This is a genomic window from Rhodopseudomonas sp. BR0G17, from assembly GCF_010907025.1.
Lineage (GTDB): Bacteria > Pseudomonadota > Alphaproteobacteria > Rhizobiales > Xanthobacteraceae > Rhodopseudomonas > Rhodopseudomonas palustris_H.
In genome coordinates, this window is record NZ_QUML01000031.1 from 1 (window position 1) to 56,534 (window position 56,534).

General features: G+C 65.5%; 54 protein-coding genes and 1 tRNA gene (1 of these 55 running past the window's edge). 33 read left to right on the forward strand and 22 right to left on the reverse strand.

The genetic code is table 11. From position 1 onward, the window contains the following. Positions 1–311: 311 nt before the first annotated feature. Entirely contained in the window at positions 312–968 is a 657-nt protein-coding gene (gene chpT, locus DY467_RS20040) for a histidine phosphotransferase ChpT (protein WP_107343622.1), read from the reverse strand. Positions 969–1,101: 133 nt separating this feature from the next. Here chpT and DY467_RS20045 point away from each other — a divergent pair, with 133 nt between their 5' ends. Beyond that, a complete protein-coding gene (locus DY467_RS20045) occupies positions 1,102–1,929 on the forward strand; it encodes a 3'(2'),5'-bisphosphate nucleotidase CysQ family protein (RefSeq protein WP_164638509.1) in 828 nt (275 codons plus the stop codon). An 8-nt stretch (positions 1,930–1,937) separates the two neighbouring features. Here the strand turns inward: DY467_RS20045 and DY467_RS20050 are convergent, their stop codons facing one another. After that, positions 1,938–2,444 carry a YHS domain-containing (seleno)protein gene (locus tag DY467_RS20050; RefSeq protein WP_107343620.1) on the reverse strand — a complete coding sequence of 169 codons (507 nt, stop codon included), beginning with the start codon at positions 2,442–2,444 and terminating at the stop codon, positions 1,938–1,940. A gap of 107 nt (positions 2,445–2,551) precedes the next feature. Here DY467_RS20050 and DY467_RS20055 point away from each other — a divergent pair, with 107 nt between their 5' ends. The 6 genes from DY467_RS20055 to DY467_RS20080 all read left to right on the forward strand — a co-directional run bounded on the left by DY467_RS20055 (position 2,552) and on the right by DY467_RS20080 (position 7,700). Then, positions 2,552–3,145 carry a DUF1134 domain-containing protein gene (locus DY467_RS20055; RefSeq protein WP_107343619.1) on the forward strand — a complete coding sequence of 198 codons (594 nt, stop codon included), beginning with the start codon at positions 2,552–2,554 and terminating at the stop codon, positions 3,143–3,145. 240 nt (positions 3,146–3,385) lie between these two features. Continuing rightward, positions 3,386–4,666 (forward strand): coiled-coil domain-containing protein, encoded by a 1,281-nt coding sequence (locus DY467_RS20060; protein ID WP_164638511.1) that lies wholly within the window; start codon positions 3,386–3,388, stop codon positions 4,664–4,666. 143 nt (positions 4,667–4,809) lie between these two features. After that, a tRNA-Val gene (locus tag DY467_RS20065) sits at positions 4,810–4,884 on the forward strand. A gap of 343 nt (positions 4,885–5,227) precedes the next feature. Beyond that, entirely contained in the window at positions 5,228–5,953 is a 726-nt protein-coding gene (locus DY467_RS20070; RefSeq protein ID WP_164638513.1) for a LuxR family transcriptional regulator, read from the forward strand. Between the two features lie 84 nt (positions 5,954–6,037). Continuing rightward, positions 6,038–6,700 carry an acyl-homoserine-lactone synthase gene (locus DY467_RS20075; protein WP_164638515.1) on the forward strand — a complete coding sequence of 221 codons (663 nt, stop codon included), beginning with the start codon at positions 6,038–6,040 and terminating at the stop codon, positions 6,698–6,700. Between the two features lie 679 nt (positions 6,701–7,379). Next, positions 7,380–7,700, forward strand: a complete 321-nt coding sequence (locus DY467_RS20080; RefSeq protein WP_107354809.1) for a hypothetical protein — start codon at positions 7,380–7,382, stop codon at positions 7,698–7,700. A gap of 163 nt (positions 7,701–7,863) precedes the next feature. On the opposite strand, the gene DY467_RS20085 is transcribed toward DY467_RS20080, so the two are convergent. Continuing rightward, entirely contained in the window at positions 7,864–8,295 is a 432-nt protein-coding gene (locus DY467_RS20085; RefSeq protein WP_164638517.1) for a DUF5413 family protein, read from the reverse strand. Between the two features lie 112 nt (positions 8,296–8,407). Then, the gene (locus tag DY467_RS20090) at positions 8,408–9,952 is read right to left on the reverse strand and encodes an acetolactate synthase large subunit (protein ID WP_164638519.1); all 1,545 of its coding nucleotides are present in this window, start codon (positions 9,950–9,952) and stop codon (positions 8,408–8,410) included. Between the two features lie 180 nt (positions 9,953–10,132). On the opposite strand from DY467_RS20090, the gene DY467_RS20095 reads away from it, so the two are divergent. Both DY467_RS20095 and DY467_RS20100 read left to right on the forward strand, forming a co-directional pair. Continuing rightward, on the forward strand, positions 10,133–10,714 hold the full coding sequence (locus DY467_RS20095) for a L,D-transpeptidase (RefSeq protein WP_107354806.1): 582 nt from the start codon (positions 10,133–10,135) through the stop codon (positions 10,712–10,714). A 67-nt stretch (positions 10,715–10,781) separates the two neighbouring features. Continuing rightward, complete coding sequence (locus DY467_RS20100) at positions 10,782–11,606, forward strand: DUF2927 domain-containing protein (protein WP_246701592.1); 825 nt, start codon at positions 10,782–10,784, stop codon at positions 11,604–11,606. On the opposite strand, the gene DY467_RS20105 is transcribed toward DY467_RS20100, so the two are convergent. Beyond that, on the reverse strand, positions 11,603–12,397 hold the full coding sequence (locus DY467_RS20105; protein ID WP_164638521.1) for a class I SAM-dependent methyltransferase: 795 nt from the start codon (positions 12,395–12,397) through the stop codon (positions 11,603–11,605). The two genes, DY467_RS20100 and DY467_RS20105, sit on opposite strands and share 4 nt — an antisense overlap. Positions 12,398–12,492: 95 nt before the next feature. Next, the gene (locus DY467_RS20110; protein WP_164638523.1) at positions 12,493–13,665 is read right to left on the reverse strand and encodes an isovaleryl-CoA dehydrogenase; all 1,173 of its coding nucleotides are present in this window, start codon (positions 13,663–13,665) and stop codon (positions 12,493–12,495) included. A gap of 345 nt (positions 13,666–14,010) precedes the next feature. On the opposite strand from DY467_RS20110, the gene DY467_RS20115 reads away from it, so the two are divergent. The 5 genes from DY467_RS20115 (at position 14,011) to mdlC (ending at position 20,476) form a co-directional block, all read left to right on the forward strand. Beyond that, the gene (locus tag DY467_RS20115; protein WP_164638525.1) at positions 14,011–15,276 is read left to right on the forward strand and encodes a cytochrome P450; all 1,266 of its coding nucleotides are present in this window, start codon (positions 14,011–14,013) and stop codon (positions 15,274–15,276) included. 33 nt (positions 15,277–15,309) lie between these two features. Then, positions 15,310–16,482, forward strand: coding sequence for an acyl-CoA dehydrogenase family protein (locus DY467_RS20120; RefSeq protein WP_164638528.1), 1,173 nt, complete (start codon positions 15,310–15,312; stop codon positions 16,480–16,482). 147 nt (positions 16,483–16,629) lie between these two features. Further along, entirely contained in the window at positions 16,630–17,724 is a 1,095-nt protein-coding gene (locus DY467_RS20125) for a CaiB/BaiF CoA transferase family protein (protein WP_011157170.1), read from the forward strand. Positions 17,725–17,736: 12 nt separating this feature from the next. After that, a complete protein-coding gene (locus DY467_RS20130) occupies positions 17,737–18,594 on the forward strand; it encodes an HTD2 family dehydratase (protein ID WP_164638530.1) in 858 nt (285 codons plus the stop codon). A gap of 253 nt (positions 18,595–18,847) precedes the next feature. Beyond that, a complete protein-coding gene (gene mdlC, locus DY467_RS20135) occupies positions 18,848–20,476 on the forward strand; it encodes a benzoylformate decarboxylase (protein ID WP_164638531.1) in 1,629 nt (542 codons plus the stop codon). 10 nt (positions 20,477–20,486) lie between these two features. Here mdlC and DY467_RS20140 read toward each other — a convergent pair whose 3' ends face one another. Genes DY467_RS20140 through grxD form a run of 3 tightly spaced genes read right to left on the reverse strand, consistent with a single transcriptional unit; the run spans position 20,487 to position 22,692 of the window. Next, positions 20,487–21,767: a serine hydrolase domain-containing protein gene (locus DY467_RS20140; protein ID WP_164638532.1), complete on the reverse strand. Its 1,281-nt coding sequence runs from the start codon at positions 21,765–21,767 to the stop codon at positions 20,487–20,489. A 59-nt stretch (positions 21,768–21,826) separates the two neighbouring features. Beyond that, positions 21,827–22,369: an O-acetyl-ADP-ribose deacetylase gene (locus DY467_RS20145; protein WP_164638582.1), complete on the reverse strand. Its 543-nt coding sequence runs from the start codon at positions 22,367–22,369 to the stop codon at positions 21,827–21,829. After that, positions 22,366–22,692, reverse strand: coding sequence for a Grx4 family monothiol glutaredoxin (grxD, locus tag DY467_RS20150; protein ID WP_164638533.1), 327 nt, complete (start codon positions 22,690–22,692; stop codon positions 22,366–22,368). The genes DY467_RS20145 and grxD overlap by 4 nt, the downstream gene beginning before the upstream one ends. 280 nt (positions 22,693–22,972) lie before the next feature. Here grxD and egtB point away from each other — a divergent pair, with 280 nt between their 5' ends. Together egtB and egtD are read left to right on the forward strand one after the other, a co-directional pair. Continuing rightward, positions 22,973–24,232: an ergothioneine biosynthesis protein EgtB gene (gene egtB / locus DY467_RS20155; RefSeq protein WP_164638534.1), complete on the forward strand. Its 1,260-nt coding sequence runs from the start codon at positions 22,973–22,975 to the stop codon at positions 24,230–24,232. A 45-nt stretch (positions 24,233–24,277) separates the two neighbouring features. Further along, positions 24,278–25,246, forward strand: a complete 969-nt coding sequence (gene egtD, locus DY467_RS20160) for an L-histidine N(alpha)-methyltransferase (protein WP_164638535.1) — start codon at positions 24,278–24,280, stop codon at positions 25,244–25,246. 28 nt (positions 25,247–25,274) lie between these two features. Here egtD and DY467_RS20165 read toward each other — a convergent pair whose 3' ends face one another. Continuing rightward, a complete protein-coding gene (locus DY467_RS20165; RefSeq protein WP_164638536.1) occupies positions 25,275–26,003 on the reverse strand; it encodes a hypothetical protein in 729 nt (242 codons plus the stop codon). A gap of 129 nt (positions 26,004–26,132) precedes the next feature. Here DY467_RS20165 and DY467_RS20170 point away from each other — a divergent pair, with 129 nt between their 5' ends. After that, positions 26,133–26,492: a hypothetical protein gene (locus DY467_RS20170; RefSeq protein WP_164638537.1), complete on the forward strand. Its 360-nt coding sequence runs from the start codon at positions 26,133–26,135 to the stop codon at positions 26,490–26,492. A gap of 182 nt (positions 26,493–26,674) precedes the next feature. Beyond that, complete coding sequence (locus DY467_RS20175; protein ID WP_164638539.1) at positions 26,675–27,202, forward strand: MarR family winged helix-turn-helix transcriptional regulator; 528 nt, start codon at positions 26,675–26,677, stop codon at positions 27,200–27,202. A gap of 83 nt (positions 27,203–27,285) precedes the next feature. Here DY467_RS20175 and DY467_RS20180 read toward each other — a convergent pair whose 3' ends face one another. Then, a complete protein-coding gene (locus DY467_RS20180) occupies positions 27,286–27,522 on the reverse strand; it encodes a BolA family protein (protein WP_107346500.1) in 237 nt (78 codons plus the stop codon). A 163-nt stretch (positions 27,523–27,685) separates the two neighbouring features. On the opposite strand from DY467_RS20180, the gene DY467_RS20185 reads away from it, so the two are divergent. After that, positions 27,686–28,048 carry a DUF427 domain-containing protein gene (locus DY467_RS20185; RefSeq protein ID WP_164638541.1) on the forward strand — a complete coding sequence of 121 codons (363 nt, stop codon included), beginning with the start codon at positions 27,686–27,688 and terminating at the stop codon, positions 28,046–28,048. 74 nt (positions 28,049–28,122) lie between these two features. Next, positions 28,123–29,304, forward strand: coding sequence for an acyltransferase family protein (locus DY467_RS20190; RefSeq protein ID WP_164638543.1), 1,182 nt, complete (start codon positions 28,123–28,125; stop codon positions 29,302–29,304). Between the two features lie 184 nt (positions 29,305–29,488). On the opposite strand, the gene purL is transcribed toward DY467_RS20190, so the two are convergent. Together purL and DY467_RS20200 are read right to left on the reverse strand one after the other, a co-directional pair. After that, positions 29,489–31,699 carry a phosphoribosylformylglycinamidine synthase subunit PurL gene (gene purL, locus DY467_RS20195; protein ID WP_164638545.1) on the reverse strand — a complete coding sequence of 737 codons (2,211 nt, stop codon included), beginning with the start codon at positions 31,697–31,699 and terminating at the stop codon, positions 29,489–29,491. A 286-nt stretch (positions 31,700–31,985) separates the two neighbouring features. Continuing rightward, the gene (locus tag DY467_RS20200; RefSeq protein ID WP_011157153.1) at positions 31,986–33,350 is read right to left on the reverse strand and encodes a TrpB-like pyridoxal phosphate-dependent enzyme; all 1,365 of its coding nucleotides are present in this window, start codon (positions 33,348–33,350) and stop codon (positions 31,986–31,988) included. A gap of 154 nt (positions 33,351–33,504) precedes the next feature. Here DY467_RS20200 and DY467_RS20205 point away from each other — a divergent pair, with 154 nt between their 5' ends. The 6 genes from DY467_RS20205 to DY467_RS20230 all read left to right on the forward strand — a co-directional run bounded on the left by DY467_RS20205 (position 33,505) and on the right by DY467_RS20230 (position 38,289). Continuing rightward, complete coding sequence (locus tag DY467_RS20205) at positions 33,505–33,993, forward strand: PaaI family thioesterase (RefSeq protein WP_107343594.1); 489 nt, start codon at positions 33,505–33,507, stop codon at positions 33,991–33,993. 82 nt (positions 33,994–34,075) lie between these two features. Continuing rightward, on the forward strand, positions 34,076–34,870 hold the full coding sequence (murI, locus tag DY467_RS20210) for a glutamate racemase (RefSeq protein ID WP_047308310.1): 795 nt from the start codon (positions 34,076–34,078) through the stop codon (positions 34,868–34,870). A 53-nt stretch (positions 34,871–34,923) separates the two neighbouring features. After that, a complete protein-coding gene (locus DY467_RS20215) occupies positions 34,924–35,319 on the forward strand; it encodes a cupin domain-containing protein (protein WP_164638547.1) in 396 nt (131 codons plus the stop codon). Continuing rightward, positions 35,319–36,095 (forward strand): acyltransferase, encoded by a 777-nt coding sequence (locus DY467_RS20220; RefSeq protein WP_164638549.1) that lies wholly within the window; start codon positions 35,319–35,321, stop codon positions 36,093–36,095. The genes DY467_RS20215 and DY467_RS20220 overlap by 1 nt, the downstream gene beginning before the upstream one ends. A gap of 188 nt (positions 36,096–36,283) precedes the next feature. Next, positions 36,284–36,901 carry a 30S ribosomal protein S4 gene (gene rpsD / locus DY467_RS20225; RefSeq protein ID WP_164638557.1) on the forward strand — a complete coding sequence of 206 codons (618 nt, stop codon included), beginning with the start codon at positions 36,284–36,286 and terminating at the stop codon, positions 36,899–36,901. Between the two features lie 320 nt (positions 36,902–37,221). Beyond that, positions 37,222–38,289 (forward strand): threonine aldolase family protein, encoded by a 1,068-nt coding sequence (locus tag DY467_RS20230; protein ID WP_164638559.1) that lies wholly within the window; start codon positions 37,222–37,224, stop codon positions 38,287–38,289. A 3-nt stretch (positions 38,290–38,292) separates the two neighbouring features. On the opposite strand, the gene DY467_RS20235 is transcribed toward DY467_RS20230, so the two are convergent. From DY467_RS20235 to trhA, 3 genes are all read right to left on the reverse strand, one after another. Continuing rightward, positions 38,293–38,580, reverse strand: a complete 288-nt coding sequence (locus tag DY467_RS20235) for a hypothetical protein (RefSeq protein WP_107343589.1) — start codon at positions 38,578–38,580, stop codon at positions 38,293–38,295. Positions 38,581–38,766: 186 nt separating this feature from the next. Then, entirely contained in the window at positions 38,767–39,567 is an 801-nt protein-coding gene (locus tag DY467_RS20240) for an SDR family oxidoreductase (RefSeq protein ID WP_107354783.1), read from the reverse strand. 59 nt (positions 39,568–39,626) lie between these two features. Beyond that, positions 39,627–40,322, reverse strand: a complete 696-nt coding sequence (trhA, locus tag DY467_RS20245) for a PAQR family membrane homeostasis protein TrhA (RefSeq protein WP_107343587.1) — start codon at positions 40,320–40,322, stop codon at positions 39,627–39,629. Positions 40,323–40,563: 241 nt separating this feature from the next. Here trhA and DY467_RS20250 point away from each other — a divergent pair, with 241 nt between their 5' ends. The 3 genes from DY467_RS20250 (at position 40,564) to DY467_RS20260 (ending at position 45,120) form a co-directional block, all read left to right on the forward strand. Continuing rightward, positions 40,564–42,033, forward strand: a complete 1,470-nt coding sequence (locus DY467_RS20250) for a YcjX family GTP-binding protein (protein WP_164638561.1) — start codon at positions 40,564–40,566, stop codon at positions 42,031–42,033. Further along, positions 42,030–43,139 carry a YcjF family protein gene (locus tag DY467_RS20255; RefSeq protein ID WP_107343585.1) on the forward strand — a complete coding sequence of 370 codons (1,110 nt, stop codon included), beginning with the start codon at positions 42,030–42,032 and terminating at the stop codon, positions 43,137–43,139. Before DY467_RS20250 ends, DY467_RS20255 begins: the two co-directional genes overlap by 4 nt. Before the next feature lie 211 nt (positions 43,140–43,350). After that, entirely contained in the window at positions 43,351–45,120 is a 1,770-nt protein-coding gene (locus DY467_RS20260; RefSeq protein WP_164638563.1) for an adenylate/guanylate cyclase domain-containing protein, read from the forward strand. 26 nt (positions 45,121–45,146) lie between these two features. On the opposite strand, the gene DY467_RS20265 is transcribed toward DY467_RS20260, so the two are convergent. Continuing rightward, a complete protein-coding gene (locus DY467_RS20265) occupies positions 45,147–45,794 on the reverse strand; it encodes a hypothetical protein (protein WP_164638565.1) in 648 nt (215 codons plus the stop codon). A gap of 146 nt (positions 45,795–45,940) precedes the next feature. Here DY467_RS20265 and putA point away from each other — a divergent pair, with 146 nt between their 5' ends. Beyond that, on the forward strand, positions 45,941–48,949 hold the full coding sequence (putA, locus tag DY467_RS20270) for a bifunctional proline dehydrogenase/L-glutamate gamma-semialdehyde dehydrogenase PutA (RefSeq protein ID WP_164638567.1): 3,009 nt from the start codon (positions 45,941–45,943) through the stop codon (positions 48,947–48,949). Between the two features lie 255 nt (positions 48,950–49,204). Continuing rightward, entirely contained in the window at positions 49,205–50,413 is a 1,209-nt protein-coding gene (locus DY467_RS20275) for a CaiB/BaiF CoA transferase family protein (protein WP_164638569.1), read from the forward strand. 57 nt (positions 50,414–50,470) lie between these two features. On the opposite strand, the gene DY467_RS20280 is transcribed toward DY467_RS20275, so the two are convergent. The 5 genes from DY467_RS20280 to DY467_RS20300 form a co-directional block, all read right to left on the reverse strand. Next, positions 50,471–51,343 carry an ABC transporter ATP-binding protein gene (locus DY467_RS20280; protein WP_142882181.1) on the reverse strand — a complete coding sequence of 291 codons (873 nt, stop codon included), beginning with the start codon at positions 51,341–51,343 and terminating at the stop codon, positions 50,471–50,473. Beyond that, positions 51,340–52,227 (reverse strand): ABC transporter permease, encoded by an 888-nt coding sequence (locus DY467_RS20285; protein WP_164638571.1) that lies wholly within the window; start codon positions 52,225–52,227, stop codon positions 51,340–51,342. The genes DY467_RS20280 and DY467_RS20285 overlap by 4 nt, the downstream gene beginning before the upstream one ends. After that, positions 52,224–53,639 carry an ABC transporter substrate-binding protein gene (locus tag DY467_RS20290; protein WP_164638573.1) on the reverse strand — a complete coding sequence of 472 codons (1,416 nt, stop codon included), beginning with the start codon at positions 53,637–53,639 and terminating at the stop codon, positions 52,224–52,226. Before DY467_RS20290 ends, DY467_RS20285 begins: the two co-directional genes overlap by 4 nt. A 165-nt stretch (positions 53,640–53,804) precedes the next feature. After that, positions 53,805–54,587: a Crp/Fnr family transcriptional regulator gene (locus tag DY467_RS20295; protein ID WP_164638584.1), complete on the reverse strand. Its 783-nt coding sequence runs from the start codon at positions 54,585–54,587 to the stop codon at positions 53,805–53,807. Positions 54,588–54,665: 78 nt separating this feature from the next. Next, positions 54,666–54,956, reverse strand: coding sequence for a gamma-butyrobetaine hydroxylase-like domain-containing protein (locus tag DY467_RS20300; protein WP_164638575.1), 291 nt, complete (start codon positions 54,954–54,956; stop codon positions 54,666–54,668). Between the two features lie 231 nt (positions 54,957–55,187). Between DY467_RS20300 and DY467_RS20305 the strand changes: the two genes are divergently transcribed. Together DY467_RS20305 and DY467_RS20310 are read left to right on the forward strand one after the other, a co-directional pair. Then, complete coding sequence (locus DY467_RS20305; protein WP_164638577.1) at positions 55,188–55,961, forward strand: ferredoxin--NADP reductase; 774 nt, start codon at positions 55,188–55,190, stop codon at positions 55,959–55,961. A 109-nt stretch (positions 55,962–56,070) separates the two neighbouring features. After that, positions 56,071–56,534, forward strand: partial view of a fumarate reductase/succinate dehydrogenase flavoprotein subunit gene (locus DY467_RS20310; RefSeq protein ID WP_164638579.1) — the 5' portion only. The gene runs 1,279 nt beyond the window's last position; the window shows 464 of its 1,743 coding nt (coding positions 1–464); its start codon is at positions 56,071–56,073; its stop codon lies off the right edge, out of view.

Below are 56,534 nucleotides of genomic sequence, written 5' to 3' on the forward strand. Positions count from 1 at the left end.
GAAAAATATTGTCCAATATCTTCGCGTTGTTCGGCTCCTGCTCAAACCGGACCAACTGGTTGTCAACCGTGTCCAGGCTCTCGAAGGTCTCCGTCAAAAACTCACGAAGAAGATCGTCCATACGCGTGGCCTTCACTGCACGCGGGCACGCGACCGTCGCCAATGCCCGACTAATGCGGCCACTGTGTGCGGAAAGCGTTTAATATTGGTTGCAGGCCGCGGGACGATGCGGCGGAAGTTCAAATAGTTAGGACCTTCGTACGATCCCGAGGCTGAGCGTCAATACAATCTTCACTATATCACTGCGCCTCTCAGGACGCAGTTACCACCATCGTGTCGCCTTCCGGCGCAAGTGACACGGTCAATCCGCAGGCCTGCGCGAGCAGCCGCGTGTAGTACGGCTGCACGCCGTGCGACTCGATCGGGCCGCTCTGCGTCCCGTTGAGCAGATCGACGATGTTGTGCGGCGTGCGGGCATTAATACCAGCCGCAACGATGCGGAACGACAAATTGTCGCCCTCGCCGATCGGATCGACCGTCAGCGTACCACCGCGCGGAATCGTCTGCTGAGCAATCACCAGCATGTTGAGCAGCAGCTTGACGCGGTTCTTGGCGAGCAGCAGCCGCGGCAGATTCCACGCCAGCTTGGTCTTGTCGTCTTCGAGGTGACCGCGCGCCATGTTCTGCGCGTCGCCAAGATCGATCTGCGCACCGGCCGAGCCGGCCGCACCGAACGCCAGCCGGCAGAACTGCAGCCGGGCCGATGCGGTTTTGGCGCTCTTTCGAATCAATTCCAGCGCGAAATCGCGGTCTTCCTGCTTGGAGCTGTCGTCGAGCACTTCCAGGCCATTGACGATCGCGCCGACCGGGCTGATGAGATCGTGGCACACCCGCGAACACAGCAGCGCCGCGAGCTCCAGCGCGTCGGGTGCGGGAGCCTGCACAGCGGGAGATTGGGTGTCGGACATCAGTCTGTTCCTCGGAAAACCGCTCGCAAGACGAATCAGCCTTGGTTAATGGCTTGATACACTGCGGCCGCAGGCAGTGCCAACACAACGGTCCGACACGAACAGGACCACCGACGGAGGATGACACAGCTTGATGACTGCCGCGTTCGAACAGCCCGCCGTCGTTTCATCTGAGCACGCCGCAACTCTGCTCGAACCGCTCACCGAGCTGGTGCTGCGCGCCGGGGCGGCAATCATGGCGATCCCCCGCGACGCCAAGGTCACCCGGAAGCCTGACGGTTCGCCGGTGACGCCCGCCGATCTCGCTGCCGACCGAGTGATCGCCGAGGGGCTGGCGAAGATCGCGCCGCACGTCCCGGTGCTGTCGGAGGAGTGTTGCAGCAACGGGCGGCCGACATCGGGCAGTTTCTTCGTGGTCGATCCGCTCGACGGGACCAAGGAGTACATCGCCGGCCGCGACGAATTCACCGTCAACCTGGCGCTGGTGTGCGACGGCCTGCCGGTTCTCGGCATCGTCGGCGCGCCGGCTCAAGGGATCGCCTGGCGCGGCGCGGTCGGCCAGGGCGCCGAACGGCTGACCGTCGCCGCTGACGGGACCAGCTTCACTGCCAGCGCGATCCGCACCCGGCCGCTGCCGCAGCCGGGCGAGCCATGGATCGCCACGGTCAGCCGGTCGCATCTCGATGCCGCCACCGTCGCCTTCATCGACGCCCGCCCCGGCGCCGTGCACGCGACGCTGGGATCGTCGCTGAAATTCTGCTGGATCGCCGAGGGCAAGGCCGACATCTACCCGCGGCTCGCATCGATCTGTGAATGGGACATCGCGGCCGGCGCCGCGCTGGTGATCGCCGCGGGCGGCAAGGTGACCGACCGGAGCGGCGCACCGCTGCGGTTCGACGAACCGCGGCCCAACTTCATCGTGCCGGAGTTCATCGCCTGGGGCGATCGCAACGGCAGCTAACGTTGAAGCTATTCGGCGAGCGTCGCCAACAGTCCCGGCCAGCGCTCGCGGGCGTCGTGGAGATAGCGCTCCGGACTAGCCGCGAAGGCGTCACGGTTTTCCTCGCGGTCGAACAGATACAGCCGCTGGCCGCTGATCAGCCAGATCAGCGCGTTGCCGGCCAGCGGCACGCCGCGCGCCACCGCAACCGGATCGTAGCCGCCGAACTGCGGGCCGTAGATATCCGGCCGGGCGAGAAAGAACTTGCGATTGTCGTCGTTGCAGAACCGCCAGACCGCGCCCTTTGCGGAGGCCTCGAACTCTGATTGGCCTTGCCGCGCCTGATGATCGGTGAAATACGCCACCGGATCGAAGCCATCGATCGCAAGACCGGTGGTGCGATCGACCACGAGGCGCTCGGTCGTACCGGCGAGCACGGTCGTGGGCGCAGAACTGCAGACGGCAACGAGGCCGAGCAGTCCGATCAAGGCGATTCGAAGGCGCATCCGGTTCCGTTCCTGCCGCTGTGCCGTCATAGTTGCTGCCGATAACGTTCCGAGTCGGGGACAAACGTCGCTACAGGATGCCCGTCAGCATCCGGTTAAAGCGGCGCAAGGGATTTGAAGACCCAGGGGTGAATTGCATGAGCTTCGTGACGCGTCGCGCCGCGCTGGCCTTTGTTGCGCTGGCGGCCCTGAATGTGCCGGCTGTGGCGCAGCAACAGCCATTGCCACCGAAGTCCCCCGCCGGCCCGAATACCTATGGGCCGGACGAACTGGTCGGCGCCGGCCACCGCTTCTTCGGCAACGTCTCGCGCGGCCTCGCCTCGGTGATCGAGCGCGCGGTCAGCCAGTGGGGCCTGCCCAACGGCTATGTGCTCGGCGAGGAAGGTTCGGGCGCGTTCGTGGCCGGCCTGCGCTACGGCGAAGGCACGCTCTACACCAAGAACGCCGGCGACCTGAAAGTGTATTGGCAGGGCCCGTCGGTCGGCTTCGACTGGGGCGGCAACGGCGCCCGCACCATGACGCTAGTGTACAACCTGCCCTCCACCAACGCGATCTATCAGCGGTTCGGTGGCATCGACGGCTCGGCCTATGTGGTCGGCGGCTTCGGCATGACCGCGCTGACTGCCAACGGCATCGTGCTGGTGCCGATCCAGTCCGGCATCGGCCTGCGGCTCGGCGCCAATATCGGCTACCTGAAGTTCACCCCCTCGGCGACCTGGAATCCGTTCTGATCCAGGCCGCCCGCGCGGCCTACAGCCAGAGCGCGTAACCGGCTACCGATTCACGTTGACGCCGCAATGCACTGGCGCGAAGGCGCCGGCTTATGGCATTGTGCCGCAAATGGATTTGCGGCTGGACGGCGACGTTCGCCCGCGCCATCAACGGTTCATCGTCCGAATTCGCGCCGACGCGCTCCGCGCCAAGCTCCGCGGAACGCGCGCGCCTTGCCAAAGCGCGTGTGGGAGACATCGATGGTCGAACAGATCATGTATCTGGCGATCGGCTTTCTGGTCGCGATGCTGCTCGCGCTGATGCTGGCACCGCTGGTGCATAATCGCGCGGTGCGGCTGACGACGAAGCGGCTGGAAGCGGCGACGCCGCTGTCGATGGCGGAGATCCAGGCCGACAAGGACCAGCTCCGGGCCGAATTCGCGATGTCGGCTCGGCGGCTGGAGATGAGCGTCGACCAGCTCAAGAACAAGACGACCAGCCAGTTCGCCGAGATCGGCAAGAAGACCGACGCGATCAATCGCCTCAAGCTCGAACTCGCCGAGAAGAACGCCGCGATCGAGACGCTCGAAGCGCGCGAAAAGGCGGTACAGGAACAGCTTCGCAGCACTGAGCAGGACTTCGCCGCCAAGACCGAGGAGCTGCGCGCCGCCGAGAGCGCACTGGCCGAGAAGCAGGCCGAGCTCGCCCGCATCAACGCCGAGCTCAACGAGCGCTCCACCCTGGCCGACACCCGGCAGGTCGAACTGGTGGCGCTGCACACCAAGATCGAGGAGCTGCAGGCGCGGGTCGGCGAGGCCGAGAAAGAGTTTGCCGCCACCCGCAGCCGGCTCGAAGCGCAGCGCGGCGAATCCGCCTCCACCACGCGCGAGCTGGATGAGGCCCGCGGCCGCGTCGAGGCGCTGAGCCTGCGCGTCGGTGAGCTCGACCGGCAACTGCTGCTGCAGGTCAAGGAAGCCGAGCTGCTCGGCGGCCGCGTCCACGAACTGGAAGAGCGTCTCGCCGCCCAGAGCAAGCTGCTGGCCGAGCGCGAATTCGAGAACAACCAGCTCCGCGCCGCCAACGAGGCCGCGCTGCGCACCGTTGGCGAGCTGCGCAACGAGCTCGACGCCACCAGCAGCAAGTCGCCGGACCTCGCCCGCATCCGCAAGGACAAGGCCGCGCTCGAAGACCAGCTGACCCAGGCCCGCGACGAACGCGCCAAGGCGCAGCGCGAGCTGGTGGCGCTGAAGCAGCAGGCGGAAAGCTCCTGGGAAACCGAGCGGATGGAGAACGCGCTGCTGCGCGAGCGGATCAACGACATCGCCGCCGAGGTCGCCAAGCTGGCGATCACGCTGGAAGGCCCGGATTCGCCGATCCAGGCGATGCTGACCGCACCGGCGCCGGCCAAGCCCGCGAAGGGCGCCAAGGCCGCCAACGGTACCAAGAGCGCCGGCGTCGCGCCGGTGGTGGCCGGCGGCACGCTCGCCGACCGAATCCGCGCGCTGCAATCCCACGCCTCGCGCGCGCGCCAGACCGGCTGAACCGCGCCGCGCCCTGCGACGATCTGGGCAAATCTGCCAAAGCCGGGTGTTGCCGCTTGACACCCCCGCCCCGCACTTCGTAAATCGCGCCTCTACGGTGGTTCGACCGGCCGCTTCCGCGGCCCCTGTCCCCAACCGGTCCCGGGCGCATAGCTCAGCGGGAGAGCGTTCCCTTCACACGGGAGAGGTCCAAGGTTCGATCCCTTGTGCGCCCACCATTTCCCCTTCGAAATGAGTACCACTGCACGTCTGTCAGGCGCCCCTGCAATCCACGCGATCTGCAAACCACTTACGATACAGCGCCAGCTCAAACTGGGCTGGATGCAGGAGACAATGAACTCAACGGCCGTGAAGGGCAAACGTCCGGGAAGGCCGCAGGCGTAGCGCCCCCGGCAATGGCTACCTCCCTAACCGCGCCATGCTCGTCGCCGCCGGTGAGAGGAAAGTCGAGCCTGATCTTCCGCACGTGCTGTGGCGCTAGTGCTTCCCACCTCGTAAGCACAATGGTACGTTGTAACTAATCAAACTACTACTCGACCGACTGTCCAGTGCAGGAATACCATGATCAACGGCGATTATGGGCGTGACGCCTTGGACTTCATCGAAGGCCTTTCTCGCCTCTCGACCCTCACCGAGGCGTTCCGGGCGATAGAAACCGGATTCGGCGCCTTCGGCTTCGAGACAATCATCATCACGGCCATCCCCAACCACTATCAAAAATTCTCGCAGATGGTCATGGCGAAGCGCTGGCCAGAGGAGTGGTTCAAGCTCTACACGCAAAACAACTACGACCGCGCCGACCCGGTCGTCCGACATCTGCGCCAGAACATCAATCCGTTCGAATGGTCGGAAGCGCCGTATCATCGTAAGGACGATCAACGAGCCGCGGAGGTGATGGACCGCGCTGCAGACTTCAGGATGGTGCGCGGCTTCATTGTCCCTATCCACGGTCTGGCCGGCTACGAAGCCGCGATCTCCCTGGGCGGCTCGAATATCGATCTCAATCCCCGCAGCAAACCAGTGCTGCATCTGATGGCCATGTACGCCTTCGATCGCATTCGGACCCTCGCTTCGCCAGCGCCGGCGGCGCCAAGACTGACGCATCGGGAACGTGAAGCGCTAATCTGGGCGGCGCGAGGGAAGTCTGCCTGGGAGATCGGCGAGATCCTGAGCATCGCGCAACGTACCGCCGAAGAGCACATCTCCACGGCCGGACGAAAACTCGGCGCCGCGAACAAAACCCACGCCGTCGCCATCGCCATTCGGCAGAATTTGATTTGTCCCTGAGACAAGCGCCACTGGGATTTTTCCCAATATCGATACCGAGCTTGTTGTCCGAGAGTTCACGTCACTCATCCAGGGGAGGTGGACGTGATCCATGTAATCTCGGCAAGCAATCGCCATCTGTACCAGGACGCGATCGAGCAGCACTTCAAGATCAGGCACGAGATCTTCGTGGAAGAGCGAGGATGGAAGACGCTCGAACGCCCCGACGGCCGGGAAATGGATCAGTATGACGACGACGATACAATCTACCTTCTGGCCATGGACGAAGGGAAGGTCGTCGGGGGTCACAGGCTCTACCCGACGACCAAGCCGACGATGATCGACGAAATCTTTCCTCATCTCGCCGCCGTCAGCGGTTGCCCATCGGCGCCCGATATCTGGGAGTGGTCGAGGTATTTCATTGTTCCCGCGCAACGAGACAGCGACTTGAACCTCCGACTGATGGCAGCCGTTCAAGAGTTCGGCCTCGACGAGGGGATCTCTCAAGTCAGCGCCGTGATCGAGATGTGGTGGATGCCACGCTTTCAACAGGCGGGCTTCGCTCTGAAACCGCTTGGCGTCCCGGCACTGATCGAAAACGCATGGACAATCGCAACGCTGATCGACATCAACGAAAGTGCCTTATGGACGGTCCAACAGATGGTCGGAAAAGCCAGCGTATTGAAGCGCCATGGCCCACAACGCAGGCACGTAGCGCATTCGGAGAGGCTGCGCTCAAGTCCTGTCGAGCGCTTACTTCTGGCCTAATAGGATACGCCTCGCGAGATCAATCACACGTCGCCGTTCTGCGGGCGACGAGATCCGACAGAAGATTCGGACCAACTCGAGACTCTCTTGGGGCGAAGCGAAATAGCCTGCCGCCGGCGCGGACAGGTCGGCTCCAAGATTATTGGCCGCGCGCCGGGATTCGAAATCGTCATAAGCCACAACAGCCCCCGAGATCATAGAATGGCTAACGTTGATAATTTGAATCAGCTTCGGAGGTCGATCGATGGCGCCCGAGAGCTGGCTATAGCTCTTAATCTGACCACGACTGTTCACATCCTATCAATGGCATGCCTCGAAATTGCAGAGACAATCGACAAAAAGATTGAAAACGAACACTGTCGCGTAGCAAAGCCAGAAGAATGACTACACAGAGCGTATTTGATACCTCTGGAGGTACGGAAATCGGGTACCAACGCATCGATCTTGAAAGGTGAAGGGTCGGTCCAAGGACGCCCCCACTCCCCCGCGCGAGATCCAGAGACCGTCCCAAGCGCGCCTCTCATTCCCCGGATCTTCAACTAACGACCGTCCAAGCCGCGCCACAACGCCGCACAACATCGCACCGCACCAATTGATCCGGCACAATGCGGCCGCACTGCACGCTCGTTTAGCGACGATCGCAGATGGCGTCTGTCCATCGTCGGGAAGGGAGCGGTCCATGCCTCATACCATCGATCAGAAGATCAACGCGTTGCTCGAGCAGGAGACTTCGCTGCGGCAGTGGCTGGAGCAGATCCGGGCGCTGACCAAGGACGCCCGCGGCGCCACCGTGATCGCCGGACTGACGCAGAAAGAGACCGAGGAGTTTCTGCTGCTCAGCCCGCTGGTCCGCGCCTTCGACAGCGGTATGACTGCCGACCATGCGGCGGCGGTCCGGGCACGCCATGCCGAGCTGAAGGCCAAGCTCGAAGGCGCCCTGCAGGACAATGCGATCGAAAGCCTGAGCGGCTGGGGCGAAGCGGCCGCGGCAGCCCGCTGAGCCGCCAAGACACTATCGCCAGCGCGGATCGTTCAAGACGGCGCGGGCGCGCGCCGTCATCATTCGGCTGCGCCTATTGCAAGCTCGTCAGCCGCCGGCGGCATGATGGGTTTCGCTGCGCTCAACCCATCTTACGGGCTTAGTTCGCTGACAGCCTTTTCGGTCACGCCGAGGCTTGCTTGGCCTCGGCGGTAACGGGGGCGCAGAACTTGTTGGCCAGCCAGGACGACAGCGTCGCCGGCACTAGGCCGACCATGCCGTACAGCCCGAATTGCAGGACGCCGGCATCGGCGCCGCGGTTGCCGTACATCACGGCGGTGGAGAGGAAGCCGATCACGCCGACGATCACCACCCGGCCGCCGGGGCTGACCCGGCGGATGTGACAGATGATCTCGTCGATCGCCCCCATCATCAGCGCCGGCAGCAGGCCGAACAGGTAGCTGTATTGCAGCGACTTGAACAACACGACGAAGAACTTCTTCACCTCGGTCAGATGGGTGTGCGCCCAATAGCCCGACAGATAGGTCGTCGCGAACAACAGCAGCAAGCCGCCGATCAACGGACCGATCGCGGCAAAGATCACGTAGCGCTTCATGCCTGCTCCACCCGCGGCCATGCCCGGCCGCGGCCGACAGGCTACGCTGCCGGCCACCGGTTCGACAACTGTCCGAAACGGGAACGCGCGGGTGGCGGGAGCGCGCGCGGTGCTACATCTGCACCGCGATCACGTTCGGGCCGCCGCTGGCGAGGCCGGCGGCGAGTGCGACGTTGAACTCGTCGGCGGTCGACACGTTCCGCGCCGGCACGCCCATGCCCTTGGCGAGCGCCACCCAATCGAGGTCCGGCCGGTCCAGCGTCAGCATGTCCTCGGCGCGCTGGCCGGGCTTGCCGGCACCAACGCCGTCGAACTCGCCGCGCAGGATCTGATACTTGCGATTGGCGAACACCACGGTGGTGACGTCGAGGTTCTCGCGCGCCTGGGTCCACAGCGCCTGCAGGGTGTACATCGCGCTGCCGTCGCCCACCATGCACAGCACCTTGCGGTCCGGGCAGGCCACCGCGGCGCCGACCGCAACCGGCGGCGAGAAGCCGATCGAGCCGCCGAGATTCTGCAGCCAGTCGTGCGGCGCGGCGGCCGCCGTCGGCGGGAAGAAGCCGCGGCCGGTGGTGATCGATTCATCGATCACGATGCCGTTCTCCGGGATCGCCATCGCGATCGCCTGGGCAATATTGTCGAGCGTCAGCGCGCCGGTCGGCTTGGCGATCTCGACCAGCTTCTGGGGCGCCGCGTCGCTCGCCTTGGCACCGAGCGCACCGGCCAGCGCTTCCAGCGCCGCGACCGAGTTTTCGCCGACCTCGGTGACGCGATGCGCCTCGCAGCCTTCCGGCTTCAGCAGGCTCGGCTTGTCCGGATAGGCGAAGAACGCCACCGGATCCATCGCCTCGACCAGCACGATGTGGCGGAACTGCTTCAGGATCGGCAGCGCGGCATCGACCACATACGGAATCCGCTCGATCCAGTAGCGCCCCTGCCCGCGCGCCATCCGGGCGTTGTAGGTCTGGCCCATCACCTTGCAGCCGGTCTTGCCGGCGATCCGCTGCGCCAGCGCGAGGCCATGCTCGGTGAGCGCAGCGCCGGACAGCAGCAGCAGGGTCGGCTCGCCGGAGCGCAGCACGCGCGCGGCGGCTTCCACCGCCTGCGGCGAATAGGTCGGGCGCTGGCTGTCTTCAGGCACGTCGGCGACGCCATCAGCTTCATTCCAGGCGGTGTCGGCCGGCAGGATCAGCGTGGCGATCTGCGCTGGCGAGCTCTTGGCGGCAGCGATCGCCGCGGCGCCGTCGCGCGCCACCGACTTGGCGTCCGGCGAGGTGCGGACCCAGGCCGACATCGGCCGCGCCAGGCCCTCGATGTCCGAGGTCAGCGGCGCGTTGTAATCGATGTGGTAGGTGGCGTGCTGGCCGACGATGTTGACGATGCCGGAGGCGGCCTTCTTGGCGTTGTGCAGATTGGCAAGGCCGTTGGCGAGGCCCGGGCCGAGATGCAGCAGCGTCGAGGCCGGCGTGCCCTTCATCCGGTAGTAACCATCGGCGGCACCGGTGACGACGCCCTCGAACAGGCCGAGCACGCAGCGCATCCCCTCGACGCGGTCGAGAGCGGCGACGAAGTGCATTTCCGACGTGCCAGGGTTGGTGAAGCAGACATCGACGCCGCCCTTGACCAGCGTCCGCACCAGACTCTCGGCACCATTCATAGTTTCGCTCCCGATTTGCAATTTGTGCGCCCGATCAATCATTGTTCCATCGCTTCGTCAAAGGGGGACGGCGCGCGGCAGGACTGCGGCGAACGCGTGCGCCGACGTACAGCCGCCGGCTTGCGCAATCGCCGCGATTATGGCCAGTTCGGAGCGAAACGAAGATTGCGAGGTTTCGGAATGGTTCGTCGACTTGCCGCCAGCGCGCTCGCGCTGATCTCGATCGCCACCGCCCTGCCGACCGCCGCTTCGGCGCAAGAGCTCGACCTGCGCTCGGTGATGGGATTCGGACCGTTCTATCGCTCCGGCCCGAGCGCCAATCCGATCCCGCGCGAGACCGTGATGTTCGACGGCAACTATGCCCCGGGCACGATCGTCATCAGCACCCGCGAGCGCCGGCTGTATCTGGTCCAGAGCGACGGCACCGCGTTGCGCTACGGCATCGGCGTCGGCCGCGATGGCTTCCGCTGGTCGGGCACCCACCGCATCACCGCCAAGAAGGAATGGCCGGGCTGGACCCCGCCGGCCCAGATGCTGCGCCGCCGCCCCGACCTGCCGCGCTACATGGCAGGCGGCGAGGACAATCCGCTGGGCGCTCGGGCGATGTATCTCGGCTCGACGCTGTACCGGATTCACGGCTCCAACGAGCCGGAAACCATCGGCCAGGCGGTGTCATCAGGCTGCTTCCGCATGACCAATGACGACGTCAAGGACCTGTACGACCGGGTTCGGGTCGGTACCGTTGTGGTGGTGAAAAACTAAGCCAGCCGGGCGATCGGCCGCCTCACAGGCGGCTGCGGCCGAATTGCCGGTTGTGCGCCGGACCGGAATGCGGCAGCCTTTCGTGATGCACTGCGGCGCCCGGCATCTTAGACCTGCGCTCGCGGCGGTCACCGCCGCGATCACGCTCCTCGCGACGGCCCCGGCCGGCGCCGCCGAAGCGACCGACTTCTCCGCCACCCAGCGCAGCGAGAAGACCGACTTCACCGACAGCCAGATCGTCGACGGTTTCTTCCGCACCGCGTTCGGTGCCGAATTCCACATGGCGGGACGGGTCGACCGGATTCGCAAATACGAGGCCCCGGTGCGGGTCTATGCCGAAGGCGACGGTCAGGCGCATCGCCGCGCCGAGCTCGCCCGGATCGTGTCGGACATCGCCGGCCGGGTCGAGCATCTCGACATCGCGATGACCGACAATCCCGACGAGGCCAACGTCACCGTCCACCTCGTCCGCGACCGCAACCTCGGCAAGACCATCGCGACCTTCTACGGCGAGGAACGCGCCCGCGAGATCCGCGAAAGCCTCGATCCGCAGTGCCTGTCCGGCTTCCGCAAGAACGACCGGTACGAGATCGAGCGCTCCGACGTCATCCTCACCATCGACAACGGCGACTTCGTGTTCCGCGACTGCGCCTATGAGGAGCTGCTGCAGTCGCTCGGCCCGATCAACGACACCGACAAGGTGCCGTGGACGATGTTCAACGACGACGTCCAGAAGGGCTATTTCGACGTCTACGATCAGTACCTCTTGAACATCCTGTACCACCCGGCGATCCGCCCCGGCATGACCGTGCCGGAGGTCAAAGCGGTGCTGCCCCAGGTCCTCGCCGACGTGCGCAGCTACGTCGCGAAGGTGAACAAGCTGACGCGTTAAGGCGTCATCGGACGCTTCGCCAACACGTGCAAAAAGATCGGGGCGACCCGGGTGTCGGCGACGATCGGTTCGGCTGCAGCAACCTCTTCCGAGGCCATCGGCTCGCCGAACGCCTCGATCCTGAGGCCTGCCCCGACGATCATCGCGACCCAGGTCGACAGCGTGCGGTGAAACCGCGGAACCGCAAACGGCGTCAGCGTGGCCTGCTGCTCCGGCGAGAGGCCGGAAAACAACCACCGCTCAACCCGGCCGTCGCTCTCGTCGAAGTAATCGGCCAGTTCGATGGCCACCGGAACGCCGTGCTCATCGCGGATGTTGCGGCGGGTCGGCGGTACGAAGCATGGATGCAGGATGGAAAACTGCAAAAAGCCGCCCGGCTTCAGGATTCGCGTCACCTCGCGGAGCACAGCCGCCTGGTCGACCATGTCCATCATCGACATGAAGGCCGTCACGAAATCGAAGCTGCCGTCTGCGAACGGCAGCGTGAGGCCGTCTCCCAGCACATAGTCGGTGCCAAGCGGATCACGTCGTTCGGCGTCCCGGGCGTGACGCAGAAAAGTTGGGGCGATGTCGAGGCCGGTCATCGAGGCGCCGAGCCGCGCGACGGCGCGGGTGTTGGTGCCTTCACCGCAGCCGAGGTCCAGCCCCTTCAGACCAGCGACCGGCGGCAACATCGCGAGGAAAGCCGGCGTATTCAGCGCATCGCGATATCGGTCATGGCCGGCACGCGACAGCATCGTCCACGTCTCGGCGTTGCTCTCCCAATGCGCGGAGACCTCCTTGGCATCCATTTTGTCCCTCCGGTTTCAAGCGAGGGGCGGAGCCATAGGGGGCACAGATGTCAAAGCAAGGGCGCCAACATGGCGCCCTTGCAACGCGTGACGTCTCATGCCGTCTTGGTGAACAGCTCGCGGCCGATCAGCATACGGCGGATCTCGCTGGTGCCGGCGCCGATTTCGTAGAGCTTGGCGTCACGCAGCAGGCGGCCGGTCGGGTAGTCGTTGATGTAGCCGTTGCCGCCGAGCAGCTGGATCGCATCGAGCGCGCATTGCGTGGCGCGTTCGGCGGCGTACAGGATCGCGCCGGCGGCGTCTTCGCGGGTGGTCTCGCCGCGGTCGCAGGCCTTGGCGACCGCATAGACGTAAGCGCGCGAGGCATTCATCGTCACGTACATGTCGGCGACCTTTCCCTGCACCAGTTGGAAGGTGCCGATCGGCTCGCCGAACTGCTTGCGCTCATGCACGTAGGGCAGCACCACGTCCATGCAGGCCTGCATGATGCCGACCGGACCGGCGGCCAGCACCGCGCGCTCGTAGTCGAGCCCGCTCATCAGCACGTTGACGCCGCGGCCGACCTCGCCGAGCACGTTCTCCTCCGGCACTTCGCAATCCTCGAACACCAGTTCGCCGGTGTCAGAGCCGCGCATCCCGAGCTTGTCGAGCTTCTGCGCGGTGGAGAAACCCTTGAAGCCCTTCTCGATCAGGAACGCGGTGATGCCGCGCGGCCCTGCGTTCGGATCGGTCTTGGCGTACACCACCAGCGTCTCGGCGATCGGACCGTTGGTGATCCACATCTTGTTGCCGTTGAGGACGAAGCGGTCGCCCTTCTTGTCGGCGCGGGTCTTCATCGACACCACGTCGGAGCCGGCGCCCGGCTCGCTCATCGCCAGCGCGCCAACGTGTTCGCCCGAGATCAGCTTCGGCAGATATTTGCGCTTCTGCGCTTCGTTGCCGTTGCGGCGGAGCTGATTGATGCAGAGATTGGAGTGCGCGCCATAGGACAGGCCGACCGAGGCCGAAGCGCGGGAGATCTCCTCCATCGCAATGCAGTGCTCGAGATAACCGAGCCCGGCGCCGCCGTAATCTTCCTCGACAGTGATGCCGTGCAGGCCGAGCGCGCCGAGCTTCGGCCACAGGTCGCGCGGGAACGTGTTGGTCTTGTCGATGGCTTCGGCGCGCGGTGCGATCTCGTTAGCGGCGAAGTCGCGAACGGTCTCGCGGATCGCGTCGGCGGTCTCGCCGAGATCGAAGTTGAACAGGCTCTGCGCGTTGGGAATCATGCTGGGTGCTCGCTCCGCTCGGCGGCGCCTGGCAGCGTCGCCGTGTGTTGTTTGCGCGCACCATGTCACGGCACCGGGAGCCTGAGAAGGCTCCAATGGTCGGGCGGTGCAGCATGGTCTCCAGCTTGTCGACGCAAGTCGCGCGCGGAGCGCTTTTCTACCGTCAAATCAATTTGTTCGAGCGGCCGGTCGGGCTCCCCGAAAGCGCCCCACCGCTGCCGCCTATTGACGATCTGATCAGACGGCCGAACCCGCCGGACCTAACCATGGCGGGACCGAAAATCCGACCGCGACCGCCGCCGCCGACCGCGGCGAGCGTCCATGACATGGCCAGGGAGGACGACGATGCACGGCACCATCGAGACCGGAAAAGCGGCGCGGCTGCGGGCGGCGCGCGAGGAAGCCTACGCGACCCCGCTGAAGGATTTCCATCCCGGCGCCCCGCGGCACTTCCGCGACGACACGCTGTGGCCGTGGTTCGAACGGCTGCGCAAGGAAGAGCCGGTGCATTACTGCACCAATGCGCCGATCGAGGCGTATTGGAGCGTCACCAAGTACAACGACATCATGCATGTCGACACCAACCACCAGATCTTCTCGTCGGACTCCACGCTCGGCGGCATCTCCATCCGCGACGCGCCGGTCGGCTACGACTGGCCGAGCTTCATCGCGATGGATGAGCCGCGGCACTCGGCGCAGCGCAAGACGGTGTCGCCGATGTTCACGCCGCAGCATCTGGACGAACTGGCAGTGCTGATCCGCGGCCGGACCCAGAAAGTGCTGGACGGCCTACCGCGCGGCGAGACCTTCAACTTCGTCGACCGCGTCTCGATCGAGCTGACGACGCAGATGCTGGCGACGCTGTTCGATTTTCCGTTCGACGAACGCCGCAAGCTGACGCGCTGGTCCGACGTCGCCACCGCGCTGCCGAAGAGCGGCGTGGTCGAATCCGAGCAGCAGCGCCGCGACGAGCTGAACGAATGCGCCGCGTATTTCGCCCGGATGTGGAACGAGCGGGTGAACTCGGAGCCGCGCAACGACCTGCTGTCGATGATGGCGCATCACGACGCCACCCGGACGATGGACCGCGACAACCTGATCGGCAACATCCTGCTGCTGATCGTCGGCGGCAACGACACCACCCGCAACACCATGTCGGGCTCGGTGCTGGCGCTGAACGAGAACCCGCACGAGTTTGAAAAGCTGCGGGCCACCCCGAAGCTGATCGACACCATGGTGCCCGAGGTGATCCGCTGGCAGACCCCGCTGGCCCACATGCGCCGCACCGCCCTCCAGGACACCGAGCTCGGCGGCAAGACCATCCGCAAGGGCGACCGCGTGGTGATGTGGTACGTTTCAGGCAACCGCGACGACGAGGTGATCGAGCGGCCGGAGGAATTTATCATCGACCGTGCCCGGGCCAGGATCCACCTGTCGTTCGGTTTCGGTATCCATCGGTGCGTCGGGATGCGCTTGGCCGAATTGCAACTGAGGATCGTATGGGAGGAGATGCTCAAGCGTTTCGAGCGTATTGAAGTTGTCGGGGAGCCGAAGCGGGTGTATTCGAGCTTCGTCAAGGGCTACGAGTCCTTGCCGGTCCGGGTCTCATGACCTCCCCCCAAAACCAACAAGAAGACGCAGCCGATGAAACACCATGCCGCGGAGCAGGACGAATACCACGACATCCGCGACGCCGTCGCCAAACTGTGTGCGCAGTTTCCCGGCGAGTACTGGCGCAAACTCGACCGCGAAATGGCCTATCCCAAGGCGTTCGTCGACGCCCTGACGGAGGCCGGTTACCTTTCCGTTCTGATCCCCGAGGAATACGGCGGCGCCGGCCTGAAGCTGTCGGCCGCAGCGGCGATCCTGGAAGAGATCCAGCGCGCCGGCTGCAACGGCGGCGGCTGCCACGCCCAGATGTACACCATGGGCACCCTGCTGCGGCACGGCAGCGACGAGCAGAAGGCCAAGTGGCTGCCGAAGATCGCCAGCGGTGAACTCCGCCTGCAGGCGTTCGGCGTCACCGAGCCGACCTCGGGCACCGACACCACCTCGCTGAAAACCTTCGCCAAGAAGGATGCCAACGGCGACTACATCGTCAATGGCCAGAAGATCTGGACCAGCCGGGCGGAGTATTCCGACCTGATGATCCTGCTCGCGCGCACCACGCCGAAGGATCAGGTGACCAAGAAGACCGAGGGTCTCTCGGTGTTCCTGGTCGACATGCGCGAGGCGCGCGGCCATGGCCTCGAGATCCGCCCGATCCGCACCATGATGAACCACGCCACCACCGAAGTGTTCTTCACCGACATGAAGGTGCCGAAGGAGAACCTGATCGGCGAAGAGGGCAAGGGCTTCCGCTACATCCTCTCCGGCATGAATGCCGAGCGCATCCTGATCGCCTCGGAGTGCGTCGGCGACGCCAAATGGTTCATCGCCAAGGCCAGCGCCTACGCCAAGGACCGCACCGTGTTCGGCCGGCCGATCGGCCAGAACCAGGGCATCCAGTTCCCGATCGCCAAGGCCTACGCCAACATGCGTGCGGCCGAGCTGATGGTGAAGGAAGCCACCCGCAAGTACGAAGCCGGCATGGATTGCGGCGCCGAGGCCAACATGGCCAAGATGCTCGCCGCCGACGCGTCGTTCGAAGCGGCCAACGCCTGCATCCAGACCCACGGCGGCTTCGGCTTCGCCGAGGAATACGACGTCGAGCGCAAGTTCCGCGAAACCCGGCTGTATCAGGTCGCGCCCATCTCGACCAACCTGATCCTGTCGCATCTCGCCGAGCACGTGCTCGGGATGCCGCGGTCGTACTGAGGGCGCGGGCAGCAACCGCTGCCTCGCTTGAACCGTCTCCTTCGTCATTGCGAGCGAAGCGAAGCAATCCAGAGCCGAGTGCACCGAGCCTGGATTGCTTCGTCGCTTCGCTCCTCGCAATGACGTAGCCATTGCAGGATTGATTGGATGCTTCCGCTCGAAGGACTGACCGTCATCGCCGTCGAACAGGCGGTTGCCGCGCCATATTGCAGCTCGCGGCTCGCCGATGCCGGCGCCCACGTCATCAAGATCGAACGGCCCGAAGGCGATTTCGCCCGCGGCTATGACGCCGCCGCCAAGGGCCAGAGCAGCTACTTTGTCTGGCTCAACCGCGGCAAGGAATCCGCGGTGGTCGACCTCGCCACCAAGGAAGGCCGCGCGGAGCTGGAAAAGCTGATCGCCTCGGCCGACGTGCTGCTGCAGAACCTCAAGCCCGGCTCGATGGACAAGCTCGGCTTTGCCCGCGAGCGGCTGCGCAAGGACTATCCGAAGCTGATCATCTGCACGATCTCCGGCTACGGCGACGAGGGCCCCTACGCCCATCGCAAGGCCTATGACCTGTTGATCCAAGCCGAAAGCGGTCTCGCCTCGATCACCGGCGGCCCGGAAAGCGCCTCCCGCGTCGGCATGTCGATCGTTGACGTCGCCACCGGCGCCACGGCGCACGCGGCGATCCTCGAGGCCCTGATCGGCCGCGGCCGCACCGGCCAGGGCGCCGACATCCGGATCTCGATGTTCGACGTCATGGCCGACTGGCTGACCGTGCCGCTGCTCAATGCCGAGGCCGGCAATCCGCCCAAGCGTCTCGGCCTCGCCCATCCGTCGATCGCGCCCTACGGCGTGTTCACCTCGAAGGACGGCAAGGACATCCTGATCTCGATCCAGAGCGAGCGCGAGTGGAAGAAGCTGTGCTCGGACGTGCTGCGTCAGCCTGACCTGCCGAACGATCCGCGGCTGTGCAACGGCGTCGAGCGGGTCAAGAACCGCGCCTACACCGACAAGATCGTGGCCGACATCTTCGGCTCGCTGACCCGCGACGATCTGCTCGAACATCTGGCCGCCGCCGACATCGCGTTCGCCGAAGTCAACGCGATGGAAGACCTGTCGCACCATCCGCATCTGCGCCGGATCGAAGTCGACACCCCGAACGGCAAGGTCAGCTATCCGGCGCCGGCAGCGATCTTCGTCGGCGACGAGCGTCGCTACGGCGCAGTGCCGGGCATCGGCGACAAGCGCAAGTAAGCGAGGACCAACATGACCGACGCGCTCGACATCGATCATCTGCGGCAATGGATCGGCCGCAGCGAACAGGCCACCGACCTGGTCACGCCACAACTCGTGAAGGGGCTGCGCGCGACGCTGTTCCTCGACATCGGCAAGCCGCAGACCGGCGATGCCGCTCCCTTCACCGTGCACTGGTGCCTCGGGCAGCCGGTGTACCCGATGGACCAGCTCGGCCCCGATGGCCACCCGACCCGCGGCTGCTTCCTGCCGCCGGTGCCGCTGCTGCGCCGGATGTGGGCGGGCGGCGAACTGCAGTTCGTCGATGCGCTCAAGGTCGGCGACGAAGTGACCCGGACCTCGACGATCGGCGACGTGACGATCAAGCAGGGTTCGACCGGCACGCTGTGCTTCGTCACCGTCAATCATGAGATCACCACGCCCCGTGGCGTTGCAATCCGCGACCGCCAGGACATTGTCTATCGCGACGTGCCGCCGCCCTCGTCCGCCCCCGCAACGCCGGCCAAGCCCGCGGCAGCGCCGCCGGACGCCAAGCACCGCGAGAGCCACCTCGCCGATCCGGTGCTGCTGTTCCGCTATTCGGCGCTGACCTTCAACGGCCACCGCATCCACTACGACCGCGACTACGTCACCAAGGTCGAGGGCTATCCGGGCCTGATCGTGCACGGCCCGATGCAGGCCGCGCTGCTGGTCGAATTCGCCGCTAAACTCAAAGGCAGCGTGCCGAAGACCTTCAGCTATCGCGGCGTGCAGCCGCTGTTCGACGGCGCCGACTTCAGCGTCAATGCCAACGAGACCGCAGCCGGCCTCGACCTGTGGACCGCCAATGCCGACGGCGAGCCGACCATGAAGGCCACGGCGAGCTGGTAGCTCTTTGCAACATGCACGTCATTCCGGGGCGCTCACGAAAGTGAGCGAACCCGGAATCTCGAGCTGTTCTGCCGCCTTCCTGCTCTAACCTCTGGGTTCCGGGCTCGCGCGACGCGCGCCCCGGAATGACTGTGCGGTGTTCGCACGCTCGCGCCGCGGAATGACGCGTGATCCGTGTTGACTCCCCTCGCCGCCTGCGGATTTGATCGGTGCAAACAACAACACCGGCATCCGCCGCCCGAGGAAATCGCCCTTGCCCGCCAACAAGTCCAAGCAGCCGAGCGCTGCCGTCACCACCGTCAAATCCGCCACGCTCGACCTGCTCCGCGCCTTCAAGATCGGCAGGGTGTTCGGCAATCCCGGCTCGACTGAGCTGCCGTTCCTCAGCGACTGGCCGGACGATATCGACTACGTGCTGGCGCTGCAGGAAGCCTCTGCCGTGGCGATGGCCGACGGCTACGCGCAGGCGACGCGCAACGCCGGCTTCGTCAATCTGCATTCGGCGGCCGGCGTCGGCAACGCGCTCGGCAACATCTACACCGCGTTCAAGAACCAGACGCCGCTGGTGATCACCGCCGGCCAGCAGGCGCGCAGCCTGTTGCCGCTGCAGGCCTTCCTCGGCGCCGAGCGCGCCTCCGAGTTTCCGCGGCCTTATGTGAAGTACAGCGTCGAGCCGGCACGCGCCGAGGACGTGCCCGCCGCGATCGCCCGCGCCTACTACGTCGCCATGCAGCCGCCGTGCGGACCGACCTTCGTGTCGGTGCCGATTGACGATTGGGCCCGGCCCGCCGCGCCGGTGCCGCCGCGCGCCGTCACGCGCGAGCTCGGTCCGGATCGATCAGCGATGCAGGCGCTGGCCGATACGCTTGCCAAAGCCAAGAAGCCGGCGCTGGTGGTCGGGCCCGCGGTCGATCGGGCCGATGCGGTCGATCTGATGGTCCAGCTCGCCGAGCGCACCAACGCACCGGTGTGGGTATCGCCGTTCTCGGCGCGCTGCAGTTTCCCCGAGCGGCATCCGCTATTCGCCGGCTTCCTGCACGCGTCTCCGGGACAACTGTCTGAAGCGCTCAGTGCTTACGACGTCGTCGTGGTGATCGGCGCGCCGGTGTTCACCTTTCATGTCGAAGGCCACGCCGCGATCTTCGAGGGCGGCTCGAAGCTGTTCCAAATCACCGACGATGCCGAAGCCGCGTCCGTGACGCCGCTCGGCACCAGCATCATCGCGACGATGGCGCCTGCCCTCACGCTGCTGCTGGAACTGCTGCCGGAAACCAAGCGCGCCGCACCGCCGGCTCGCGCGGTGCCGCCGGCACCTCAGCCGGCCGAGCCGATGCCGGTGGAGTATCTGCTGCATACGCTGCGCGCCGCGATGCCGGAGAACGCGATGCTGGTCGAGGAGGCACCGTCGCATCGTCCAGCGATGCAGAAATACATGCCGATGCCGGGCCAGGACAGTTTCGCCACGATGGCGAGCGGCGGCCTGGGCTGGTCGCTGCCGGCCTCGGTCGGCTTCGCGCTGGCGCATCCCAACCGCCGCACCGTCTGCCTGATCGGCGACGGCTCGGCGATGTACTCGATCCAGGCGCTGTGGACGGCGGCGCAGCGCAAGCTGCCGCTGACCGTGGTGGTGCTGAACAACGGCGGCTACGGCGCAATGCGCTCGTTCAGCCAGGTGATGCAGGTGCGGAACGTGCCCGGGCTGGAGCTGCCCGGGATCGACTTCACCGCTTTGGCGCAATCGCTCGGCTGCGATGCGGCGCGGGTGACGCGCAGCGAGGAGCTGGCGCCGGCGCTGACGCGCGCCCTTGCATGGCACGGCGTCAGCGTGGTCGAGGCGATGCTCGATACGTCAGTGCCGATGCTCTACGCACGCAACGGCTGACGCTGCGTTATCAATTATCCAGCGCCTCATATACCAGCTTCTTCAGCTCGCGCTGGATCGGCTGGCGATGCGACGGGGTCTGCTCCATCAGCACGAAGAACATGTCGAGCTTCGGATCGACCACGAAGTAGCAGCCCGAAGCGCCGTCCCACTTCAATTCGCCGAGCGAACCGGGCGGCGGCGGCTTGGCGTTGCCGGCATCGGTGCGGACACCGAGGCCGTAGCCGTAGCCGAACCCGTCACCCGGGAAATAGAAGTAGTCGCGCTCGACGCCGGAGTTCGGACCGATGTGATCGGTGGTCATGTCCTTGAACACGGCTTCGCTGAGATAACGCTTGCCGTCGAGCTCGCCCTTGTTGTGCAGCATGCGGACGAAGCGGATCACGTCGGACGGCGTCGAAGTCAGGCCGCCGCCACCGGATTCCCATTTCTTGACGATGTCCGGCCGGCTCGGCCGCCCGACCCGGAAGTCGGCGTCGTTGGGCATCGGCTGCGCCATCCGCGCCTTCTGCTCCTCGGTGGTCAAATAATAACGGGTGTCCTTCATCCCGAGCGGATCGAACAGCCGCTCCTTCTGGTACTCATAGAACGACTTGCCGGAGGCGACCTCGATCACCCGGCCGAGCACCTCGTAGGAATTGCCGTAGTCCCACAGCGTACCGGGCTGCTCCTGCAGCGGCAGCTTGGCGATCCGCTCGGCGAACTCGGCATTGCTCGGATCGCCATCGTAGATCTTGGCCGCCGCGATCGCCTTGCGCACCAGGCTGTCGCCATAGAAACCGTAGGTGATGCCCGAGGTGTGCAACAACAGATCGCTGATCAGGATCGGCCGCTTTGGCGCGACGAAATCGAGATACTTCTCACCGTCCTCGCGCTTCTTCTCGACGCCGACCTTGGTGTCGGCGAATGCCGGGATGTATTTCGACACCGGATCGTCGAGCTTGATCTCGCCGTCCTGGACCAGCGTCATCACCGCGAAGGCCGTGAACGGCTTGGTCAGCGACGCCAGCCGGAAGATGGTGTCGTCGGTCATCGGCTCTTTGGTGGCGACGTCGCGAACGCCGAAGTACTTGTGATAGACCGGCTTGCCGTGGCGTTCGATATAGACGATCGCGCCGGGAATCTTACCTTCGGCAATGATCTTGTTGAAGAACTCGTCGATGCGTTCGAGTTTCTTGTCGGAGAACTGCACGCTCGGCGGCAGGTCGAAGGTGGTCTCGGCGATCGCCGGGCTCGCGGCCATTACGGCCAGCGCTCCTGCCATCAACCATCGCGCAGCGCGACGCAGCATTCTCGTATCCTCCTGGGTTCTTTTTCGTGGATGTGATGGTAGCGGCGCTTGGAGCGGTTTCAAGGGGCCGCTTCCGCAAGCGCCGCGCGGTGCAACTCTGCACTCGCGGGCGAGAAGCAACAGAACACCGCTAGGGTCACTGAAGTGTTGGAGCGCAGCGCATCCAGGGTGGTCTTAACCGCAATCGGCGCAGCGCGCTCCGGCGGGAAACCGTAAACGCCAGTCGAGATCGCCGAGAACGCAATCGAGCTCAGCGCATGCTCGTTCGCGAGCTGCAGGGCGCGGGCGTAGCAGGAGGCGAGCGCGGCATCTTCGCCATGGCCGCCGCCGTGCCAGACCGGGCCGACGGCGTGGATCACATGGCGCGCAGGCAAACGGTAGCCGCGGGTGATTTTGGCATCGCCGGTGGCGCAGCCGCCGAGCGTTTCACATTCGGCGACGAGTTCAGGACCGGCTGCACGATGGATTGCACCATCGACGCCGCCGCCGCCGAGCAAAGACGAATTGGCGGCGTTGACGATCGCGTCGACGGCGAGCGTGGTGATGTCGGCGACGACGACCTCACAGGTCGCCGTGCCGATCTGGCGAACGAAGGCGCTCAGGCGGCGGCCTTGATGCCCTTGTCGGTGAACAGCTTCTGCAGTTCGCCGGCCTGGAACATTTCGCGCACGATGTCGTAGCCGCCGACGAATTCGCCCTTCACGTACAGCTGCGGAATGGTCGGCCAGTTCGAATAGACCTTGATGCCGTCGCGCAGCTCGGCGTTCTCGAGCACGTTGTGGCCCTTATACGGAATGCCGATGTGATCGAGGATCTGCACCACCTGACCGGAGAAGCCACACTGCGGAAACTGCGGCGTGCCCTTCATGAACAGCACCACGTCGTTGGCCTTCACTTCGTTGTCGATGAATTGCTCGATGCTCATGGCGAATCCTTTTGCGGCGCGGCCGGCTGACCACCAGCGGCCGGGTCGAACGGTCATATATGTATCCTGAAACCTCTGAATAGCCCAAGTCAAAACCGATTGAGCCCGGCTGTCGCATTGACTTCGCTGCCTTTTTTCGGCGGCCCGATGCCGAGCCCGAGTGGCCGCCTGACCATCGGTAAAATCTCCGCCGGTACGCCGCTGGCCTTTCATCCGGGTCGCCAGCGCCTATCTGATCTGGAACTCATTCCCAACAGCAGCGTTTTCCACCAAACCGGAGATGCTCGTGACGATTTTGTCCTCCGCCGCAAGCTCTGCAGCCGAATCTTCCACATCGTCCGTCTCCGCCCGCGATCTGGCCGCTCAGCTGGCCCACGCCTATCGTACCGTGCGCGACGAGACCGAGCGCCGCGCGGCACCGCTGTCGCCGGAAGATCAGGTGGTGCAATCGATGCCGGATGCGAGCCCGGCGAAATGGCATCGGGCCCACACCACTTGGTTCTTCGAGCAGTTCCTGCTCGGCCCGCATTGTCCGGGCTATCAGGTGTTCCACCCCGACTACGCCTTCCTGTTCAACTCCTATTACGTCTCGGCCGGGCCCCGGCATACCCGCGCGGCGCGCGGCCTTCTCACCCGTCCCGGCGTCGCCGAAGTCGCGGCCTATCGCCGCCACGTCGATGAGGCGATGCTGAGCTGGTTCGCGACCGCAGACGCTGCCAAGCTCGAAGAGATCGCTCCGCTGATCGAGGTCGGGCTCAATCACGAGCAGCAGCACCAGGAATTGCTGCTCACCGACATTCTCCATGCTTTCGCGCAAAATCCGATCCCGCCGGCCTATGATCCGGCATGGCGGCTGCCGACAACGGACCATCGCGGTGAGGACTGGGTGACGCTACCCGAAGGCATCCACCCGATCGGCCACGCCGGCGACAGCTTCCATTTCGACAATGAAAAACCGGTGCACCGGGCGCTGGTGGGACCGGTGCGGCTGGCACGCCGCCTCGTCAGCAATGCCGAGTGGCTGCAGTTCATGGCCGATGGCGGATATCGCACCGCCACGCGGTGGCTGATGGACGGCTTCGCTTGCGCCGAGCGTGAAGGCTGGGAAGCGCCCGGCCACTGGCGACAGGTCGACGGCGAATGGAAGATCATGACGCTCGGCGGCCTGCAGAGCATCGATCCCGCCGCGCCGGTCTGCCACATCAGCTACTACGAGGCCGACGCCTTCGCCCGCTGGGCCGGCAAACACCTGCCGACCGAAATGGAATGGGAAGTCGCGGCACGCGCTGGTCAGCTTCCCGACGCCTTCGGCACCGTCTGGCAATGGACTCGCAGCGCCTACGCGCCTTACCCGGGCTACAAGGCGATCGACGGCGCGCTCGGCGAATACAACGGCAAGTTCATGGTCAATCAGCTGGTGCTGCGCGGCTCGTCCTGCGCGACGCCGGAGGGCCACAGCCGCGTCACCTATCGCAATTTCTTCTATCCGCATCACCGCTGGCAGTTCACCGGCCTGCGGCTCGCCGACTACGGCGCCTGATTTGAAAACCTAAATGCGCCACGCGCGCATCCCGGAGGATCGCCTATGAACGTGCACGTCGCTGTGCAGACGCAAGCGCATCGGCTCGATTCCAATACGGCTGCGTTTGCGCGCGACGTGCAGGATGGGCTGACGAGACCGCAGAAGGAGCTGTCGCCGAAGTATTTCTACGACGACGCCGGCTCCGAGCTGTTCGTCGAGATCACCCGCCTGCCGGAGTACTATCCGACCCGCACCGAGCTCGGCATTCTGCGGGACCGCGCCGCCGAAATCGCAGCCTTTATTCAACCTGACGCGTCGATCGTCGAATTCGGCGCCGGGGCCACCACCAAGATCCGCCTGCTGCTCGCCGCCCACCAGGTCGCGGCCTATGTGCCGGTCGATATCTCCGGCGATTTCATCATCACCCAGGCCGAAGCGCTGCAGCGGGATTTCCCGCAGCTCGCGGTGCATCCGCTCGCCGCCGACTTCACCAAGCCGTTCGCGCTGCCGCCTGCGGTCCGCGACCTGCCGAAGGTCGGGTTCTTCCCCGGCTCGACGATCGGCAACTTCGAGCCGCAAGAGGCGCGGCGATTCCTGGAGAGCGCCCGCGACATACTCGGCCGCGGCGCCCGGATGATCATCGGTGTGGATCTGGAGAAAGACGAGCGCGTCCTGGTGCCGGCCTATGACGATGCCGCCGGCGTCACCGCCAAGTTCAATCTCAACCTGCTGATCCGCATCAACCGCGAACTCGGCGCCGATTTCGATCTGTCCGCCTTCGCGCACCGCGCGATCTACAACCGCGATCAGCACCGCATCGAGATGCACCTGGTCAGCCTGCGCGACCAGACCGTGCATCTGTTCGGCGAACGCATCAGCTTCCGCGACGGCGAGACCATTCACACCGAGAACAGCTACAAATACAGCCTGGAGCGGTTTCGCGCGCTGGCGCAGCAGGCCGGCTGGACTCCGGCGCGGAGCTGGACCGATCCGGACGCGATGTTCTCGGTGCACGCGATCGAAGCGAACTGACAGCCGCGTCTCGTCGGTTATCGCCTCACTAAACCGCAGCGTCCTCTGCGGCGGCGATCCGCGCGGTGCGCCGGCCCCGCGCCTCGGCGGCGCATTTGGCGACGTGGACCTCGCGATTGATTACTTGCAGGTTCGGCAGTCCCCAATAGCCGAGCAGCTCCGGCCATGCGCGATCGCGGTGCTGCCGCCACACCTGAAACAGCGGCACGAGGTGATCGACCTCTGCCGTCCGCCACAGCCGCCGATTGGTCTCGCGGCAGCGGCGGCCCTGCAGGCGCCGCAACAGCTTGGTCTGTCCGCTCGGCGCATTCCAGAACTGCCAGGCGGTGACGCAGGCGCTGTGCCAGGTCGCATTCTTGTTGATTCCGGCGTCCCATAGATCCGCGTGCCAACCGAACCGATACACCGGCTGGCCGCAGACGCAGCAGAATCCGCCGCCGCGCTGGTGCGCGGTCTCACGATACGGCGCAGGCGGGGTTCGAAACGTCGCCGGCAGTCCAGCCTCGGGATCGCCGACGTGCCACTCCCAGCCGGCGGGGGCGCCACTGCGCGCCGCGAGCACGCGCGCCAGCCGCTCCGCCCGCAGCGGATGCGCGCGCCAATACGAGTCGACGGCAACTCTCAGGGTCGAGGGCACATAGGCGCGCGCTTTGGCATGGATCAGCACGGCCTGCGGGAAGGCCTCCGGCAAGCGCTTGGTCAGCCGCGCCAATGCCAGCGCGTTGGCTTTTGCCTTTTCGTCCCGCCAGTTCGACATGTGTCCCACCCGCCGACACGGTGCTGCGCGGCTGTAAAGCCTTCGTTAACGTCGGCGCCGCGCAGCGGACCGTGCCCATGCGTTCGCCCCGCCTTTGCGGATTGTGACAGATTTGTTATGCGATCCCGCATGAGAAGCGGATTCATGCGATGGCTTTCGACCGACACGGCACAGCCGCGCCGTCGCCTGTCGTTGATCGTGGTGATCTCGCTTTATCTCGTCTCAGGCCTGCTGCATCAGATCGCCTGCCTCCATCCGACGGAGGTGGCGGCGACCGCCGTGTTCAGCACGCATTCTGTCGAGGACAGCACCGACGCCCCGGCCATCTCGGTCTGCGATCGGTGCCCGTCGTGTTCATCTGCCGTCATGCCGGCCTCCTTGGTCGGACGCCCATCGCCCGACAGCCAAAAGGCCGCCTTTGCCTGGTCTTCGCTGGCGATCGCGCTGCGGGCAAGTCCCGATACGCCCCCGCCCAAACAGGCCGTCTGACCGACGACGAGTCCGGGCGCCGCGACACCGCTCCGCCCGCCAATGCCGATGAAATTTTGCCACCAGTGCCGGGCGCATCAGCGCTCGCCGGCCTGACTCGAAGCATCCGCTCCGTTTTGTCTGGAGAAGCGATGCTTCGCGCAGGGCACGAAGCGCGTGGCACGTGCTGAAAGGACGACGGGATGATGCCCGAAACGAACAACAAATCCGCCGACGAGCCGATCGGCACCGCCACCGACATCGATCATGCCGATCGTCTGCTGCGTCGTCTGGTCTGGGACGTATCAGCCATCGGTTTTTCGATCCTGCGGATGGCCGAACTGCTCGGGCGCCGAGCCGGCCTGACGGGATCGCAATGGCTGCTGATCAAGGCGGTCGACTTTCTGGCCGACCGGGATGGCGTTCCGGTCGGCGAAGTCGCGGCGCTGCTCAATATGAAGGGATCGTTCGTTTCGGCGCAGATCCGGCCACTGGAGCAGCGCGGCCTGCTCATCCGCACTCAATCCGCTGAAGACCGGCGGGTCATTCTGCTGTCGCTGACCGGAAGCGCAAGACAAACGCTGGCGCGTGTCGAGGACGAGATGTGCAGAATCGAGGAGATCGCCCGCGGCACGCTGGTCGATCATCATGTCGGAGAACTGTCCGACAGCGTCAACACAATGCGCCGCCGCATGGATCGCGCAACCGCGCGCGTTGCGCGGATCGACTAGCAGCAGGTCGAATGGCGTTCGTGCGAGACGCAGGGCGGCCTAACGGCGAGGCCGCCCGGCTTCGGACAGGGGGTTGCCCGCTGTCAGGCTTCCGGCACGCCGGTCTGCAGCGCAAGCGCGTGCAGCACGCCACCCATTTGCCCCTGCAGCGATTGATAGACGATCTGGTGCTGCTGGACCCGCGACTTGCCCCGGAACGACTCCGAAATCACGGTCGCGGCGTAATGGTCGCCGTCACCGGCGAGGTCGCGAATCGTCACCTCCGCGTCGGGAATCGCGGCCTTGATCATGGCCTCGATGTCGCGGGCATCCATCGGCATTCGGTCATCCTCCAGATCGTCGCGGCCGCCGGCGCGGGGCGCGCGGTGGCAATCTTGCACCGCCATCCTATATGGCAGTGCGTCCCTTTCAAAGCCACCACGCCGGTACATCGCGGCGAGGTGACTGCGACGCCGGTCCGAAACGCACCCCTGAGGTCCGCCCATGAAGCTCCCCGGCCCCGATCATCCGATCACGATCACGGCAAACCCGAACGGCGTCCGGATCAGCGCGGACGGCAAGGTGATCGCCGAGACCCGCCGGGCGCTGACGCTGCAGGAGGCGAGCTATCCGCCGGTGCAGTACATTCCGCGGGAAGACGCGGACATGAGCCTGCTGGAGAAGACCACGCGTGTCACACGCTGCCCCTATAAGGGCGCTGCCAGCTATTTCAGCATCGTGGCCGGGGGCGAGCCGCAGCCCAATGCGGTGTGGAGCTACGAGGAGGCGTTTCCGGCGATGGCGGAGATCGCCGGCTATCTGGCTTTCTATCCGCAAAAGGTTCAAATCGAAGAATTCAAACCCTAGCAATTCGCCGAAGAGGCGATTCAGCTATTGCGCAGTATCGTAATTCACCGGCGGCATCGCGCGGGGCTCTTGTCGTGACTGTAACCTATCCCACCACCGGCGGCATGACCGCGCACGCAGCTTCGCATGTGCGCGACCTGTCCCTCGACCGGACCCGGACCTTCCTCACCATCCTGGTGCTGATCCACCATTCGGTGATCCCGTACACCTATTTCGGCCACACCGACCCGTCGTCGTTCATCGGCTTCGACTGCATCGTGCTCGCCACCGACAGCTTCTTCATGGCGATGTTCTTCATGCTGTCGGGGCTGTTCTTGTGGCCCAGCCTCGACCACCGGCCGAAATTCGGCTCGCTGGCGCGCGACCGGCTGATCCGGCTCGGCATCCCGTTCGTGATCGCAGCCTTCACCGTGATCCCGATCGCCTACTACGCGCTGGCGCTGCGCGCCGACCCGACCGAGACCTTCGCTAAATTCTACGAGAACATGATCACGGTCGGCCCGTGGCCGAGCGGACCGTTGTGGTTTCTGTGGGTGCTGTTCATCTTCAGCGTGATCGGCGGCGGGCTGTACCGGATTTCGCGGCATTCGCTCGATCCGATCAATCATCTGGCCAAGCTCGGCTACAAGTCGCCAGTGCTGTTCATCGGCGCCGTGTTTGTCGTCACCGCGATCCTCTACGTGCCATCACGGCTGTACTACACCTCGACCTATTGGTTCGAATGGGGACCGTTCGCGGTGCAGGCCAGCCGCGTGCTGCTGTACACCGCCTACTTCTTCATCGGTGCCGGCATCGGCGCCTGCCATCCCGAGCAGAGCGTGCTCGGTGCCGGCGGCAAGCTGGCGCAGCAATGGTGGATCTGGCTGCTCGTGGCGCTGGTGCCGTATCTCGGGATGTGGGGCCTGATCGGCATCAAGCGCGGAATCCTCGACAATCCCGACGATCTGCCGATGTGGTACGAGGCGAGCTACAGCGTCGCCCTCACCGCATTCAGCGCCGCGATCATCTTTGCGATCCTCGCCGTATTTTTGCGCTTCCGCCGCGGCGGCTGGAGCCTGCTCGATCCGTTGCAGCACGACGCCTACGGCATCTTCCTGGTGCACTACGCCTACATGCTGTGGCTGCAGTACTGGCTGTACGACTACGACCTGCCGGCGATCGTCAAAGCCGCCATCGTATTCACCCTCGGCCTGCTGCTGAGCTGGGCCACGACCTATCTCTTGCGGAAGATTCCAGGCGCGTATCGGGTGCTGTGAGGCCGCTCTTCCGTCGTTCCGGGGCGCGAGCTCAGCTCGTGAGCCCGGAATCCATAACCACCGAATCTGTTGCTCGCGCACGGCGTCGCCTGCCGTGCGCGTCCGCGAGTCCAGGGGTTATAGATTCCGGCCCTGCGCTGCTACGCAGCGCATCCCGGAATGACGATGGAGAGGCGTAAGGCGACTACGCCTTGCCCGCCATATAGTCCGGCAGCCAATGCTCGTGGGCGTGACGCAGCGCCTTGATGTCGACGCTGCGTTCGCCTTCGATCTTCAGCGCGTGGCCGCCAGTGACGCCGATCTGGACGCAGGGCACGCCGATCGTCTTCAGCTTGGTCTTCACCGCGAGCAGATCGGCTTCCTTCACCGTGACCAGATAGCGCGCCTGGTCCTCACCGAACCACCAGGCGTGCGACACGATCTCGGCCGGCGGCGCGTCGAGCGAGGCGCCGAGGTTGCCGGCGATCGCCATCTCGGCGAGCGCGACCAGGAGGCCGCCGTCGGACAGGTCGTGCACGGCGGTCGCGGTGCCGGCGTGGATCATCCCGCGCACCACGTCGCCGTGGCGCTTCTCGACTGCGAGATCGACCGGCGGCGGCGCGCCTTCTTCACGGCCGCAGATGTCGCGCAAGTACACCGACTGGCCGAGCCAGCCTTTGGTCTCGCCGATCAGCAGGATCGCCTCGCCTTCAGCCTTGAAGGCGAGCGTCGCCGACTTGGTGAAGTCGTCGAGCACGCCGACGCCGCCGATCGACGGGGTCGGCAGGATGCCGCGGCCGGAAGTCTCGTTGTAGAGCGAGACGTTGCCGGAGACGATCGGCGAGTCGAGCGCGATGCAGGCTTCCGAGATGCCCTTCAGGCAGCCAACCAGCTGGCCCATGATCTCGGGCCGCTCCGGATTGCCAAAGTTCAGGTTGTCGGTGATCGCCAGCGGTTTGCCGCCGACCGCGGTGATGTTGCGATAGGCTTCCGCCACCGCCTGCTTGCCGCCCTCGAACGGATCGGCCTCGCAGTAACGCGGCGTGACGTCGACGGTGAGCGCGAGGCCCTTCGGGCCGTCCTCGATGCGCACCACAGCGGCATCGCCACCGGGGCGTTGCACGGTGTTGCCGCCGATAACGTGGTCGTACTGCTCCCACACCCAGCGCTTGCTGCACAGATCCGGCGTCGCCAGCAGCTTCTCCAGCGCCTCGGCCGCGCCCATCGGCGCGTTGATATCGCGCGCGTGGATCACCGGCAGCTTCGGGCTCTCCACCCACGGGCGATCGTAGAGCGGCGCCTCGTCGCCGAGCTCCTTGATCGGCAAATCGGCCTTCACCTGCCCGCCATGCTTGACCACGAACCGCTTGGTCGGCGTGGTGTAGCCGACGATCGCGAAGTCGAGGCCCCACTTCTTGAAGATCTCTTCGGCTTCCTTTTCCTTCTCCGGCTTCAGCACCATGAGCATGCGCTCCTGGCTTTCGGAGAGCATCATCTCGTAGGCGGTCATGCCGGTCTCGCGAGTCGGCACCGCGTCGAGATCGAGCTCGACGCCGAGGTCGCCCTTGGCGCCCATCTCGACTGCCGAGCAGGTCAGGCCGGCCGCGCCCATGTCCTGGATCGCGATAACGCAGTCCTTGGCCATGATCTCCAGACAAGCCTCGAGCAGCAGCTTCTCGGCGAAGGGATCGCCGACCTGCACGGTCGGGCGCTTCTCCTCCGAACCCTCGTCGAACTCGGCCGACGCCATGGTGGCGCCGCCCATGCCGTCGCGGCCGGTCTTCGAGCCGAGATAGACGATCGGCATACCGACGCCGCTCGCCGCGGCGAGGAAGATCTTGTCGGCATCCGCCAGGCCGACCGCCATCGCGTTGACCAGGATGTTGCCGTCGTAGCGGGTGTGGAACCGGGTCTGACCGCCAACGGTCGGCACGCCGAACGAGTTGCCATAGCCGCCGACGCCGGCGACGACGCCGCCGACAAGGTGCCGGGTCTTGGGATGGCTCGGATCGCCGAAGCTCAGCGCATTGAGGCAGGCGATCGGCCGCGCGCCCATGGTGAAGACGTCGCGCAGGATGCCGCCGACGCCGGTGGTCGCGCCCTGATACGGCTCGATGTAGCTCGGATGGTTGTGGCTCTCCATTTTGAAGACCACCGCCTGATTGTCGCCGATGTCGATCACGCCGGCGTTTTCACCCGGGCCCTGCAGCACCCACGGCGCCTTGGTGGGCAGCCCGCGCAAATGGATGCGCGACGACTTGTACGAGCAGTGCTCGTTCCACATCGCCGAGAAGATGCCGAGCTCGGTAAAGGTCGGCTCGCGCCCGATCAGATCGAGAATGCGCTGATATTCATCCGGCTTGAGGCCATGGCTGGCGATCAGTTCCGGGGTGATCTTCGGCTCGGGAGCGGACATAGGGCAGCATTCCTCGGCACGCCGGAGGGGCCGGCGCGGACCGCTGTTATGTAGAAAGAACGGCCCAAAGGGGAAAGGTTTTTCTGCACGCCTGGGGATGGCGCTCGGTGCCGGCGATCGCTGCGAACCCGTTGATCTGGCAAAGGATCTTGCCCGATCCGTCATGGCCGGGCTCGTCCCGGCCATCCACGGCCGCGGGCACCGTGCCCGAAAACGTGGATGCCCGGGTCAAGCCCGGGCATGACGTCGTTCTTGGATGGGCGTCCGAGGAGGACGCCCGTGCTGCTCAGGCTGCGACCGCCGGCAGGCCGGCCAGCGCGGTGGCGAGATCGGCTTCGTCGTAGTCCTGATCGACCAGCTTGCCTTCGAAGTAGTTGATGTAGGCCTGCATGTCGAAGTGGCCGTGGCCGGAGAGGTTGAACAGGATCGTTTCCGACTTGCCCTCCTCCTTGCAGCGCAGCGCCTCGTCGATCGCGCAGCGCACCGCATGGGTGGATTCCGGCGCCGGCACGATGCCTTCGGTGCGGGCGAACTGCACGCCGGCTTCGAAGCAGCCGACCTGCTTGTAGGCGCGCGCTTCAATCAGGCCGAGTTCGTAGGCGTGCGACACCATCCCGCTCATGCCGTGATAGCGCAGGCCGCCGGCGTGGAAACCCGGCGGCATGAAGGTCGAGCCGAGCGTGTGCATCTTCACCAGCGGGGTGAGATGCGCGGTGTCGCCGAAATCGTAGGCGTAGGTGCCGCGGGTCAGGGTCGGGCACGCCGCCGGTTCGACCGCGATGATGCGCCGCTTGCGGCCACCGCGGAGTTGCAGGCCGAGGAACGGGAAGGCAAGGCCGGCGAAGTTCGAACCGCCGCCGGCGCAGCCGATCACCACGTCCGGATCATCGCCCGCCATTTCGAACTGCTTGATCGCTTCTTCGCCGATGATGGTCTGGTGCAGCATGACGTGGTTGAGCACCGAACCCAGCGCGTACTTGATGTCCGGGTTTTTGGCGGCGACTTCCACCGCTTCGGAGATCGCGATGCCGAGCGAGCCGGGGCTGTTCGGATTCTTCTCAAGGATGGCGCGGCCGGAGTCGGTCTCGTTCGACGGCGACGCTATGCAGCGGGCGCCGTAGGTCTCCATCAGCGCGCGGCGATACGGCTTCTGGTCGTACGAGACGCGGACCTGGAAAACGAGGACGTCGAGCCCGAACAGCGAGCCGGCGAACGCCAGCGACGAGCCCCACTGCCCGGCGCCGGTCTCGGTCGACAGCTTCTTGATGCCGGCCTGCTTGTTGTACCAGGCCTGCGGCACCGCGGTGTTCGGCTTGTGCGAGCCGGCCGGCGAAACGCCTTCGTACTTGAAGTAGATCTTGGCCGGGGTGCCGAGCGCCTGCTCGAGGCGGCGCGCACGGATCAGCGGCGCCGGGCGCCACATCCGGAATACGTCTCGGACCGGCTCGGGAATCTCGATGTAGCGCTCGGTCGCGACCTCCTGGAGGATCAGCTCCATCGGAAACAGCGGCTCCAGATCGCTCGGGCCGACCGGCTGATGCGTGCCCGGATGCAGGACCGGCGGCATCGGCGTCGGGAAGTCGGCGTTGAGATTGTACCAGGACTTCGGGATGTTCTCCTCGTCCAGCACATACTTGATCTGGTCGCTCATTCTATTCTCCCTTACGCGGCCGGTTTTGCGGCCCGGGAGGGTATACAGCGGCGACCTGCCTGCCAATTGCGCAGTGTCAATTAGATTTGTGGATTTGCATTGCAGCGCGGCATCAGTTTTATGGACCAAACGATAGACCAAAGGATAACGCCCCTTGACCACCACCGTCGAACCGACACGTCCCAGTCGCCCGGACCTTTTCACCGCAACCGAAGGTGAGTTCGCCGGTTGGCGGACGTGGACGCGGGACACTTTCGAATCGCACAACGGGCCGTTCTGGCACCGGATCGATGACGACGGCCGCGTCCGTTGCGCCTTCCGGGTCGAGAAGAAGCACCTCAACGGCATGAAGGCGGTGCACGGCGGCTGCTTCATGACCTTCGCTGACTACTGCCTGTTCGCGATCGCCGTCCGCGAATTGCAGGGCCCCGGCGTGACGGTCGCATTCGGCGCCGAATTTCTCGATGCGGCATTCGAGGGCGAGCTGATCGAAGCGACCGGCGAAGTCACCCGGGCCGGCAAGTCGCTGATCTTCGTGCGCGGCATCCTCAAGAGCGGCGAGCGACCGCTGTTCACGTTCTCGGGCACCATCAAGCGGGTCAAGCGCAAGGTGCCGCCGACCGAGGTCGCCGACAGCCACTGACGCGGTGGCTTTGCCGTCTCTGCAGGGCAGCATCGCGCGATCGACAACCGAAAGCTAACCAAGATCGGGTAAGGTCGCCGCCGTGACCTCGCTCCCCACAATCCTGGTGTTCGATTCGGGCCTCGGCGGCCTGACGGTGCTGCGCGAAGTGGTCCGCGCGCGCCCCGACGCGCACTATGTCTATGTCGGCGACGACGCGTTCTTCCCCTACGGGCAGCGTAGCGAAGAGGCGGTGATCGGCCGTGTCGTGCCGCTGATGGGCGAGCTGATCGCGGCGCACGCGCCGGACCTCGTGGTGATCGCCTGCAACACCGCCTCGACCATGACGCTGGCGCCGCTGCGGGCCCGCTACCGGGTGCCGTTCGTCGGCACGGTGCCGGCGATCAAGCCGGCCTGCGCGGGCTCCCGCACGAAGCGTGTCTCGGTGCTCGGCACCTCAGCGACGGTGCGGCTCGAATACACCCGCGCGCTGATCCGCGATTTCGCCCAAGGCTGCGAGGTGTCGCTGGTCGGATCGATCCGGCTCGCCACCCTGGCCGAAACCGCGCTCGGCGGCGGCGAAGTGACCGACGCGGCGATCCGCGCCGAGATCGCGCCGTGTTTCGTCGAAGCCGACGCCAAACGCGGCCGCACCGATGCCGTGGTGCTGGCCTGCACACATTATCCCCTGCTGCTCGACCGGCTGGTCCGGCTGGCGCCCTGGCCGGTCGATTGGATCGATCCGGCCCCCGCGATCGCCCGCCGCGTTGTCACCCTGCTCGGCCCGGCCACCGGCCACGCGCCCACGCCGGGCGCCGAGATGATCTTCACCTCGGGCCGGCATCCACGGGCGAGCGCCGCGCTGGCGCCGTATTTCGGCGGCCGCATTCCGGCCTGAGCGCTTTTCCGCCTGCCGGGACGCTGCTAGCTTTGCGCCCCGGAGGAGCCCCAATGACAATCAAAACCTTGCGTCACATCCTGGTCGCATGCGCCGTGGTAGCTGCTACGGGCGCCGCCGTCGCGCAGCAGAGCGGCATCAAGCGCACGCCGCTGCAGAAGATCGAATTCCCCGACGGCTATGTCACCGTCAGCGGTCTCGCCGAGCTGCCGCCGGGCGGCAATATCGGCCGGCACACCCATCCCGGCATCGAGACCGGCTATCTGCTCGAGGGCGAAGCAGTGATGAGCATCGACGGCGAACCCGACAAGCACCTCAAGGCCGGCGATTCCTACGTGATCCCGGCCGGCGTGGTGCACGATGCCAAGGTGCACGGCGACAAGGGCGCCAAGGTGATGGCGGTGTGGGTGGTCGACAAGACCAAGCCGCTGGCAACACCCGCCAAATAATGCGGGGCAAAACACGTCGGATCTCGGCGCCGCGCAGGTTGATTGCCGATCTGATGCACGCCTCGCAGGGCGTGCCGCTGATCAGCTATCGGCGCACGTTGCATCTTGGCCCGCTGGCGCGAGCCCGGGCTGCCGCAGCCTCGCCGCCAGGCTTCGCCGCGATCTTCGCCAAGGCATTCAGCCTGGTCGCACGCGACGAGCCGGTGCTGCGGACGCTGTATATCGCCTTTCCGTGGCCGCACTTCTTCGAGGTGCCGAAGAGCGTCGGCATGATCGCGGTCGCCCGCCGCATCGACGGCGAAGACTGCGTGCTGATGCAGAAGGTGACCGCAGCCGACACGCTACCGCTGCCCGAGGTCGACGCGATCATCCGCAGCGCCAGCACCGCGCCGATCGACAGCGTGCCGATGTTCCGCAAGCTGCTGCGGATCAGCCGGATGCCATGGCCGCTGCGGCGGATCGCCTGGTGGGCCGGGATGTCGCTGGACCGGCCGCGGGCGAACTTCTTCGGCAGCTTCGGACTGTCCTCGGTGTCGGCGTTCGGTCCCGGCGACCTCTATCCGGTCAGCCCCGGTCCCTACATCCTGAGCTACGGCCGACTCGCCGACGACGGCCGCCTGGAGGTGATCGTCCGGTTCGACCACCGGGTAATCGACGCAGCCCCGATTGCGCGGCTGACGACCCGGCTAGAACAGGTGCTGAACACCACGATCGCGGCCGAGATCGAGCGCCTGGACCGCCCTGCCCGGGCGCTTCGGGCCGCAGCCGGGCCTTGAGCCGGCCCGAATTGACATCCCAGGGCTTTCCCCCTAGAAAGCCCCCGCTCGCGGGCCGGTTTCGGCCCGCGTTGCGTTTCGCGACCCGTGGTCCTCCCCTTATGCTTTAAGGACGGACCTGTCGGCAGGGGATTTTCCCCATGCACAGGAGGGCGCGTTTCCTCACAACTCAAACCCTAGAGGACGCGATGACAAAGCGCGCTGAAGCCAAGTATAAACTCGACCGCCGTATGGGCCAGAACATCTGGGGCCGTCCGAAGAGCCCGGTCAACCGCCGCGAATACGGCCCCGGCCAGCACGGCCAGCGCCGCAAGGGCAAGCTGTCCGACTTCGGCATCCAGCTCCGCGCCAAGCAGAAGCTGAAGGGCTACTACGCCAACATTTCCGAGCGTCAATTCCACGCCATCTACGTCGAAGCGACCCGTCTGAAGGGCGACTCGGGCGAGAACCTGATCGGCCTGCTCGAGCGCCGTCTCGACGCCGTGGTGTACCGCGCCAAGTTCGTGTCGACGATGTTCGCGGCCCGCCAGTTCATCAATCACGGCCACATCAAGGTCAACGGCAAGCGCGTCAACATCCCGAGCTACAAGGTGCGGGTCGGTGACGTGATCGAGGTCAAGGAAGCCTCGAAGCAGCTCGCTTTCGTGCTCGAAGCCAGCCAGCTCGCCGAGCGCGACGTGCCGGACTACATCGAAGTCGACCACAACAAGATGACCGCGAAGTTCGCGCGCATCCCGGCTCTCTCCGACGTGCCGTTCGCGGTGCAGATGGAGCCGCATCTGATCGTCGAATTCTATTCGCGCTAATTTCTTCGTACTGATTGCTGCTCAGTCCGATGCATCAAGGCCCCGGTTCGCCGGGGCCTTTTTGTTTGCGCGGTGCGTATGACAAGTCACCGTCATTCCGGGGCACTCACGAAGTGAGCGAACCCGGAATCTCGAGGATATTGCGCATGAGAGTTCAGCGGGTGCGTGGCGAAGGCCGCATGGGGTAACCGCGAGATTCCGGGTTCGCGCTTCGCGCGCCCCGGAATGACGTTCTCGGGGTGGTACCAATCACATCCTGCTGACCTGATCGTGTCCGGGCAAAGCTCTTCCGCTCCGCGGCCGGCATGTTAGCCTCGGGCATGGCTTACATCCCTCCCCAGCCCGATCCGAACGCGCCGCCGGTGCGGATCAATCTGCTGTCCGACACCCAGACGCGCCCTACGCCGGCGATGCGCGAGGCAATGGCGCGGGCCGAGGTCGGCGACGAACAGACCGGCGATGATCCGACCACCAACCTGTTGCAGGAGCGCGTCGCGGCGCTGCTCGGCAAACAGGCCGCCGTGTTCCTGCCCTCGGGCACGATGTGCAACGTCGCGACCACGCTGGCGACCTGCCGGCCCGGCGACGAGATCATCGCGCATCGCACCGCGCACATCCTGTCGCGCGAAGGCGGAGCGCACGCCGCGCTCGGCGGCTTTCAGATCACGGGCCTGGACGGCGACGACGGCCAGTTCTCGCTCGAGGCATTCCGCGCCGCGCTGCATCCGAAGACCCGCTACGAACCTCCGCAAGTCCTAGTCAGCGCAGAGCAGACCGCCAATATCGGCGGCGGCACGATCTGGCCGCAGGCCACGCTCGATGCGGTCGCCGCGGCCGGCAAGGACGCCGGGCTGTGGACGCATATCGACGGCGCGCGGCTGATGAATGCGGTGGTGGCCACAGGTATCAGCGCCAAGGAGATGACCAAGGGCTGGGATTCGGCGTGGATCGATTTCAGCAAGGGACTCGGTGCGCCGGTCGGCGCGGTGCTGGCAGGCCCGCGCGACTTCATCGATGAAGTGTGGCGGTGGAAGCAGCGGCTCGGCGGCGCGATGCGGCAGTCCGGCGTGATCGCCGCGGCGTGTCTGTACGCGCTCGATCACCAGGTCGATCGCCTTGCCGATGATCACGCCAACGCGCGTCGCCTCGCCTCGGGGCTGGCGCAGATCGACGGCATCGAGGTGCAGACGCCGCAGACCAATCTGGTGTTCTTCAAGCCGGACGGCGCGGGCGTCTCCGGCACCGACATGGTCGCACAGCTCCGCCGGCGCGGCGTCATGCTGGCGATGATGGAAGGCCGGATCCGCGCCTGCACACATCTCGACGTCAGCGCGGACATGATCGAGCAAACGCTTGACCACGTCCGCGAGATCGTGCGGGCAGCCTGACCGTTACAGGCAGATCCGGACGCCGGCGGCGTTGACGACGCAGCGGCCGCCGTAATACCCGCCGCGGCCCCGTCCACGTTCCCAGCCGCGACCGCGGCCGCGGCCCCGACCGCTATAGCCCCGGCCGCCATAGCCGCGTCCACGCCCGCGCTGGGCATGCGCTTGAGTACTGGTCACGCCTGAGACCACCGCCGCGGCGCCAACGAAGCTGAAGCAATAGATGCTGGTGAGGGCGATCGCCGCGAGGCTACGCGCCACCCAGCTTGGCCGGCGATGGGAATGATCTGACATCAAGTTCTCCGTTGGCTGCCGATAATAAGAATCGCACCGCCGGACGACGGTGCGATCGCATAACAGACGCCGCACTGTGCGCCTGTACAGACGGAACGCCGAGTGAGCGATCCGTTCCTCGGCGCCGCTGTGACATTCTGAAGCAGATGCCAAACGACACGGCGCCGAGAGAACAAGCGAGACGATCTAAGCCTTGCCGCCAAAAGTCTCGCGCAACTTGGCCTGGATCTTCGCCATGCCGCCGATCCAGCGGTCGTAATTCTCGGTCTTCTTGCGCATGTAGTCGATCACTTGCGGGTGCGGCAGGATCAGGAAGGTTTCCTGTTCGATGCCCTGCAGCGCATCCTTCGCCACCTGCTCGGCGGAGAGATCACCGTCGGCCGATTGCGGTCCCTTCGGGATCGAGCGCAGCATGTTGGTGTCGACGCCCTGCGGGCACAGGATCGAGACGCGGATGTTGTGCGCCTTGTGGGCGATGGCGAGGCTTTCGGCAAAGCCGACCGCACCGTGCTTGGTGGCCGAATAGGCCGGGCTGCCGACCTGTGACAGCAGACCCGCCGCCGAGATGGTGTTGAGGAAGTAACCGCCGCCGCGCGCCTTGTAGCGCGGCACCAGATGCCGCGCGGCATAGACATGCGCCATCACGTGGATCATCCAGCTCTTCATGAACGGCTCGTCGGAAGAGCCGCCGGCATTCTCGGCCATCGGATCGAAGCCGCCACCGATCCCGGCGTTGGAGCAGAACAGATCGATCGGCCCGAACTGGCGCTCGGTCTCCTCGATCACGTGCTTGATGTCGGCCTCGCTGGCCACGTCGCATTTGAACGCCGCGCCGCCGATCGATGCGGCGACCGCTTCGGCGCGGGCCTGATCGAGGTCGGCGACCACGACCTTGGCGGCGCCGGCCTTGTGAAAGGCTTCGCACAGCGCCTGCCCGATTCCATTGCCGCCGCCGGTGACGACGACGACTTTGCCCGCGATCTGCATGGTTGTTTCCCCCGCTTGTTGTTGGCGGGGGCGTTCATATCGGAAAGATCCGGCGTCGGCTACGCCAGCACCAGGTCCATCACCGCAACGTAGTGGCAGCCGGCGGCGACCAGCACGAACGCGTGCCAGATCGCGTTCTGGAACCGCAGCCGCCGCCAAGCGTGGAAGATCACGCCGAGCGTGTACAGCAGGCCGCCGATCGCCAGGAACCACATCGCCGTGGTCGGCAGCGTCTCCACCACCTGGTCGTAGGCGATGATGCCGCTCCAGCCGAGCGCGAGGTAAAGCCCGACCGATAGCTTGTCGAACTTACCGGGCTTGAACAACTTGAGCAGGATGCCGACCACCGCCACGCCCCAGACGCCGGCGAGCAGCGCAAGGCCGAACATCTGATCCTTGATCTGGCTGATGATCGGTGTGTACGTTGCGGCGATCAGAATGTAGATCGCCGAATGGTCGAACCGCCGCAGCAGCCATTTGCGCGGCGATACCGGCCAGAGATTGTACGCGGCCGACAGGCCGAGCATCGCCAGCAGCCCTGCAACATACACCGATACCGAGACGATCGTCGGCGTGGATGCGAACACGCCGGTCAGCGTGACCAGCGCGGTGGCGGCGATCAAACCGGCGACGAGGCCCAGCACATGCACGACGCCATCGGCGATCAGCTCGGCGCGATCGTAGTTCCAGTGAACCGCGCCTTTGGCGTCGATCCTGGCATGCGACACGATTTGCTTGAGGCGGAAGATCGTCATTCTGCAGCGAACACCCTGTTCTCGAACAGCTTATCCGAATTGATCTGGCGCATTCATGACGCCGGTCGGCGATGCGATACACATCCTGCGGCACGCTCGGCCACCGCCACCGTCCGATCGAGCACGAATTTTCCGCCGGAAAGGCGGCAAAGCCAAGACCGGCAGTACAGGTCGGATTGTCGCACGAATCGGCGGTTTCCGGCTAGTTTCGCCGGCAACTCTGACGATTGAACCTTGGCGCATGGCCTTCAATTTTTCCAATCTGCTCGAAGATGCGTGGCTCTCGGCGCGGGCGCTCAAGGACTACAGCGAGAACCTGTTCAATCCGACCATCCGGCTCGGCGTCACCGGTCTGTCGCGCGCGGGAAAGACGGTGTTCATCACCGCTCTCGTGCACGGGTTGTGCCGGGGTGGCCGGTTTCCGATCTTTGAATCGATGTCGACCGGGCGGATTGCCACCGCGCGACTTGCGCCGCAGCCAGACGATGCGGTGCCCCGCTTCGCCTATGAGAACTTCCTCGCCACGCTGATCGAGCAGCGGCAATGGCCGAGCTCGACCGTCGACATCAGCGAGCTGCGGCTGGTGATCGACTATCAGCGCAAGAACGGCTCTGAGACCACGCTGACGCTCGACATCGTCGACTATCCGGGCGAATGGCTGCTCGACCTGCCGCTGCTGACCAAGAGCTACGAGCGCTGGGCGGCCGAGAGCCTGGCGCTGTCGCGGCAGGACCCGCGAGCCCGGGTAGCGCGGGAGTGGCACGCCCATCTCGCCACGCTCGATCCCAAGGGGCGCGAGAACGAGCAGGAAACCCTGAAAGCTGCGCGGCTGTTCACCGCTTACTTGCGCGCCTGCCGCGACGAGCAGTTCGCGATGAGCCTGCTGCCGCCGGGCCGCTTCCTGATGCCGGGCAATCTTGCCGGTTCGCCGGCGCTGACCTTCGCGCCGCTTGACGTGCCGGACGGCGGCATCGCGCCGGACGGTTCGCTGTGGGCGATGATGCGCCGCCGGTTCGAAGCCTATAAGGACGCCGTGGTGCGGCCGTTCTTCCGCGATCACTTCGCCCGGCTCGACCGCCAGATCGTGCTGGCGGACGCGTTGTCGGCCTTCAACGCCGGACCTGAGGCGCTGCAGGATCTGGAAGCCGCGCTGGCCGGCATCCTCGAATGCTTCCGGGTCGGCCGCTCGACGCTGCTCAGCTCGGTGTTCCGGCCGCGGATCGACAAGATCCTGTTTGCAGCCACCAAGGCCGACCATCTGCACCATTCCAGCCACGACCGGCTGGAGGCGATCCTGCGCAAGCTGGTCGAGCAGGCGATGCGACGGGCCGAATTCGCCGGCGCCAAGGTCGACGTGGTGGCGATGGCCGCCGTCCGCGCCACCCGGGAGGCCCAGGTCCAGCGCGGCCGCGACCGGCTGCCCTCAATCGTCGGCACGCCGATCGCCGGCGAAATGGCCGAGGGCGAGGTGTTCGACGGCGAAACTGAGGTCGCCACTTTCCCGGGCGATCTGCCAACCAATCTGCAGGGCCTGTTCCGCGGCGAGGACACCTTCCGCGGGCTGGCCGCCGGCTCGCACCAGGAAGCCGACTTCCGCTTTTTGCGCTTCCGCCCACCGCGGCTCGACAGCCATGATCCCGACGGTCCGGCGCTGCCTCACATCCGCCTCGACCGGGCGCTTCAGTTCCTGATCGGAGACCGACTGCAATGACCGAGCGGGTTCCTCCTCGCCGGCCGGCGACCTTCAAGCTCAGCGACCCGAGCGTGGTGCTGATCGATTCCGATGACGGCGGCGGCAGCTACACGGCCAAGCCGTCCGCGAAAGCGGACGCCAAGCCTGCCGCGTCTGCGGCCGGCGCCGCACCGCCACCCCCGCCGCCGCGCGCCAGGGTCGAGCTCGCCCGCGAAGCCGAGCCGCCGATCTCGGCGCCGAAAGCGCCGAAGAGCGTCATCAACCCGAAGAAGGGTTTCCGCTGGGGCACCGTGTTCTGGAGCGCCGCGACCGGACTGGTGTCGCTGGCGTTCTGGCTGTGGATCAGCAAACTGGTCGAAGATCTGTTCGCGCAGAGCCAGACGCTCGGCACGATCGGCATGGTGCTGGCGATCCTGGCCGGCGGCTCGCTGGCGATCATCATCGGCCGCGAAGCCTTCGGCTTGATCCGGCTGGCGCGGATCGAGCAGCTCCACGCCCGCGCTGCGCGCGTGCTGGAAACCGACAACAGCGCCGAAGCCCGCGCCATCATCCGCGAGCTGCTGAAGTTCGAACATCCCAACCCGCAGCTCGCCCATGGCCGCGCCACGCTGCAGAAGCACATCGACGACATTATCGACGGCGCCGACCTGATCCGCCTCGCCGAGCGCGAACTGATGACGCCGCTCGACCTTGAAGCGAAGGTGCTGATCTCGAAGGCCGCGCAGCGGGTGTCGCTGGTGACCGCGATCAGCCCGAAGGCACTGATCGACGTGCTGTTCGTGGCGATCGCCGCGACCAGGCTGATCGGCCAGCTCGCGCGGCTGTATGGCGGCCGCCCCGGTGCGCTCGGGATGTTCAAGTTGATGCGCCAGACCGTGTCGCACCTCGCCATCACCGGCGGCATCGCGCTCAGCGACAGCGTGATGCAGTCGGTACTCGGCCACGGCCTCGCCTCGCGGCTGTCGGCCAAGCTCGGCGAAGGCGTCGTCAACGGCATGCTGACCGCACGGCTCGGCCTCGCCGCCATCGACCTCACCCGCCCGCTTCCGTTCGATGCCCTGCCCCGCCCGCAGCTCGGCGATCTGGTCAAGGATCTGATGAAGAAGCGGGAGAAGGACGAGTAGCGCCCCGTTCGGCGGAGACCTGCGCTAGGCTACGTTACGCCGAAGTTTCTTGTGCTGATCCGCGCCTGCTGACACAACGATCGTCATTCCGGGGCGCGAACCAAGTCGAGCGAGCCCGGAATCCAAAACCACTCACAGGGATTGAGGATTCCGGCCCTGCGCTGCTGGCCAGCGCATCCCGGAATGACGCGATCGAGGTATGCACTCACTGATGGCGACGCGAGCGAAGCCGAACAAAAAGCAGAACGCTTCTGCCCGCGGGAAGAAGGCCGCCTGGCTCGGCGGCATCGGGCTTCGGCAAGTCCGGATGTTCTGCGGGCTGGTGCTGTTCACCTATCTGCTCAGCCACTTCCTCAACCATGCGCTCGGCAACATCTCGCCGGCGGCTCTGCATGCCGGCGTGATGTGGCACCTGGAGATCTGGCAGTTCCTGCCGGTCGCGATCCTGTTCTACGGCTCAGTGACGGTGCATGCCGGGCTCGGGCTGTGGGCGCTGTATCAGCGCCGCCAGTTCCGCTGGAAGACGCTGGAGCCGCTGCAGCTCATACTCGGGCTGTCGGTGCCGCTGATGATCTACAGCCATGTCATCGTGATGCGGCTCGGCAGCGTGCTGTACGACCAGGACCGGCTGTATCCGCAGGTCCTATACAATTACTTCGTGGCTTCGCCGTCCTATCGGGCTTGGCTGATGGTCGCGGTGATGCTGATCGCCTGGACCCACGGCTGCATCGGGCTCTACGTCTGGCTGCGGATCAAGCCAGCCTTCCGCCGCGCGATGCCGTGGCTGCTCGCCGCCGCGGTGCTGATCCCGACGCTGGCGCTGCTCGGCTTCTACCAGGGCGGACGCGAGGTGGCGCGCGAGGCAACCTCGCCGCAGTGGCAGGCCGACAACCTCGCGCCGGCCAATCTCGGCACCCCGGAGCAGCAGCAGACGCTCGAAGCGATCAGCAACGGCTTCCTGATTTTCTATCTCGGCCTGATCGCTTTGGCGCTGATCGCCCGCGCGGTGCGCGCGATCATCGAACGGCGCGGCGGCATGGTCCGGCTGACCTATGACGGCGAGCGCAGCATCAGGGTGCCAAAGGGCCTCACCGTGCTGGAGGCCACGCAGCGCCACAACATCCCGCACGCCTCCGCCTGCGGCGGCCGGGCCCGCTGCTCAACCTGCCGGATCCGCGTGTTGGGCGATCCCGCCGCGTTGCCGCCGCCGTCGCCGCGCGAGGCCTTCGTGCTCGCCTCGATCGGCACCGGCGACGATCCGTCGATCCGCCTCGCCTGCCAGCTCAGGCCGACGCAGGACCTCGCCTTCGTGCCGGTGTTTCCACCGCGCAACGTCGCAGCCGCACGGAAGGCGGCACGCGCGGCGCGGGTCGGCGAGGAGCGCTATCTGGTCAGCATGTTCGTCGATATGCGCGGCTCGACCAAGCTCGCCGAAAGCCGGCTGCCGTTCGACACCGTGTTCATCGTCAACCGCTTCCTCGGCGCGGTGTCGCGTAGCGTGATCGCCTGCGGCGGCCAGCCCAATCAGTTCGTCGGCGACGGCATGCTGGCGCTTTTCGGACTTGCCGAAACACCACGCGAAGCCTGCCGCAACGCCGTTCGCGCCGCCGCGGCGATCGGCGCGGCGATCGATGAACTCAACAATTTCCTCGGCCACGATCTGCCCGAGCCGATCCGCTTCGGCATCGGCATCCACAGCGGCGAAGTGGTGGTCGGCGAGATCGGCTATCGCGACCACATGGTGTTCACCGCGCTCGGCGACTCCGTCAACGTCGCATCCCGGCTGCAGGACCTGACCAAGAGCCTCGCCTGCGAGACGCTGCTGTCGGACGAACTCCGCGCCACCGCGGGCCTGTCCGAACAGGCGCTACCGACGCTGGAATTGGAAATCCGAGGCCGCACCGAACCGATGCTGGTCTGCGTGGTCGAGCGCGCCGGCGATCTCGCGGCCGTGCTGAACGAGGACCTGGTGCTGGCCTGAACGGCCGGCGCACCGAACGATCATTCTCAGTCGAGCTTGACCCACTGATCGACCGGCATCACTTCCGGCGTCTGCGCATAGGCGCGGGTCCACATGTCGACCACCCATTGCGTGCCGGTGCCGCGCTCGGTCAGCACCGCGGTGTTGTGCGGCGTCTGCAGCACCAGGACATTGCCGCGATACTTGGGATCGCCGACGCTGTGATACTTGAACAGGCCCCAATCCTGCATCACCAGCAGCAGGCTGGTGGTGTTGCGGGTGGTGTCCCAGCAATCGAAATTGTGCTTGTCGTCGAAGTAACGGAAATCGGCACGCGCGATCCGCTTGTCGGTGCCGAGCACCGGACCGAGACGGCGGTCGAGCCACACCACTGCCTTCTGCACCGCGGCGCGCTCCGCCGCGGCCGAGGCCTTGCCGGATGCCATGATCCGCGACAGCGCGGCGCGATCGCCGGCCGAAAACGCCAGTTCGTAGCGGCGGCGGCAGACGAAGCCGTAGCACACCGTCATGCCCTTGGCGCTCGGCGGGAAGATCGACACCGAACTATACAGATACGAGACCTGCGAGCTGAGTTCGGCCGCCTTTGCCGGCGCACCGAACCAGGCGGCAGCTAGCGCCACGGCCGCGAGCGCACCGAAACGTCGTGCGTTGGACTTGCCGCGCGTCACCCTCATCCCCGCTCCCAGCCTCCCTATGGTGGAGGCGAAGCTAGCGTCCGGCCCCGACCGTGCCAATATGGCAGTCTGGATGGCAGTGCATTTGCTGGCTGCACCGATGCACGCCGTCCACAGCTATCTCCGGCTTCGGGAGGCCGACCGCCATGCCGTCCAACCCGCCGCTTGCCGAATTCACCGCGGCTTACGCGCCGGATGATGCTGCGCTGGCCGCTGAGCTGCTGGCGTCCGCCGCGCTGCAGCCCGATCGCGAAGCTCAGATCGACCCTCTCGCCACCGAACTGATCACCGCGATCCGCGGTTCCGAACATGGCCTGGGCGGCGTCGAGGCGATGCTGCGCGAGTTCGCGCTGTCGACCAAGGAAGGCCTGGCTTTGATGGTGCTTGCCGAGGCGCTGTTGCGGGTTCCGGATGCAGCGACTGCGGACGCTTTCATCGAGGACAAGCTCGGCCAGGGCGACTTCGCGCATCACCGCATCAAGTCCGATGCCGTGCTGGTGAACGCCTCGGCCTGGGCCCTCGGCCTATCGGCCCGTCTCGTCCACGCCGGCGAGACGCCGCAAGGCACGCTCGCGGCCCTGACGAGACGGATCGGCGCGCCCGCGGTGCGCGCCGCGACGCGCCAGGCGATGCGGCTGATCGGCAATCACTTCGTCCTCGGCGAGACCATCGAGGCCGCGCTCGCCCGCGCCCAGGCGCAGGCGCGCGACGGCTTTCGCTATTCTTACGACATGCTCGGCGAAGGCGCCCGCACTGCCGAGGATGCCGAACGCTATTATCAATCCTACGCCGATGCGATCACCGCAATCGGCCGCAGTGCCGGCAACGCTGCGCTGCCGGCGCGGCCGGGGATCTCGGTGAAGCTCTCGGCGCTGCATCCGCGGTTCGAGGCGATCAGCCGCGACCGCGTGATGCGGGAACTGACGCCGCGGCTGCTCGAGCTGGCGCGGCTCGCCAAGAGCCACGACCTCGCCTTCACGGTCGATGCCGAAGAAGCCGACCGGCTTGAACTGTCGCTCGAGGTATTCGCCGCCTGCTTCGCCGATGCCTCGCTCGCAGGTTGGGACGGCTACGGCCTCGCCGTGCAGGCTTATCAGAAGCGCGCCGCCGCGGTGATCGACCATGTCGCCGAACTTGCGGGCGCGCTCGACCGCCGCATGATGCTGCGGCTGGTGAAGGGCGCCTATTGGGACACTGAGATCAAGCGCGCGCAGGAGCGCGGGCTTGCCGACTATCCGGTGTTCACCAGGAAGCCGATGACCGATCTCAACTACCTGCACTGCGCGCGCAAGCTGCTGGCACTGCGCCCGCGGCTGTTCCCGCAATTCGCCAGCCACAACGCGCTCACGATCGCCACCATCCTGGCCGAGGCTGGGAATTGCGACGGCTACGAATTCCAGCGGCTGCACGGCATGGGCGAGGCGCTGTACGCGCGGCTGCGGACCGATCACCCGCAGGCGGTGGGCCGGATCTACGCGCCGGTCGGCGGGCACCGGGATCTGCTGGCCTATCTGGTGCGGCGGCTGTTGGAGAACGGCGCCAACTCCTCCTTCGTGGCGCAGGCCGGCGACGACAACGTGCCGATCACCGAGTTGCTGGAGCGATCAGCCACACTGATCGGCAATGCGGAGAATGCACGCAGCCCGGCAATCCCGCTGCCGCGCGATCTGTATCAGCCGCAGCGGCTGAATTCGCGCGGCATCGAGTTCGGCGACCACGGCGCGCTCGCCGCGCTGCTCGGCGACGTCGAAGATGCACGCCGGTCGCTGCCGCCCCTTGCATCCGCCACACCGGAGCAAGCCGCGGCTGCAGTGGCCGCCGCACGCAAAGGCTTCGAATCCTGGAGCCGAACCTCCGCCGATCATCGCGCCGCGATCCTAGAGCGCGCCGGCGATCTGCTGGAGCAGCGCCGTGCAGCATTCATCGCCCTGCTCCAGGACGAAGGCAGCAAGACGCTCGACGATGGCGTGGCGGAGGTGCGCGAAGCGGTCGACTACTGCCGCTACTACGCCAGCGAAGGCCGCCGGCTGTTCGGCGAGCCACTGGAGCTCCCCGGCCCCACCGGCGAACGGAATACGCTGGCGTTGCGCGGCCGCGGCGTGTTCGTCGCGATCAGCCCGTGGAACTTCCCGCTGGCGATCTTCCTCGGCCAGATCACCGCGGCGCTGATGGCAGGCAACGCGGTGGTCGCCAAGCCGGCCGAACAGACGCCGGTGATCGCCGACGTGGCGGTGCGGCTGTTGCATGAAGCCGGCGTGCCGCGCGACGCGCTGCATCTGGTACAGGGCGACGGCCGCATCGGCGCCGCACTGGTCGAGCAACCCGACGTCGCCGGCGTCGTGTTCACCGGATCGACCGAGGTGGCGCGCGCGATCAACCGCACGCTCGCCGCCAAGGACGGTCCAATCGTGCCGCTGATCGCCGAGACCGGCGGCATCAACGCGATGATTGTCGACGCCACCGCGCTGCCCGAGCAGGTCGCCGACGACGTCACCGCCTCCGCGTTCCGCTCCGCCGGGCAGCGCTGTTCGGCGCTGCGGCTGCTGTGCGTGCAGGATGACGTTGCCGACCGAGTGATCGCGATGATTGCCGGCGCGGCGCGCGAACTGAAAATAGGCGATCCCCGCGATCCGGCGACGCATGTCGGACCGGTGATCGACGCCGAGGCCAAAGCCAGGCTCGACGCGCATATCACCAAGATGCAACGCGAAGCGCAGCTTCACTTCGCCGGCACAGCACCGACCGCCGGCAACTTCGTCGCGCCTCATATCTTTGAACTCAGCCGCGCCTCACAGCTCACCGAAGAAGTATTCGGCCCGATCCTGCATGTGGTGCGCTACAAAGCGGCGCAGTTCGACGAACTCCTCGATGACATCGCCGCCACCGGCTACGCCCTGACGCTCGGTGTGCAATCACGGATCGACGACACGATCGCGCGTGTGATCGCGCGGCTGCCGACCGGCAATGTCTATGTGAACCGCAACATCATCGGCGCCGTCGTCGGGGTCCAGCCGTTCGGCGGCTCCGGCCTGTCCGGCACAGGGCCCAAGGCCGGCGGCCCGCATTATCTGCCGCGCTTCGCGCTGGAACAGACGGTGTCGATCAACACCGCAGCAGCCGGCGGCAATGCCGCGCTGCTGACGAGCGAAAACTAGCTGCCGTCATTGCGAGAAGGCGAAGCCGACGAAGCAATCCATAGCTCGGTGTTCGCCCCTGGATTGCTTCGCTGCGCTCGCAATGACGCGGCCAACTCCATCCTCATCACCTTCGCAGAGCACCCGGGATGACCGCCATGCCGGTTCCCATATTGCATCACGCTACGAAGCCGGCTCATATGCGAACGTATCCGGCGGCGCGTAGCACCGAGAATTCCGGATCGCGAAAAACAAGAAAACAGGGAGCTCACGCGCATGGACGAGAACGGCATCTTCAGCGGCCTCAAGGTGCTGGATTGCGCGAGTTTCATTGCTGCGCCGGCGGCCGCGACCGTGCTGTCGGATTTCGGTGCCGATGTCATCAAAATCGAGCCGCCGGGTGCGGGTGATCCCTATCGCAACCTGCCGAACCTGCCGGGCTATCCGATCAGCGACCACAACTACGCGTGGATGCTGGAGGCCCGCAACAAGCGCAGCCTCGCGCTCGACCTCGCCAAGCCCGAGGGCAAGGAGGTGCTGCGCAAGCTGGTCGCCGAGGCCGACGTGTTCATCACCAACTTCCCGCCGCCGGTACGGGCGCGGCTCGGCGTCGCTTATGCCGACCTCGCGCCGCTGAACGAGCGGCTGATCTATGCGAGCTTCACCGGTTATGGCGAACGCGGCGAGGAAGCCAACAAGCCGGGCTTCGACAGCAACGCCTGGTGGGCCCGCTCGGGCATGATGGATCTGGTGCGCGCCGACGAAGACTCCACGCCGGCGCGATCGGTCGCCGGCATGGGCGACCATCCCTGCGCGATGTCGCTGTTCGGCGCGATCGTCACCGCGCTGTACAAGCGCGAACGCACCGGCAAAGGCAGCGAGGTGAAGTCGAACCTGATGGCCAACGGGCTGTGGTCCACCAGCGTGCTGGCGCAGGCCAAGCTGGTCGGTGCCGAGTTCCAGCCTCGGCGGCCGCGCGAGCGCGCCCTCAACGCGGTGGCCAATCACTATCGCTGCCGCGACGGCCGCTGGCTGATCCTGTCGCTGCTCAATGAAGAGAAGCAGTGGCCGACGCTGACGAAGTGCCTCGGCCGCGAGGATCTCACCGACGATCCGCGCTTCGCCACCAAGCCGGACCGCCACGCGCGCTCGATCGAACTGATCGGCATCTTCGACGAGATCTTTGCGACGCGCGATCTCGCCGAGTGGCGCAAGGCACTCGACGGCACCGGTCTGGTGTTCGGCGTCGTCGGCATTCTCGACGACATCACCACCGACAAGCAGCTGATCGAGAACGAAGTGTTGGTGCCGTTCGAAAACGACACCACGCTCACCATCAACAGCCCGATCTGGATCGAAGGCAGCACCAAGACCCAGCCGCGCAAGCCGCCGGGCGTCGGCGAGCACAGCGACGAAGTGCTGCGCAATGCAGGCTACGACGACGACGCCATCAAGGCGCTGCGCGCATCCGGCGCCGTCGGCTGAGGCCGCCGAGGTTGCTTGACGGGCCGTCTCCGAGATTCTCGGAGCGGCCTTGTCCGGCTACAGCACCTCCGGCAGCGAATGGCCCTGCAGCTCGATGCTGAGCCCCTGCATGCCGAGATCGGTGATCTCGCCGCCCATCGCCTTCAGGCTCTCTTCGCGGATCAGCGACATCAGCCCGCGCCGCAGCGCCAGGAACTCCGACGACATCATCATCGACTGCTGCCGCGGCCGCTCCAGCGGAATCCTGATCTCCGCCTTGATCGAGCCGGGCCGCGCCGTCATGCAATACACCCGGTCCGACAGGAAGATCGCCTCGTCGATGTCGTGGGTGACGAACAGCACCGAGATCTTCAGCCGCTGCCACATGTTGGTGAGGATCTGCTGCATGATGATCCGGGTCTGGGCGTCGAGCGCCCCGAACGGCTCGTCGAGCAGCAGCACCTTCGGCCCGGTCGCAAGCGCACGGACAATGCCGACCCGCTGCTTCATGCCGCCGGACAGCCGCTCCGGATAGTGCTTCTCGAACGCCTCGAGCCCGGCGAGGCCGAGCAGCGTGCGCGCCGCACGCTCGCGCTCGAAGCGCGACATGCCGCGCATCTTCAGGCCGAACTCGACGTTCTCGCGCACGGTTTTCCATGGAAACAACGAGTACTGCTGGAACACCATGCCGCGCTCGGCGCTCGGCCCGGTCACCTTCTCGCCGTCGACCGTGACCACGCCGCTGGTCGGCTTGAGGAAGCCCGCAACCGCATTCAACAGCGTGGACTTGCCGCATCCCGATGGGCCGACGATCGAGACGAATTCGCCGGGCTCGACATGGATCTGGGTGTCGGTGACCGCCTCCACCGAACCGTCGATGGTCTCATAGCGAAGCGCGAAGTCTCGGACTTCGATCCGGCCTTGACGGGCCTCAGGAGCAGACTGGCTCATCGTAGTCTCCATGGCATCACCAGTGTGCCGGCCGAGCGGATCAGCAGGCTGGAGCCGAGCCCGAGCACACCGATTGCGATCATGCCGAGCGCGATGTCGGGGTACTGGACCAGCGAGTAGGCCTCCCAGGTGAAGTAACCGATGCCAAACTGTCCCGAGATCATCTCGGCGGCGATCAGCGACACCCAGGCGACGCCCATTCCCACCGTGAGCCCGGTGAAGATGTGCGGCAGCGCCGCCGGGAAATACACCTCGCGGAAGATCGGGGCCTCGCGGGCGCCGAGACATTTGGCGGCCCGCACCAGCACCGGATCGACGAGCGTCATGCCGTGCAGCGTGTTGACCAGGATCGGGAAGAACGCCCCGATGAAGGTGATGAACACGATGCTCTGCTCGTTGGTCGGCCACAGCATGATCGCCATCGGCACCCAGGCGATCGCCGGAATCGGCCGCATCACCTCCGCGACCGGAAACACGAACTCATGCACCAGCCGGAAGCGCCCCATGATCAGGCCGAGCGGCACGCCGACGATCGCCGCCAACACAAAGCCGAAGAAGATCCGGCGGCAGCTCAGCAACACGTGCATCAGGAATTTCGGATCGTGCACCGCGCGACTGAAGCTCTCATAGACCGCGAGCGGCGTCGGAACGTTGGTGAACTTCACGAACATCACGACGCGGTACGTCGTCAGCAGATGCCATGCCAGCAGGAACAGCAGCAGCGAGACGATGCCGATCAGCCCGCCGCGCAGCCTGTCGCGGTTGAGACGATACCAGCGCGAGGCGCGCGTCATGGAGGCCGGCGGGCCGGCCTGCTGCGGGGCGACCGGGTCGGCGGTCGCCGCCAGCCGGTCGCGCGACGTCATCAGAGCGGGGCTGCTCACGTCCGGTCCCCCGCCATCGCCAGCTTCACCGCGTCGTCGAAGCCGACCACCTTGCCGTTGATCTTGCCGGCGTAGGCTTCGGCGTCTTTCTTCAGCAGGAACGGCACGATCTCGCCCTTGCCGGCTGCGTAGAACGCCTGGTCGGCGAACAGCTTGATGCCGCGGGAGGCGTCGAACACGTAGGCGACGTTGATCGTCTTGCTCTTGGCCTTGAAGTCCGCATAGGCGCCGAGCGTGCACAGTGTGCTCGAGAACGGCAGGATGCCTTCGCCATCGACCCAGACCTCGCCCGCCTTGCGCGGCTCGCCGATCGGCTTGTTGCAGAATTTGTCCTGACCGGAGATCTCGTAGTTCGCGGTGCTGGCGAGATCTTTGTCGTAGTCGAGCTTCATCTCCGCATAGGCTTTGCGGACATAGCTGTCGTCGACCCATGTCTTCGGATCGAACTCCTTCATCCGGCCGAGGCTCTGCAGCACCTTGACGTCGGTCGCGGCGGCGTCGATCAGCGCCGGTTTGATCGTCGGATCGGTGGTCATGTTGCCGCTCGGGCCGAGGAAGATGTACACCACCTCCTTGTTGATCCCGGTCCAGTCCCCGATCTTCTCGGCGGCGGCCTTCGGATCCTGGCGCAGCCATTGATTGGCAGCGATTTCCGCCTTGAGGTAGGCGACCACGACTTCCGGATACTTCTCGGCGAAATCTGTGCGGACCACGGTGCCGTGAAAGGTCGGCAGATTGGTCTCGACGCCGTCGAAGATCTTCCGGGCGTAGCCGCGGAACGGCAACAGCTCGGCGAACGGCACGAAGTCGGCGTGGGCGTCGATCTTCTTTTCCTGCAGGTTGGTCGAGCCGACTTCCGGGCTCTGGCTCACCAGTTGGAAATAATCCGCCGGATAGCCGCGGTCCTGCAGCGCCTTCAACACCATGCCGTGCGCCGCCGAACCGAACGGAACGCTGACCAGCTTGCCCTTGAGGTCGGAGAGTTCGTAGTACGGCGAATCCTTGTGGACGACGATGCCGTTGCCCGACCCCGCCATGCTGTAGGCGGCGATCGAGATCAGCCGGCTCTTACTCTCGGGATTGTTCTGAAAGGTGAAGCCGTTCACGATCAGCGGATAGTCGCCCATGATGCCGAACTGCAGCTTGTTCGCCATCATCCCGTTGGTGACCGGCGGGCCGGAGGTGAAGTTCTGCCATTCGATCTCGAACTTCACATTGGCGTATTTGCCGGTCGTGGGGAGATACTTCTCCAGCAGATGAAGCTGACGGATCACCGTGCCGGCGGTGACCGTATTGGTCGTGGTATCCTGAGTGCCGATCCCGATGGTGATCGTTTCTGCGGCGGCCGGCAGGGCCGAGATCCATGTGAGGCAGGCGACCGATACGACGACTTTCTGAAAGCGGCTGACCATTCTCATCCCCGTTCGCTTGGATGGCTGATGTCGCCATGATTGGTAGCCGGGTCCTTTAGAGCAAATCCGGACTGGGCCATCGGGTGGATTAGTTGCCGCCAAAACTCTGGTTGCGTACTCCTTGGGCAATTTCGCTTCTAAGAGCCATTTGCATAGGCAGGAGAGTCAGTCGGTTGCATGGCCGCGCATTTCCTCGAGGATATCGGGCCGGCACACCACGATCTGCGAGCGCCGGGTCTGGACGATGCGCTTCTCCTGCATCCGCCGCAGACTGATCGTGACCCATTGCCGTGTCGCGCCGACCAGATGAGCGATGTCGGCATGCGTGAACGCGACCGCGATCACCTTGCCGTCGGCATCGTCCACTCCGTAAAGGTCGACCAGTTGCAGCAGCAAATGCGCCAGCCGCTGCGTGATCGAGCGCGTTCCCAGCATCTGCGCGAGCGCCGAGTAGCATTTGCCCTTGAAGCTCAATCCCTCGATCAGGCCGATCGCGAGATTCGGAACCTCCGCAACCAGCGAGCGTAGTTCCCTCCCCGGCAGATGCACGACGGCCGCATTAGTGGCGGCAACGCCGGACCATTGATGCACGCCGGTGTCGAATACTTCCGGACCGCCGACGAAATTGCCGATGTGCCAGTAAGCCAGCGTGATCTCTCGGCCCTGCGGCGAGGTGTAGAACACACGGATTCGGCCGCTCTCGATCAGGAAGATGCCGTCGTGCCGCGCACCCTGGCTGAACAGCGTCTGGCCGCGATTGAAGACTTTGCGGCGGCCCTGCTTGAGGACCAGTTCGCGCTCGCGCAAGCTGAGCCGGTCGATGAGCGAGGGCGGTCCGGCGGTGGGTTGGTTGCTTTCGGTGAGAAGAAGAGAGCGGCCCGTTCCGACGCGCGCCGGGCCAAGAGTGGACGTGGAGTCCGCTGCCGATTTGGCTGCCTGCAGCACGATGATTTGCCTCTCGCGTTGATCAGACCGACCAAACTCGGAGCAATGTTCGTGCCAGCGATCGCGATGAGGTGTGTCGCCTCAGTCGGCGTCGATCAGCGACGCCAGATACGCGTGCGGATAGATGCCGCGATCGTGGCCGTCAGAAAACTGCAGGTTGAGTCCGTAGCCGAGATCGCGGACTGCAACGATCGCGGCTCCGGGAAATGCGGACGGGAAGCGGCCGTCGATTCGCGCCCTGGTGCAGTGGGCACATTTGCAGGCGAGCCGTAGCCGCTCGGCACGCAGGGAGACTGTGCGGCCGTTCGCGATCTGCACGGTCAAAGACGCGAGATCGGCCTCGACTTCGCCGGAAGCGTGCACTGGCACCATGAAGTCCCTCCTGTCGCAAGGGCCTGAAGCTAGGCACGAGGCCGCATCGGGCCTAGCAACAAATTGCTCAGATCCGCGGAAAAACAGCACGCCGCGCCTCTTGACGGCACTCTTGGGGAAATTTTGCAACTAATTGACGGCCACCGCGATTTCGAAATTGCGAACAGGGGTCGATATCCGCGACATCGTCTCATCGGACGCAGGAGATGACCTGCGCGTGAGGAGAAGACGATGAGTGCATTCCAAACCGAAACGGTGTTGTCGGTCAGGCACTGGACCGACACGCTGTTCAGTTTCACCGCGACGCGCGACCCTGGATTCCGGTTCCAGAGCGGTCAGTTCGCGATGATCGGCCTGGAAGTCGACGGCCGGCCGTTGATGCGCGCCTACAGCATGGCGAGCGCCAATCACGAGGAAGAACTGGAATTCTTCAGCATCAAGGTGCCCAACGGTCCGCTGACGTCGCGGCTGCAGCAGATCAAGGAAGGCGATCAGATCCTAGTCGGGCGCAAGGCGACCGGAACGCTGATCGCCGGCAATCTGATCCCCGGCAAGCGGCTGCTGCTGCTGTCGACCGGCACCGGACTGGCGCCGTTCGCCAGCCTGATCAAGGATCCGGAGATCTACGACGCCTACGAATCCATCGTGCTGGTCCACGGCTGCCGGCAGATTGCCGAACTGGCCTATGGCGAGCAGCTGGTCGAGGGCCTGCGCGACCACGAGTTCCTCGGGGATCTGATCCGCGACAAGCTCCACTACTACCCGACCGTGACCCGCGAGCCGTTCCGCAACCGCGGCCGCGTCACCGATCTGATCGCGTCGGGCCAGCTGTTCGACGATCTCGGCCAATCTGGTCTCGATCTCGAGTCTGACCGGGTGATGCTGTGCGGCAACCCGGCGATGCTCGCCGAACTGCCGGCGATGCTGAGCGAGCGCGGCTTCCGCGAAGGCAATCACAGCGAGCCGGGCCACTTCGTGGTCGAGAAGGCGTTCGTCGAACGCTGACGCCCCGTTCGGAAATCGCGCGCCGGCGACAACTAATTGCTATCGTCCGGCGCGCGCCTGAACAACTCTGCTCCACAGCGGCGGTCCGCCGAGGAACCAGGAGCAGAAGATGGCGATGGATGAGATAGTCGACGGACTGTCGGAAGTATCGTGCGACGTGTTGGTGATCGGCGGCGGCACCGCCGGTCCGATGGCCGCACTGAAGGCCAAGATGAAGAACCCGAAGGCGAACGTCGTCCTTCTGGAAAAGGCCAACGTCAAGCGCTCCGGCGCGATCTCGATGGGGATGGACGGCCTCAACAACGCGGTGATCCCAGGCTACGCCACGCCGGAGCAATACACCAAGGAAATCACCATCGCCAACGACGGGATCGTCGACCAGAAAGCCGTCTACAAATACGCGCAGAGTTGCTACTCGATCATCGAGGAACTCGACAGCTTCGGCATCCGCTTTCTCAAGAACGAGAACGGCGACTATGCGGTGAAGAAGGTGCACCACATCGGCACCTATGTGCTGCCGATGCCGAACGGCGAGACCGTCAAGAAGGCGCTGTACCGGCAGTTGCGGCGCGC

Bases quoted from the DNA above. Each gene is read 5' to 3' on its own strand.
- chpT (WP_107343622.1), bottom strand. From the start codon at position 968: ATGTCCGACACCCAATCTCCCGCTGTGCAGGCTCCCGCACCCGACGCG.
- DY467_RS20045 (WP_164638509.1), top strand. From the start codon at position 1,102: ATGACTGCCGCGTTCGAACAGCCCGCCGTCGTTTCATCTGAGCACGCC.
- DY467_RS20050 (WP_107343620.1), bottom strand. From the start codon at position 2,444: ATGACGGCACAGCGGCAGGAACGGAACCGGATGCGCCTTCGAATCGCC.
- DY467_RS20055 (WP_107343619.1), top strand. From the start codon at position 2,552: ATGAGCTTCGTGACGCGTCGCGCCGCGCTGGCCTTTGTTGCGCTGGCG.
- DY467_RS20060 (WP_164638511.1), top strand. From the start codon at position 3,386: ATGGTCGAACAGATCATGTATCTGGCGATCGGCTTTCTGGTCGCGATG.
- DY467_RS20070 (WP_164638513.1), top strand. From the start codon at position 5,228: ATGATCAACGGCGATTATGGGCGTGACGCCTTGGACTTCATCGAAGGC.
- DY467_RS20080 (WP_107354809.1), top strand. From the start codon at position 7,380: ATGCCTCATACCATCGATCAGAAGATCAACGCGTTGCTCGAGCAGGAG.
- DY467_RS20085 (WP_164638517.1), bottom strand. From the start codon at position 8,295: ATGAAGCGCTACGTGATCTTTGCCGCGATCGGTCCGTTGATCGGCGGC.
- DY467_RS20090 (WP_164638519.1), bottom strand. From the start codon at position 9,952: ATGAATGGTGCCGAGAGTCTGGTGCGGACGCTGGTCAAGGGCGGCGTC.
- DY467_RS20095 (WP_107354806.1), top strand. From the start codon at position 10,133: ATGGTTCGTCGACTTGCCGCCAGCGCGCTCGCGCTGATCTCGATCGCC.
- DY467_RS20100 (WP_246701592.1), top strand. From the start codon at position 10,782: ATGCGGCAGCCTTTCGTGATGCACTGCGGCGCCCGGCATCTTAGACCT.
- DY467_RS20105 (WP_164638521.1), bottom strand. From the start codon at position 12,397: ATGGATGCCAAGGAGGTCTCCGCGCATTGGGAGAGCAACGCCGAGACG.
- DY467_RS20110 (WP_164638523.1), bottom strand. From the start codon at position 13,665: ATGATTCCCAACGCGCAGAGCCTGTTCAACTTCGATCTCGGCGAGACC.
- DY467_RS20115 (WP_164638525.1), top strand. From the start codon at position 14,011: ATGCACGGCACCATCGAGACCGGAAAAGCGGCGCGGCTGCGGGCGGCG.
- DY467_RS20120 (WP_164638528.1), top strand. From the start codon at position 15,310: ATGAAACACCATGCCGCGGAGCAGGACGAATACCACGACATCCGCGAC.
- DY467_RS20125 (WP_011157170.1), top strand. From the start codon at position 16,630: ATGCTTCCGCTCGAAGGACTGACCGTCATCGCCGTCGAACAGGCGGTT.
- DY467_RS20130 (WP_164638530.1), top strand. From the start codon at position 17,737: ATGACCGACGCGCTCGACATCGATCATCTGCGGCAATGGATCGGCCGC.
- DY467_RS20140 (WP_164638532.1), bottom strand. From the start codon at position 21,767: ATGCTGCGTCGCGCTGCGCGATGGTTGATGGCAGGAGCGCTGGCCGTA.
- grxD (WP_164638533.1), bottom strand. From the start codon at position 22,692: ATGAGCATCGAGCAATTCATCGACAACGAAGTGAAGGCCAACGACGTG.
- egtB (WP_164638534.1), top strand. From the start codon at position 22,973: ATGCTCGTGACGATTTTGTCCTCCGCCGCAAGCTCTGCAGCCGAATCT.
- egtD (WP_164638535.1), top strand. From the start codon at position 24,278: ATGAACGTGCACGTCGCTGTGCAGACGCAAGCGCATCGGCTCGATTCC.
- DY467_RS20165 (WP_164638536.1), bottom strand. From the start codon at position 26,003: ATGTCGAACTGGCGGGACGAAAAGGCAAAAGCCAACGCGCTGGCATTG.
- DY467_RS20170 (WP_164638537.1), top strand. From the start codon at position 26,133: ATGAGAAGCGGATTCATGCGATGGCTTTCGACCGACACGGCACAGCCG.
- DY467_RS20175 (WP_164638539.1), top strand. From the start codon at position 26,675: ATGATGCCCGAAACGAACAACAAATCCGCCGACGAGCCGATCGGCACC.
- DY467_RS20180 (WP_107346500.1), bottom strand. From the start codon at position 27,522: ATGCCGATGGATGCCCGCGACATCGAGGCCATGATCAAGGCCGCGATT.
- DY467_RS20185 (WP_164638541.1), top strand. From the start codon at position 27,686: ATGAAGCTCCCCGGCCCCGATCATCCGATCACGATCACGGCAAACCCG.
- purL (WP_164638545.1), bottom strand. From the start codon at position 31,699: ATGTCCGCTCCCGAGCCGAAGATCACCCCGGAACTGATCGCCAGCCAT.
- DY467_RS20200 (WP_011157153.1), bottom strand. From the start codon at position 33,350: ATGAGCGACCAGATCAAGTATGTGCTGGACGAGGAGAACATCCCGAAG.
- DY467_RS20215 (WP_164638547.1), top strand. From the start codon at position 34,924: ATGACAATCAAAACCTTGCGTCACATCCTGGTCGCATGCGCCGTGGTA.
- DY467_RS20220 (WP_164638549.1), top strand. From the start codon at position 35,319: ATGCGGGGCAAAACACGTCGGATCTCGGCGCCGCGCAGGTTGATTGCC.
- rpsD (WP_164638557.1), top strand. From the start codon at position 36,284: ATGACAAAGCGCGCTGAAGCCAAGTATAAACTCGACCGCCGTATGGGC.
- DY467_RS20230 (WP_164638559.1), top strand. From the start codon at position 37,222: ATGGCTTACATCCCTCCCCAGCCCGATCCGAACGCGCCGCCGGTGCGG.
- DY467_RS20235 (WP_107343589.1), bottom strand. From the start codon at position 38,580: ATGTCAGATCATTCCCATCGCCGGCCAAGCTGGGTGGCGCGTAGCCTC.
- DY467_RS20240 (WP_107354783.1), bottom strand. From the start codon at position 39,567: ATGCAGATCGCGGGCAAAGTCGTCGTCGTCACCGGCGGCGGCAATGGA.
- trhA (WP_107343587.1), bottom strand. From the start codon at position 40,322: ATGACGATCTTCCGCCTCAAGCAAATCGTGTCGCATGCCAGGATCGAC.
- DY467_RS20250 (WP_164638561.1), top strand. From the start codon at position 40,564: ATGGCCTTCAATTTTTCCAATCTGCTCGAAGATGCGTGGCTCTCGGCG.
- DY467_RS20255 (WP_107343585.1), top strand. From the start codon at position 42,030: ATGACCGAGCGGGTTCCTCCTCGCCGGCCGGCGACCTTCAAGCTCAGC.
- DY467_RS20260 (WP_164638563.1), top strand. From the start codon at position 43,351: ATGGCGACGCGAGCGAAGCCGAACAAAAAGCAGAACGCTTCTGCCCGC.
- DY467_RS20265 (WP_164638565.1), bottom strand. From the start codon at position 45,794: ATGAGGGTGACGCGCGGCAAGTCCAACGCACGACGTTTCGGTGCGCTC.
- putA (WP_164638567.1), top strand. From the start codon at position 45,941: ATGCCGTCCAACCCGCCGCTTGCCGAATTCACCGCGGCTTACGCGCCG.
- DY467_RS20275 (WP_164638569.1), top strand. From the start codon at position 49,205: ATGGACGAGAACGGCATCTTCAGCGGCCTCAAGGTGCTGGATTGCGCG.
- DY467_RS20280 (WP_142882181.1), bottom strand. From the start codon at position 51,343: ATGAGCCAGTCTGCTCCTGAGGCCCGTCAAGGCCGGATCGAAGTCCGA.
- DY467_RS20290 (WP_164638573.1), bottom strand. From the start codon at position 53,639: ATGGTCAGCCGCTTTCAGAAAGTCGTCGTATCGGTCGCCTGCCTCACA.
- DY467_RS20300 (WP_164638575.1), bottom strand. From the start codon at position 54,956: ATGGTGCCAGTGCACGCTTCCGGCGAAGTCGAGGCCGATCTCGCGTCT.
- DY467_RS20305 (WP_164638577.1), top strand. From the start codon at position 55,188: ATGAGTGCATTCCAAACCGAAACGGTGTTGTCGGTCAGGCACTGGACC.